General features: G+C 66.9%; 53 protein-coding genes and 1 tRNA gene. 49 read left to right on the top strand and 5 right to left on the bottom strand.

What is annotated here, in order from left to right:
- Positions 1–178 precede the first annotated feature (178 nt).
- From WCE39_RS14265 to WCE39_RS14060, 42 genes are all read left to right on the top strand, one after another.
- Positions 179–254: transfer RNA gene (locus WCE39_RS14265), tRNA-Trp, on the top strand.
- A 24-nt stretch (positions 255–278) separates the two neighbouring features.
- Positions 279–662 (top strand): preprotein translocase subunit SecE, encoded by a 384-nt coding sequence (gene secE, locus WCE39_RS14260; protein ID WP_343277341.1) that lies wholly within the window; start codon positions 279–281, stop codon positions 660–662.
- A 32-nt stretch (positions 663–694) separates the two neighbouring features.
- On the top strand, positions 695–1,252 hold the full coding sequence (nusG, locus tag WCE39_RS14255) for a transcription termination/antitermination protein NusG (protein ID WP_449284029.1): 558 nt from the start codon (positions 695–697) through the stop codon (positions 1,250–1,252).
- 178 nt (positions 1,253–1,430) lie between these two features.
- Positions 1,431–1,859, top strand: a complete 429-nt coding sequence (rplK, locus tag WCE39_RS14250) for a 50S ribosomal protein L11 (RefSeq protein WP_343277339.1) — start codon at positions 1,431–1,433, stop codon at positions 1,857–1,859.
- A gap of 4 nt (positions 1,860–1,863) precedes the next feature.
- Positions 1,864–2,562 (top strand): 50S ribosomal protein L1, encoded by a 699-nt coding sequence (gene rplA / locus WCE39_RS14245; protein ID WP_343277338.1) that lies wholly within the window; start codon positions 1,864–1,866, stop codon positions 2,560–2,562.
- 350 nt (positions 2,563–2,912) lie between these two features.
- Positions 2,913–3,437 carry a 50S ribosomal protein L10 gene (rplJ, locus tag WCE39_RS14240; protein ID WP_343277337.1) on the top strand — a complete coding sequence of 175 codons (525 nt, stop codon included), beginning with the start codon at positions 2,913–2,915 and terminating at the stop codon, positions 3,435–3,437.
- Positions 3,438–3,502: 65 nt separating this feature from the next.
- A complete protein-coding gene (gene rplL, locus WCE39_RS14235; RefSeq protein WP_343277336.1) occupies positions 3,503–3,874 on the top strand; it encodes a 50S ribosomal protein L7/L12 in 372 nt (123 codons plus the stop codon).
- A 228-nt stretch (positions 3,875–4,102) separates the two neighbouring features.
- Positions 4,103–8,260: a DNA-directed RNA polymerase subunit beta gene (gene rpoB, locus WCE39_RS14230; RefSeq protein ID WP_343277335.1), complete on the top strand. Its 4,158-nt coding sequence runs from the start codon at positions 4,103–4,105 to the stop codon at positions 8,258–8,260.
- A gap of 89 nt (positions 8,261–8,349) precedes the next feature.
- A complete protein-coding gene (gene rpoC / locus WCE39_RS14225; protein WP_343277334.1) occupies positions 8,350–12,594 on the top strand; it encodes a DNA-directed RNA polymerase subunit beta' in 4,245 nt (1,414 codons plus the stop codon).
- A gap of 352 nt (positions 12,595–12,946) precedes the next feature.
- Complete coding sequence (gene rpsL / locus WCE39_RS14220) at positions 12,947–13,321, top strand: 30S ribosomal protein S12 (RefSeq protein ID WP_343277333.1); 375 nt, start codon at positions 12,947–12,949, stop codon at positions 13,319–13,321.
- Positions 13,322–13,423: 102 nt separating this feature from the next.
- Positions 13,424–13,891 carry a 30S ribosomal protein S7 gene (rpsG, locus tag WCE39_RS14215; RefSeq protein ID WP_343277332.1) on the top strand — a complete coding sequence of 156 codons (468 nt, stop codon included), beginning with the start codon at positions 13,424–13,426 and terminating at the stop codon, positions 13,889–13,891.
- Positions 13,892–14,025: 134 nt separating this feature from the next.
- The gene (gene fusA, locus WCE39_RS14210) at positions 14,026–16,116 is read left to right on the top strand and encodes an elongation factor G (RefSeq protein ID WP_343277331.1); all 2,091 of its coding nucleotides are present in this window, start codon (positions 14,026–14,028) and stop codon (positions 16,114–16,116) included.
- A gap of 52 nt (positions 16,117–16,168) precedes the next feature.
- The gene (gene tuf / locus WCE39_RS14205) at positions 16,169–17,359 is read left to right on the top strand and encodes an elongation factor Tu (RefSeq protein WP_343277330.1); all 1,191 of its coding nucleotides are present in this window, start codon (positions 16,169–16,171) and stop codon (positions 17,357–17,359) included.
- Between the two features lie 504 nt (positions 17,360–17,863).
- On the top strand, positions 17,864–18,175 hold the full coding sequence (gene rpsJ, locus WCE39_RS14200) for a 30S ribosomal protein S10 (RefSeq protein ID WP_024891232.1): 312 nt from the start codon (positions 17,864–17,866) through the stop codon (positions 18,173–18,175).
- 10 nt (positions 18,176–18,185) lie between these two features.
- Positions 18,186–18,839, top strand: a complete 654-nt coding sequence (gene rplC / locus WCE39_RS14195; RefSeq protein WP_343277329.1) for a 50S ribosomal protein L3 — start codon at positions 18,186–18,188, stop codon at positions 18,837–18,839.
- Positions 18,840–18,851: 12 nt separating this feature from the next.
- Positions 18,852–19,457 (top strand): 50S ribosomal protein L4, encoded by a 606-nt coding sequence (rplD, locus tag WCE39_RS14190; protein ID WP_343277328.1) that lies wholly within the window; start codon positions 18,852–18,854, stop codon positions 19,455–19,457.
- The gene (gene rplW / locus WCE39_RS14185; RefSeq protein WP_343277327.1) at positions 19,454–19,753 is read left to right on the top strand and encodes a 50S ribosomal protein L23; all 300 of its coding nucleotides are present in this window, start codon (positions 19,454–19,456) and stop codon (positions 19,751–19,753) included. The genes rplD and rplW overlap by 4 nt, the downstream gene beginning before the upstream one ends.
- A 10-nt stretch (positions 19,754–19,763) precedes the next feature.
- Complete coding sequence (rplB, locus tag WCE39_RS14180) at positions 19,764–20,591, top strand: 50S ribosomal protein L2 (RefSeq protein ID WP_343277326.1); 828 nt, start codon at positions 19,764–19,766, stop codon at positions 20,589–20,591.
- Positions 20,592–20,597: 6 nt separating this feature from the next.
- Complete coding sequence (gene rpsS / locus WCE39_RS14175; protein ID WP_343255879.1) at positions 20,598–20,864, top strand: 30S ribosomal protein S19; 267 nt, start codon at positions 20,598–20,600, stop codon at positions 20,862–20,864.
- Between the two features lie 10 nt (positions 20,865–20,874).
- Positions 20,875–21,210: a 50S ribosomal protein L22 gene (rplV, locus tag WCE39_RS14170; RefSeq protein WP_343277325.1), complete on the top strand. Its 336-nt coding sequence runs from the start codon at positions 20,875–20,877 to the stop codon at positions 21,208–21,210.
- Between the two features lie 4 nt (positions 21,211–21,214).
- The gene (gene rpsC, locus WCE39_RS14165) at positions 21,215–21,955 is read left to right on the top strand and encodes a 30S ribosomal protein S3 (RefSeq protein ID WP_343277324.1); all 741 of its coding nucleotides are present in this window, start codon (positions 21,215–21,217) and stop codon (positions 21,953–21,955) included.
- A 3-nt stretch (positions 21,956–21,958) separates the two neighbouring features.
- Positions 21,959–22,372, top strand: a complete 414-nt coding sequence (gene rplP, locus WCE39_RS14160; protein ID WP_343277323.1) for a 50S ribosomal protein L16 — start codon at positions 21,959–21,961, stop codon at positions 22,370–22,372.
- On the top strand, positions 22,372–22,557 hold the full coding sequence (rpmC, locus tag WCE39_RS14155; RefSeq protein WP_343277322.1) for a 50S ribosomal protein L29: 186 nt from the start codon (positions 22,372–22,374) through the stop codon (positions 22,555–22,557). Before rplP ends, rpmC begins: the two co-directional genes overlap by 1 nt.
- Positions 22,558–22,570: 13 nt before the next feature.
- Positions 22,571–22,837 (top strand): 30S ribosomal protein S17, encoded by a 267-nt coding sequence (rpsQ, locus tag WCE39_RS14150; protein WP_343255874.1) that lies wholly within the window; start codon positions 22,571–22,573, stop codon positions 22,835–22,837.
- Between the two features lie 12 nt (positions 22,838–22,849).
- Positions 22,850–23,218 (top strand): 50S ribosomal protein L14, encoded by a 369-nt coding sequence (gene rplN, locus WCE39_RS14145; RefSeq protein WP_343255873.1) that lies wholly within the window; start codon positions 22,850–22,852, stop codon positions 23,216–23,218.
- A gap of 22 nt (positions 23,219–23,240) precedes the next feature.
- Complete coding sequence (gene rplX, locus WCE39_RS14140) at positions 23,241–23,555, top strand: 50S ribosomal protein L24 (protein ID WP_343277321.1); 315 nt, start codon at positions 23,241–23,243, stop codon at positions 23,553–23,555.
- Positions 23,556–23,565: 10 nt separating this feature from the next.
- Positions 23,566–24,108, top strand: coding sequence for a 50S ribosomal protein L5 (gene rplE / locus WCE39_RS14135; protein WP_343277320.1), 543 nt, complete (start codon positions 23,566–23,568; stop codon positions 24,106–24,108).
- Between the two features lie 15 nt (positions 24,109–24,123).
- Positions 24,124–24,429 (top strand): 30S ribosomal protein S14, encoded by a 306-nt coding sequence (gene rpsN / locus WCE39_RS14130; protein ID WP_343255870.1) that lies wholly within the window; start codon positions 24,124–24,126, stop codon positions 24,427–24,429.
- Positions 24,430–24,515: 86 nt separating this feature from the next.
- The gene (gene rpsH / locus WCE39_RS14125; RefSeq protein WP_343277319.1) at positions 24,516–24,911 is read left to right on the top strand and encodes a 30S ribosomal protein S8; all 396 of its coding nucleotides are present in this window, start codon (positions 24,516–24,518) and stop codon (positions 24,909–24,911) included.
- Between the two features lie 13 nt (positions 24,912–24,924).
- Positions 24,925–25,452 carry a 50S ribosomal protein L6 gene (rplF, locus tag WCE39_RS14120; protein ID WP_343277318.1) on the top strand — a complete coding sequence of 176 codons (528 nt, stop codon included), beginning with the start codon at positions 24,925–24,927 and terminating at the stop codon, positions 25,450–25,452.
- 30 nt (positions 25,453–25,482) lie between these two features.
- Positions 25,483–25,836, top strand: a complete 354-nt coding sequence (rplR, locus tag WCE39_RS14115; protein ID WP_343277317.1) for a 50S ribosomal protein L18 — start codon at positions 25,483–25,485, stop codon at positions 25,834–25,836.
- Positions 25,837–26,006: 170 nt separating this feature from the next.
- Positions 26,007–26,546 carry a 30S ribosomal protein S5 gene (gene rpsE, locus WCE39_RS14110; RefSeq protein WP_343277316.1) on the top strand — a complete coding sequence of 180 codons (540 nt, stop codon included), beginning with the start codon at positions 26,007–26,009 and terminating at the stop codon, positions 26,544–26,546.
- Complete coding sequence (rpmD, locus tag WCE39_RS14105; RefSeq protein WP_144892887.1) at positions 26,539–26,736, top strand: 50S ribosomal protein L30; 198 nt, start codon at positions 26,539–26,541, stop codon at positions 26,734–26,736. The genes rpsE and rpmD overlap by 8 nt, the downstream gene beginning before the upstream one ends.
- A gap of 4 nt (positions 26,737–26,740) precedes the next feature.
- A complete protein-coding gene (gene rplO, locus WCE39_RS14100; protein WP_343277315.1) occupies positions 26,741–27,175 on the top strand; it encodes a 50S ribosomal protein L15 in 435 nt (144 codons plus the stop codon).
- A 7-nt stretch (positions 27,176–27,182) separates the two neighbouring features.
- The gene (secY, locus tag WCE39_RS14095) at positions 27,183–28,538 is read left to right on the top strand and encodes a preprotein translocase subunit SecY (protein WP_343277314.1); all 1,356 of its coding nucleotides are present in this window, start codon (positions 27,183–27,185) and stop codon (positions 28,536–28,538) included.
- Between the two features lie 346 nt (positions 28,539–28,884).
- Positions 28,885–29,241 carry a 30S ribosomal protein S13 gene (gene rpsM, locus WCE39_RS14090; RefSeq protein ID WP_343277313.1) on the top strand — a complete coding sequence of 119 codons (357 nt, stop codon included), beginning with the start codon at positions 28,885–28,887 and terminating at the stop codon, positions 29,239–29,241.
- 12 nt (positions 29,242–29,253) lie between these two features.
- Entirely contained in the window at positions 29,254–29,643 is a 390-nt protein-coding gene (gene rpsK, locus WCE39_RS14085) for a 30S ribosomal protein S11 (RefSeq protein ID WP_343255862.1), read from the top strand.
- A gap of 14 nt (positions 29,644–29,657) precedes the next feature.
- Positions 29,658–30,293 carry a 30S ribosomal protein S4 gene (gene rpsD, locus WCE39_RS14080; protein WP_343277312.1) on the top strand — a complete coding sequence of 212 codons (636 nt, stop codon included), beginning with the start codon at positions 29,658–29,660 and terminating at the stop codon, positions 30,291–30,293.
- 49 nt (positions 30,294–30,342) lie between these two features.
- Positions 30,343–31,341, top strand: a complete 999-nt coding sequence (locus tag WCE39_RS14075) for a DNA-directed RNA polymerase subunit alpha (protein ID WP_343277311.1) — start codon at positions 30,343–30,345, stop codon at positions 31,339–31,341.
- A 25-nt stretch (positions 31,342–31,366) separates the two neighbouring features.
- The gene (gene rplQ / locus WCE39_RS14070; RefSeq protein WP_343277310.1) at positions 31,367–31,741 is read left to right on the top strand and encodes a 50S ribosomal protein L17; all 375 of its coding nucleotides are present in this window, start codon (positions 31,367–31,369) and stop codon (positions 31,739–31,741) included.
- Between the two features lie 91 nt (positions 31,742–31,832).
- Entirely contained in the window at positions 31,833–32,339 is a 507-nt protein-coding gene (locus tag WCE39_RS14065; RefSeq protein WP_343277342.1) for a disulfide bond formation protein B, read from the top strand.
- A 70-nt stretch (positions 32,340–32,409) separates the two neighbouring features.
- Positions 32,410–33,804 carry a class II 3-deoxy-7-phosphoheptulonate synthase gene (locus WCE39_RS14060; RefSeq protein WP_343277309.1) on the top strand — a complete coding sequence of 465 codons (1,395 nt, stop codon included), beginning with the start codon at positions 32,410–32,412 and terminating at the stop codon, positions 33,802–33,804.
- Positions 33,805–33,858: 54 nt separating this feature from the next.
- Here WCE39_RS14060 and WCE39_RS14055 read toward each other — a convergent pair whose 3' ends face one another.
- Both WCE39_RS14055 and typA read right to left on the bottom strand, forming a co-directional pair.
- Entirely contained in the window at positions 33,859–34,443 is a 585-nt protein-coding gene (locus tag WCE39_RS14055; protein ID WP_343277308.1) for a 2'-5' RNA ligase family protein, read from the bottom strand.
- On the bottom strand, positions 34,440–36,269 hold the full coding sequence (gene typA / locus WCE39_RS14050) for a translational GTPase TypA (RefSeq protein ID WP_343277307.1): 1,830 nt from the start codon (positions 36,267–36,269) through the stop codon (positions 34,440–34,442). The genes WCE39_RS14055 and typA overlap by 4 nt, the downstream gene beginning before the upstream one ends.
- A gap of 190 nt (positions 36,270–36,459) precedes the next feature.
- On the opposite strand from typA, the gene WCE39_RS14045 reads away from it, so the two are divergent.
- From WCE39_RS14045 to prpC, 6 genes are all read left to right on the top strand, one after another.
- Positions 36,460–36,954: a peptidylprolyl isomerase gene (locus tag WCE39_RS14045; protein ID WP_343277306.1), complete on the top strand. Its 495-nt coding sequence runs from the start codon at positions 36,460–36,462 to the stop codon at positions 36,952–36,954.
- A 130-nt stretch (positions 36,955–37,084) separates the two neighbouring features.
- On the top strand, positions 37,085–38,284 hold the full coding sequence (locus tag WCE39_RS14040) for an aminotransferase class I/II-fold pyridoxal phosphate-dependent enzyme (RefSeq protein ID WP_343277305.1): 1,200 nt from the start codon (positions 37,085–37,087) through the stop codon (positions 38,282–38,284).
- A 103-nt stretch (positions 38,285–38,387) separates the two neighbouring features.
- Positions 38,388–39,374 (top strand): malate dehydrogenase, encoded by a 987-nt coding sequence (locus tag WCE39_RS14035; protein WP_343277304.1) that lies wholly within the window; start codon positions 38,388–38,390, stop codon positions 39,372–39,374.
- A 753-nt stretch (positions 39,375–40,127) separates the two neighbouring features.
- The gene (prpE, locus tag WCE39_RS14030; protein WP_343277303.1) at positions 40,128–42,014 is read left to right on the top strand and encodes a propionate--CoA ligase; all 1,887 of its coding nucleotides are present in this window, start codon (positions 40,128–40,130) and stop codon (positions 42,012–42,014) included.
- A 117-nt stretch (positions 42,015–42,131) separates the two neighbouring features.
- A complete protein-coding gene (prpB, locus tag WCE39_RS14025) occupies positions 42,132–43,013 on the top strand; it encodes a methylisocitrate lyase (protein ID WP_343277302.1) in 882 nt (293 codons plus the stop codon).
- Between the two features lie 90 nt (positions 43,014–43,103).
- Positions 43,104–44,258 (top strand): bifunctional 2-methylcitrate synthase/citrate synthase, encoded by a 1,155-nt coding sequence (gene prpC, locus WCE39_RS14020; RefSeq protein ID WP_343277301.1) that lies wholly within the window; start codon positions 43,104–43,106, stop codon positions 44,256–44,258.
- Positions 44,259–44,422: 164 nt separating this feature from the next.
- Here the strand turns inward: prpC and WCE39_RS14015 are convergent, their stop codons facing one another.
- The 3 genes from WCE39_RS14015 to WCE39_RS14005 form a co-directional block, all read right to left on the bottom strand.
- Positions 44,423–45,034: a glutathione S-transferase family protein gene (locus WCE39_RS14015; RefSeq protein WP_343277300.1), complete on the bottom strand. Its 612-nt coding sequence runs from the start codon at positions 45,032–45,034 to the stop codon at positions 44,423–44,425.
- Positions 45,035–45,148: 114 nt separating this feature from the next.
- Positions 45,149–45,604, bottom strand: a complete 456-nt coding sequence (locus WCE39_RS14010) for a cell wall hydrolase (RefSeq protein WP_343277299.1) — start codon at positions 45,602–45,604, stop codon at positions 45,149–45,151.
- 275 nt (positions 45,605–45,879) lie between these two features.
- Positions 45,880–47,904: an NADPH-dependent 2,4-dienoyl-CoA reductase gene (locus WCE39_RS14005; RefSeq protein ID WP_343277298.1), complete on the bottom strand. Its 2,025-nt coding sequence runs from the start codon at positions 47,902–47,904 to the stop codon at positions 45,880–45,882.
- 233 nt (positions 47,905–48,137) lie between these two features.
- Here WCE39_RS14005 and WCE39_RS14000 point away from each other — a divergent pair, with 233 nt between their 5' ends.
- Positions 48,138–49,226, top strand: a complete 1,089-nt coding sequence (locus WCE39_RS14000) for an OmpA family protein (RefSeq protein WP_343277297.1) — start codon at positions 48,138–48,140, stop codon at positions 49,224–49,226.
- Positions 49,227–49,277 lie beyond the last annotated feature (51 nt).

Genomic DNA, 49,277 nt, shown 5'->3' with positions numbered 1-49,277 from the left:
AAGCAAAACCGCGCACCCCGGCGGCCGTTGGCCGCCGTGATACGTGCTGCCGTTGATCCGGACCGGGGGTCCGGATAACGCCAGCGGCCATCGGCGGTACGCCGACGGCCTGCAAGGACGCCGGGGCGAGTCGGGAGCGGCTCGCCGTTGGCGTCTAAGAGGCAAGAAGAATTTACACACGCCAGTAGCTCAATTGGCAGAGCAGCGGTCTCCAAAACCGCAGGTTGGGGGTTCGAGTCCCTCCTGGCGTGCCATGCCACAACGAGGGCGATAGCGACTTGAACAGCAGGGTCCAACACACGCAGAGCCAGGCTTCGGCGGCCGACATTGCCAAGTACGTGGCCGCATCCCTGCTGCTGCTTGGCGGGCTCGTCGCGTTCTACTGGTTCGACGGCCAATGGCCGACGCCGCTGCGCGTGCTGGCCGTTGTTGCTGGCGTTGCCGCCGCGCTGGTGGTCTTCCTGACCAGCGCCAAGGGTCACCAGACCCGCGAATTCCTCTCCGAGGCCCGCTTCGAGCTGCGCAAGGTGGTCTGGCCGACCCGCCAGGAGGCCATGCGCATGAGCTGGGTGGTGATGCTGGTCGTGGTGATCATCAGCCTGCTGCTCGCGGGCTTCGACCTGGTCATCCAGTGGGCCATCCGCCTGCTGCTCGGCAACTGATGGAGATGTCTGAGTCGATGGAAAGCGAGATCATCAAGCGCTGGTACGTGGTACATGCCTATTCCGGCTTCGAGAAGTCGGTGGCGCAGGCGCTGCGTGACCGCATCGCGCGCATGGAGATGGACGAGAAGTTCGGCGACGTGATGGTGCCGACCGAGGAAATCATCGAGATGCGTTCCGGCCAGAAGCGCCGCTCGGAGCGCAAGTTCTTCCCCGGCTACGTGCTGGTCCAGATCGCGACCCATGACGAGGGCGGGATTCCCCGCATCGACAGCGAAAGCTGGCACCTGGTCAAGGAAACCCCCAAGGTCATGGGCTTCATCGGCGGCACGGCCGCCCAGCCGCTGCCGATCCGCGACGAAGAGGCGGACGCCATCCTCGCCCGCGTCCAGGAAGGCGTGGAGAAGCCGCGCCCGAAGGTCCTGTTCGAGGCCGGCCAGATGGTCCGCGTCGTCGACGGCCCCTTCAACGACTTCAACGGCGTGGTGGAAGAGGTCAACTACGAGAAGAGCCGCCTGCGCGTGGCCGTGCTCATCTTCGGCCGCTCGACCCCGGTCGAGCTGGAATTCGGGCAGGTCGAGAAGGCCTGATCCGGCCGCTTGGCCCGAGCCCCTGGAAGCTGCTATAGTAAGTGGCTTCCTGCCCGGAAACCGGGCAAATCGCATTGGCCGCCGCCCTGGCGGCCTTTGCGCGTGACGACGCGATACCGGGACGCGTGATTCCCGGCCCGATGGGGAGCCTGACAGGCGTTCGCACCCGGAGAGGACAATGGCAAAGAAAGTCATCGGTTACATCAAGCTGCAGGTCAAGGCCGGCCAGGCGAATCCGTCGCCGCCGGTGGGTCCTGCCCTCGGCCAGCGCGGCCTGAACATCATGGAGTTCTGCAAGGCGTTCAACGCCGCCACGCAGAAGCTCGAGCCGGGTCTTCCGACCCCGGTCATCATCACCGCGTACTCCGACCGCACCTTCACCTTCATCACCAAGTCGACTCCGGCTGCGGTGCTGCTGAAGAAGCTCGCCGGCGTGCAGAGCGGCTCCAAGCGCCCCAACACCGAGAAGGTGGGCAAGGTCACGCGGGCCCAGCTCGAGGAAATCGCGAAGATGAAGGAGGCCGACCTGACGGCGGCCGATCTTGAAGCAGCAGTTCGCACCATCGAGGGCTCCGCCCGTTCGATGGGCCTGTCGGTGGAGGGCTGAGACCATGGCACAGACCAAGCGACAGAAGAGCATCGTGGCCGCGACCGTTCCCGGCAAGGCCTACGCCATCGACGAGGCGCTGAAGATCGTCCAGGACCACAGCAAGGCGAAGTTCGTCGAAGCCGTGGACGTGGCCGTGCGCCTGGGCGTCGACGCGCGCAAGTCGGACCAGCAGGTTCGCGGTTCGACCGTGCTGCCGCAGGGCACCGGCAAGTCGGTGCGCGTGGCGGTGTTCGCCCCGGCCGGCGCCAAGGCTGAAGAAGCCCTGGCCGCTGGCGCCGACATCGTCGGCATGGACGACCTGGCAGAGAAGATGCAGGGCGGCGACCTCAGCTACGACGTCGTGATCGCCACCCCGGACGCCATGCGCGTGGTCGGCAAGCTCGGCACGCTGCTGGGCCCGCGCGGCCTGATGCCGAACCCGAAGGTCGGCACGGTCTCCCCGAACCCGGGCGAGGCGGTGAAGAACGCCAAGGGCGGCCAGGTCCGCTACCGCACCGACAAGGCCGGCATCATCCACTGCACCATCGGCAAGGCCGATTTCGAGCCGGCCCGCCTGAAGGAAAACCTCGAGGCGCTGCTGGTCGACCTGGTGAAGGCCAAGCCGGCCACCGCCAAGGGCCAGTACCTGCAGAAGATCTCGGTCAGCTCGACCATGGGCCCCGGCGTCGCCGTGGACCAGTCGACCCTGTCCCTGAAGTAATCACAGCAAGTTTTGAGGGCGTCGCCGAAGGCCTTGGGCCGGAGGCGGGGCCGTCAAAGACCGCAGGCGCGGCCTGTGCGGCAGCGACGACGGGCACGGATGCTCGAACTGGCATGGAATCGCCGTCGTTGCCACCGCAGGGCGCTTAATCCTCGAACCGCCAACGCGGGGACGGGCCTGCGCAGATGGTTGCCGACCCTCCCAAAGATCCGGATGCATCGATCCAGAAGGAAAACGGCCACCAACGGGATGCCGCTTGCGGCGTCCCCGGCACCAAGGGACTGGTGCTGACAAAGGACCAGCCGGGCGTGGATACGCCAGGCTGGATTGCGAAGTACGGAGGAAGTGCAATGGCTCTCAATCTGAACCAGAAGAAGGAAGTCGTTGCCGAACTGGCCGAGGTCGCCGCATCGGCGCACTCGCTGGTTGCCGCGGAGTACGTGGGCCTGACCGTCGAGCAGTTGACCAGCATGCGCAAGAAGGCGCGCGCCGAAGGCGTGTACCTGAAAGTCGCGAAGAACACGCTGGTCTCGCGTGCAGTGGAGAACACCGATTACGCCGTCGTCCAGGACGAGCTGACCGGTCCCCTGCTGTACGCCTTCTCGAAGGAAGACCCCGGCGCCGCCGGACGCCTGATCAAGGAGTTCGCCAAGGCGAACGACAAGCTGAAGCCGCGCCTCGTGGCGATCGGTGGGCAGAAGTACCCGGGCACCCATGTGGATGTCCTGGCTTCGCTCCCGACGCGCGACGAAGCGCTGTCGATGCTGCTCAGCGTCATGGTCCAGCCCGCCACCATGCTGGTGCGCGTGCTGGCCGAGCCGGCCTCGCAGGTCGCCCGCGTGACGAACGCGGTCGGCCAGCAGAAGGCGGCTTGAGGCAACAGTTCGGTCGACAACCGACCACAGACGTTTTCCAACATTAGATAACCAGAGGTATCGAGATGTCCCTTTCCAACGAGCAGATCATCGAAGCGATCAGCAGCAAGACCCTCATCGAGGTGATGGAGCTGGTCAAGGCGATGGAAGAAAAGTTCGGCGTGTCCGCCGCCGCCCCGGTCGCCATGGCTGCCGGTCCGGCCGCTGCTGCCGCCCCGGTCGAAGAGCAGACCGAGTTCGACGTGATCCTGAAGTCGCCCGGCGACAAGAAGGTCGAGGTCATCAAGGTGGTCCGCGCGATCACCGGCCTGGGCCTGAAGGAAGCCAAGGACCTGACCGAAGCCGGTGGCACGGTCAAGGAAGGCGCTTCGAAGGAAGAAGCCGAGAAGGTCAAGAAGGACCTGGAAACGGCCGGCGCCACGGTCGAAGTCAAGTAAGCGTTGTCGCGTCGCCAGCGTGATTGGCGACCACCGGGGCTGGGGGCGTAAGCCCCCGGCCTTCGGCCGTTGAAGCGACCGGATAGAACCGACACCGAGTCGGCAGTTGGAAGTGGCGGGAGAAGGCGTGCTGGTGCCGGCAATACCAGCGACTTCCAACTGGCGGTTCATTGTTCCCCCTGGGGCGCGCAGCGCGCGTCCCGCAGATGCCAAAGGCGGTAGCCCACCATGACGACGTCATATTCGTTCACCGAGAAGAAGCGCATCCGCAAGGACTTCGGCAAGCGCCGTTCGATCCTGGAAGTGCCGTTCCTGCTTGCCATCCAGGTCGACTCGTACCGCGAGTTCCTGCAGGCCGACAAGGACCCGGCGCGCCGCGATGACCGCGGCCTGCACGCCGCGCTCAAGTCCGTGTTCCCGATCACCAGCTACAACGGCTATGCAGCGCTGGAGTACGTCGGCTACAAGCTCGGCGACCCGGTGTTCGACGAGCGCGAGTGCCGCAACCGCGGCCTCAGCTACGGCGCCCCGCTGCGCGTGACCGTGCGCCTGGTGATCTACGACCGCGAGTCGTCGTCGAAGACCATCAAGTACGTGAAGGAGCAGGAGGTCTACATGGGCGAGATCCCGCTCATGACCGACAACGGCACCTTCATCGTCAACGGGACAGAACGCGTCATCGTGTCCCAGCTGCACCGTTCCCCGGGCGTGTTCTTCGACCACGACCGCGGCAAGAGCCACAGCTCGGGCAAGCTGCTGTACAGCGCCCGCATCATCCCCTACCGCGGCTCCTGGCTGGACTTCGAGTTCGACCCGAAGGACGCGCTGTTCACCCGCATCGACCGCCGCCGCAAGCTGCCGGTCAGCGTGCTGCTGCGCGCGCTTGGCTACAACAACGAAGAAATGCTCAACGAGTTCTTCGAGGTCAACCACTTCCATATCGATCCCGAGGAAGGCGTACAGCTGGCGCTGGTGCCCGAGCGCCTGCGCGGCGAGACCCTGGACTTCGACCTGGCCGATGGCGACCGCGTGATCGTCGAGGCGGGCAAGCGCGTCACCGCGCGCCACGTCAAGCAGCTGGTCGACTCCGGCATCGAGGCGCTGGCCGTGCCGGACGTGTACCTGGTCGGTCGCATCCTGTCGCACGACGTCATCGACGCCGCCACCGGCGAGCTGGTGGCCTCCGCCAACGACGAGATCACCGAGGAGATGCTGGAGGCGCTGCGCAAGGCGGGCGTCGACCACGTCGGCACGATCTGGGTCAACGACCTCGATCGCGGCCCCTACCTGTCCAACACCCTGCGCATCGATCCGACCAAGACCCAGCTCGAGGCCCTGGTCGAGATCTACCGCATGATGCGTCCCGGCGAGCCGCCGACCAAGGACGCCGCGCAGAACCTGTTCCACAACCTGTTCTTCACCTTCGAGCGCTACGACCTCTCGGCCGTGGGCCGGATGAAGTTCAACCGCCGCATCGGCCGCAAGGAAACCACCGGCGCGCCGGTGCTGTACGACGCGCGCTACTTCGCCGAGCGCAAGGATGACGACTCCGCCCGCCTGCGTGAAGCCAACGGCGACAGCTCCGACATCCTCGACGTGCTGAAAGTGCTCACCGAGATCCGCAACGGCCGCGGCGTGGTCGACGACATCGACCACCTCGGCAACCGCCGCGTCCGGTCGGTCGGCGAGATGGCCGAGAACGTGTTCCGCGTGGGCCTGGTCCGCGTCGAGCGCGCGGTGCGCGAGCGCCTGACCATGGCCGAGACCGATGGCCTGACCCCGCAGGAGCTGATCAACGCCAAGCCGGTCGCGGCGGCGGTGAAGGAGTTCTTCGGGTCCTCGCAGCTGTCGCAGTTCATGGACCAGAACAACCCGCTGTCCGAGGTCACGCACAAGCGCCGCGTGTCGGCCCTTGGCCCGGGCGGCCTGACCCGCGAACGCGCCGGCTTCGAGGTGCGCGACGTGCACCCGACCCATTACGGCCGCGTCTGCACCATCGAGACCCCGGAAGGCCCGAACATCGGCCTGATCAACTCGCTGGCCGTGTTCGCACGCACCAACCACTACGGCTTCCTCGAGACGCCGTACCGCAAGGTCGTGGACGGCAAGGTCACCGACGACGTCGAGTTCCTCTCGGCGATCGAGGAGAACGAGTACGTCATCGCGCAGGTGAACGCGCCGCAGGATGCCAAGGGCCAGCTCGACGCGCCCTTCATCGCCTGCCGCTTCCAGGGCGAGAACCTGCTCAAGCCGCCGAGCGAGATCCACTACATGGACGTTTCGCCGATGCAGACCGTGTCGGTCGCGGCGGCGCTGGTCCCGTTCCTCGAGCATGACGATGCCAACCGCGCGCTCATGGGCGCGAACATGCAGCGCCAGGCCGTGCCGACGCTGAAGAGCGAGAAGCCGCTGGTGGGCACCGGCATCGAGCGCGCCGTGGCGCGCGACTCGGGCGTGACGGTGAACGCGCGTCGTGGCGGCGTGGTCGAGCAGATCGACGCCGGCCGCATCGTGGTCAAGATCAACGAGGACGAGATTTCCGGCGAGACCGATGCCGGCGTCGACATCTACAACCTGATCAAGTACACGCGCTCCAACCAGAACACCTGCATCAACCAGACCCCGCTGGTCAACGTGGGCGACGTGGTCGCGCGCGGCGACGTGCTGGCCGACGGCCCCTCGACCGACATCGGCGAGCTGGCCCTGGGCCAGAACATGCTGGTCGCGTTCATGCCGTGGAACGGCTACAACTTCGAGGACTCGATCCTGCTCTCGGAGCGCGTGGTCCAGGAAGACCGCTACACCACGATCCACATCGAGGAGCTGACCGCGGTCGCCCGCGACACCAAGCTCGGGCCGGAGGAAATCTCCGCCGACATCCCGAACGTGTCCGAGCAGGCGCTGAACCGCCTCGACGAGTCGGGCGTGGTGTACATCGGTGCCGAAGTCCGCGCCGGCGACATCCTGGTGGGCAAGGTCACGCCGAAGGGCGAGAGCCAGCTGACCCCGGAAGAGAAGCTGCTGCGCGCGATCTTCGGCGAGAAGGCGTCGGACGTGAAGGACAGCTCGCTGCGCGTGCCCCCGGGCATGGACGGCACCGTCATCGACGTGCAGGTCTTCACCCGCGACGGCATCGAGAAGGACAAGCGCGCCAAGCAGATCGAAGAGTCCGAGATCAAGCGCGTCAAGAAGGACTTCGACGACCAGTTCCGCATCCTCGAGGGCGCGATCTACGCCCGCCTGCGCGAGCAGCTGCTGGGCAAGGTCGCCAACGGCGGCCCGGGCGTGAAGAAGGGCGACACCGTGTCCTCGCTGGTGCTCGACGGCGTCAAGAAGTCCGACTGGCTGCAGCTGCGCATGAAGGACGACGACGCGGCCGACGCGATCGAACGCGCCTCCAAGCAGCTGCAGGTGCACGAGGAGGAGTTCGAGCGCCGGTTCCAGGACAAGCGCGGCAAGATCACCCAGGGCGACGACCTCGCGCCGGGCGTGCTGAAGATGGTCAAGGTGTACCTGGCGGTCAAGCGCCGCATCCAGCCGGGCGACAAGATGGCCGGCCGCCACGGCAACAAGGGCGTGGTCTCGACCATCGTTCCCGTGCAGGACATGCCGCACATGGCCAACGGCGAGACCGTCGACATCGTGCTCAACCCGCTGGGCGTGCCGAGCCGCATGAACATCGGCCAGATCCTCGAGGTGCACCTTGGCTGGGCGGCGAAGGGCCTGGGCCAGAAGATCGACCGCATGCTGCAGGCCCAGGCCAAGATCGCCGACCTGCGCAAGTTCCTCGACCAGATCTACAACCACGACGACAAGCTGCACGGGCAGCGCGTCGACCTGAAGCAGTTCTCCGACAAGGAGCTGCTGGTACTGGCGCAGAACCTGACCGGCGGCGTGCCGATGGCGACCCCGGTGTTCGACGGCGCGGCGGAGGCCGAGATCAAGCACATGCTCGAACTCGCCGACCTGCCGATCAGCGGCCAGGCCCAGCTGTACGACGGCCGCACCGGTGATGCCTTCGAGCGCAAGGTGACCGTGGGCTACATGCACATGCTGAAGCTCAACCACCTGGTCGACGACAAGATGCACGCGCGTTCGACCGGCCCGTACTCGCTCGTCACCCAGCAGCCGCTGGGCGGCAAGGCGCAGTTCGGCGGCCAGCGCTTCGGCGAGATGGAAGTCTGGGCGCTGGAAGCCTACGGCGCGGCCTACACCCTGCAGGAAATGCTGACGGTGAAGTCCGACGACGTGCAGGGCCGCAACCAGATGTACAAGAACATCGTCGACGGCGAACACGAGATGGTCGCGGGCATGCCCGAGTCCTTCAACGTGCTGGTCAAGGAAATCCGTTCGCTCGCGATCAACATGGAGCTGGAAGAGAACTGAGGACGCAGCCCGGGGCAGGGCGCGCACGACGCGCCCGCCTCCGGTAAGCACCGCAGCCACGTCCTCGATTCCCGTTCCCGGAGAAACTCATGAAAGACCTTCTGAACCTGTTCAACCAGCAGCGCCCGGCGCTGGACTTCGACGCGATCAAGATCGCGCTCGCTTCCCCGGACCTGATCCGCTCGTGGTCCTTCGGCGAAGTGAAGAAGCCGGAGACCATCAACTACCGCACCTTCAAGCCCGAGCGCGACGGCCTGTTCTGCGCCGCCATCTTCGGCCCGGTCAAGGACTACGAGTGCCTGTGCGGCAAGTACAAGCGCATGAAGCACCGCGGCGTGGTCTGCGAGAAGTGCGGCACCGAGGTGACGCTGGCCAAGGTGCGCCGCGAGCGCATGGGCCACATCGACCTCGCAAGCCCGACCGCTCACATCTGGTTCCTCAAGTCGCTGCCCTCGCGCATCGGCCTGATGCTGGACATGACGCTGCGTGACATCGAACGCATCCTGTACTTCGAGGCCTTCGTGGTCACCGAGCCGGGCCTGACGCCGATGGAGCGTGGCCAGCTGCTCAACGAAGAGCAGTACATGCAGATGCGCCAGGAGCACCAGGACGACTTCGACGCCGCCATGGGCGCCGAGGCCGTGTTCGACCTGCTGCGCACGATCGACCTGCAGGCGGAGATGGTCCGCCTGAAGGAAGACATCGCCGCCACCGGTTCCGAGACCAAGCTCAAGCGCCTCACCAAGCGCATCAAGCTGGTCGAGGCCTTCCTCGAGTCGGGCAACCGCCCCGAGTGGATGGTAATGACCGTGCTGCCGGTGCTGCCGCCCGACCTGCGTCCGCTGGTTCCCCTGGACGGCGGCCGCTTCGCGACCTCCGACCTGAACGACCTGTACCGCCGCGTCATCAACCGCAACAACCGCCTGCGCCGCCTGCTGGAACTCAACGCGCCCGACATCATCGTGCGCAACGAGAAGCGCATGCTGCAGGAGTCGGTGGACGCGCTGATGGACAACGGCCGCCGCGGCCGTGCCATCACCGGCACCAACAAGCGCCCGCTGAAGTCGCTCGCCGACATGATCAAGGGCAAGCAGGGCCGCTTCCGCCAGAACCTGCTCGGCAAGCGCGTCGACTACTCGGGCCGTTCGGTCATCGTGGTCGGCCCGACCCTGCGCCTGCACGAGTGCGGCCTGCCGAAGAAGATGGCGCTGGAGCTGTTCAAGCCCTTCATCTTCGCCAAGCTGCAGCGCCGTGGCCTGGCCACGACCATCAAGGCTGCCAAGAAGCTGGTCGAGCGCGAAGAGGCCGAGGTGTGGGACATCCTCGAAGAGGTGATCCGCGAGCACCCGGTGCTGCTCAACCGCGCGCCGACCCTGCATCGCCTGGGCATCCAGGCGTTCGAGCCGGTGCTGATCGAGGGCAAGGCCATCCAGCTGCACCCGCTGGTCTGCACCGCGTTCAACGCCGACTTCGACGGTGACCAGATGGCCGTGCACGTCCCGCTGAGCCTCGAAGCCCAGCTGGAAGCGCGCGCGCTGATGATGTCGTCGAACAACATCCTGTCGCCGGCCAACGGCGAGCCGATCATCGTGCCGTCGCAGGACGTCGTGCTGGGCTTGTACTACATGAGCCGCGCGCTCGAGAACACCCCGGGCGAGGGCATGGCGTTCGCCAACGTCTCCGAGGTGAAGCGCGCCTATGACAACAAGGCCGCCGGCCTGCACGCCAAGGTCAAGGTGCGCATCACCGAGACCGTGGTCGACGAGGAAGGCAACCGCGAGAAGAAGACCTCGATCGTGGACACCACGGTCGGGCGCGCGCTGCTGGCCGAGATCCTGCCCGACGGCCTGCCATTCGCGCTGGCCAACACCGAGCTGACCAAGAAGAACATCAGCCGCCTGATCAACAGCTGCTACCGCATGCTGGGCCTGAAGGACACGGTCGTGTTCGCCGACAAGCTGATGTACACCGGCTTCGCCTACGCCACGCGCGCCGGCGTGTCGATCGGCATCGACGACATGATCATCCCGGACGAGAAGAAGGGCATCCTGGCCGAGGCCGAGACCGAGGTGCTGGAGATCCAGCAGCAGTACCAGTCGGGCCTGGTCACGGCCGGCGAGCGCTACAACAAGGTGGTCGACATCTGGTCGCGCACCAACGAGCGCGTCGCCCAGGCGATGATGAAGACCATCGGCACCGAGATCGTCACCAACGCCAAGGGCGAGAAGGTCGAGCAGAAGTCGATGAACTCGGTCTACATCATGGCCGACTCCGGCGCGCGTGGTTCGCAGGCGCAGATCCGCCAGCTGGCCGGCATGCGCGGCCTGATGGCCAAGCCCGACGGCTCGATCATCGAGACCCCGATCACCTCGAACTTCCGCGAGGGCCTGAACGTCCAGCAGTACTTCATCTCGACCCACGGTGCCCGCAAGGGCCTCGCGGATACCGCGCTGAAGACCGCGAACTCCGGCTACCTGACCCGTCGCCTGGTCGACGTGGCGCAGGACGTGGTGATCACCGAGACCGACTGCGGCACCCGCGACGGCCTGACCATGACTCCGATCGTGGAAGGCGGCGACGTGGTCGAGCCGCTGAAGGACCGCGTGCTGGGCCGCATCGTGGCCGAGGACGTGTTCCTGCCCGGCGACGACGAGGATCCGATCGTCACCCGCAACACCCTGCTCGACGAAGCCTGGGTGCAGAAGCTCGAGGACGCGGGCGTGCAGACCATCCAGGTCCGCTCGACCATCACCTGCGAATCGTCCTTCGGCGTCTGCGCGCACTGCTACGGCCGCGACCTCGGCCGTGGCCACCTTGTGAACCTCGGCGAAGCCGTGGGCGTGGTGGCCGCGCAGTCGATCGGCGAGCCCGGCACCCAGCTGACGATGCGTACGTTCCACATCGGTGGCGCGGCGTCGCGTGCGGCGGCGATCGACAACGTGACCGTCAAGACCACCGGTTCGGTGAAGTTCAACAACGTCAAGTCGGTGTCGCATTCCGCCGGGCACCTGGTGGGCGTGTCGCGCTCTGGCGAGATCTCCGTGCTCGACCAGCATGGCCGCGAGCGCGAGCGCTACAAGCTCCCGTACGGCGCGACCATCAACGCGAAGGACGGCATGGCGGTGAAGACCGGCCAGACCATCGCGACCTGGGACCCGCATAACCACCCGATCGTGTCGGAAGTGAAGGGCGTGATGCGCTTCGTGGACTTCATCGACGGCGTGACCGTCATCGAGAAGACCGACGACCTGACCGGCCTGGCCTCGCGCGAGATCACCGATCCCAAGCGTCGCGGCTCGCAGGGCAAGGACCTCCGCCCGACCATCCGCATCGTCGACGCGAAGACCGGCGAAGGCCTGAACATCCCGGGCACCGACCTGCCGGCGCAGTACCTGCTGCCGCCGCGTTCGATCGTCAACATGCAGGACGGCGCCGAGGTTGGCGTGGGCGACGTGGTCGCCAAGATCCCGCAGGAAGCCTCCAAGACCCGCGACATCACGGGCGGCCTGCCGCGCGTGGCCGACCTGTTCGAGGCGCGCAAGCCCAAGGACCCGGCGATCCTCGCCGAGAAGTCGGGCGTGGTCAGCTTCGGCAAGGACACCAAGGGCAAGCAGCGCCTGATCATCAAGGCCGTGGACGGCGACGATCACGAGGAGCTGATCCCGAAGTACCGCCAGATCATCGTGTTCGAAGGCGAGCACGTGGAGAAGGGCGAGACCGTGGTGGACGGCGAGCCGAGCCCGCAGGACATCCTGCGCCTGAAAGGCGTCGAGGAACTTGCGTCGTACCTGACCAAGGAAATCCAGGACGTCTATCGCCTGCAGGGCGTGAAGATCAACGACAAGCACATCGAGGTGATCGTCCGCCAGATGCTGCGCAAGGTCGAGATCACCGACGCCGGCGACAGCACGCGCTTCCTCAACGGCGAGCAGGCCGAGCGCCAGCGCGTCATCGAGGCCAACGAGAAGCTCAACGCCAAGGGCGAGCTGCCGGTTCACTACGATCCGGTGCTGCTCGGCATCACGAAGGCGTCGCTGGCCACCGAGTCGTTCATCTCGGCGGCGTCGTTCCAGGAGACCACCCGCGTGCTGACCGAGGCCGCCGTCCGCGGTACCCGGGACAGCCTGCGTGGCCTGAAGGAGAACGTCATCGTTGGCCGGCTGATTCCCGCGGGCACCGGCATGGCGTACCATGCGCAGCGTCGGAAGAACGCCTCCGGGCTGACCGATTCCGAGATGGAAGCCCTGTCGGCGGTCACCGTTGCCGACGAGCCCGCGCCCGCGCAGGCGCCCGTCGAGGGTGCCGACGCCGCTGGCGAAGGCGCGCAGGACTGATACACCGTTAGTGACGGCCCCTCCGGGGGCCGTCCCAGATCCCGAAATGAGGTGCCATGGAGGCGCTTCGTGTTCGGCCCAGGACGGGCGGGAAAGAAGACTGCGGCCCTGGCCGCGCCCCGGTTGACGGGGCGCCGCCTGCCGCGTCATTGCATGCGTTGACGCTGGTCGTCGGCGCACGCTATACTTTTCCGTCTCGGCAGGCCGGGTTGACTCCGCCTGCCTTCGTTTTTGCGTACGGAACCTGGACCGTGCGGCCGGCGAATCCCTTCGGGGGGCGCTACCAGAGCCGGGCCCAGGCCCGCCACACACCACCGCGGGCCGCGTGCCCGGAGCAGAAGACCCGACACTGATGGCAACGATCAACCAGCTTGTGCGCAAGCCGCGCAGCCCGGAAACCTACCAGAGCAACTCGCCCGCGCTGCAGAACTGCCCGCAGCGCCGTGGCGTGTGCACCCGCGTGTACACCACCACCCCGAAGAAGCCGAACTCCGCGCTTCGCAAGGTGGCCAAGGTGCGCCTGACCAACGGCTACGAGGTCATCTCCTACATCGGTGGCGAAGGCCACAACCTGCAGGAGCACTCGGTCGTTCTGATCCGCGGCGGCCGCGTCAAGGACCTCCCCGGCGTGCGCTACCACACCGTCCGCGGCTCGCTCGATGCCGCCGGCGTCGCCAAGCGCAAGCAGGCCCGCTCCAAGTACGGCGCCAAGCGCCCGAAGGGCTGAGTTTCCCGGGCGTCCTGCCCGGGAGGGTTTTCGCGGGGCGGGTGATGTCCCGCCATCCGGAACAAACGGCGGGCCGTGGCCTGCCCTACTGAGAATCGAACAATGTCGCGTAAAGGAAATACCCCGCAGCGCTCGGTGCTGCCCGACCCGAAGCACGGCAGCGAGACCATCGCGCGCTTCATCAACATGGTGATGTACAGCGGCAAGAAGTCGGTCGCCGAGAAGATCGTGTACGGCGCCATGGACGTGATCGGCGAGAAGAACCCCAGCCCGCTGGAGGTCGTCGAGAAGGCGCTTGGCAACATCTCGCCGACGGTCGAGGTCAAGTCGCGCCGCGTCGGTGGTGCCACCTACCAGGTGCCGGTCGAGGTTCGTGCCTCGCGCCGCATGGCGCTGGCGATGCGCTGGCTGATCGACTCCGCCCGCAAGCGCGGCGAGAACAGCATGCCGCGCAAGCTCGCGGCCGAGCTGATCGACGCTTCGGAGAACCGCGGCGGCGCGGTCAAGAAGCGCGAGGAAACCCACCGCATGGCCGAGGCCAACAAGGCCTTCGCGCACTACCGCTGGTAATGGCGCCCGGCCGGCGCGCCGCATGCGCGCAGGCCAAGTGATCGCGTAGCCGGGTGCCGCCACATGGCGGCATTCGGCGATGCAGACCCAATTCGCACGTCCGCACGATGCGGACCAAATACAGAGAGATCGCCGTGGCCCGCACCACTCCCATCGACCGCTACCGCAACTTCGGCATCATGGCCCACATCGATGCCGGCAAGACCACCACGTCCGAGCGCATCCTGTTCTACACCGGTGTCAGCCACAAGCTGGGTGAAGTGCACGACGGTGCCGCCACCATGGACTGGATGGAGCAGGAGCAGGAGCGCGGCATCACGATCCAGTCGGCGGCCACCACCGCGTTCTGGTCGGGCATGGACAAGTCCCTGCCGCAGCACCGCTTCAACATCATCGACACCCCCGGGCACGTCGACTTCACGATCGAGGTCGAGCGCAGCCTGCGCGTGCTCGACGGCGCCGTGTTCGTGCTCTGCGCGGTCGGCGGCGTGCAGCCGCAGTCCGAGACCGTGTGGCGCCAGGCGAACAAGTACCAGGTGCCGCGGATGGCGTTCGTCAACAAGATGGACCGCACCGGCGCCAACTTCGACAAGGTCGTCAGCCAGCTGAAGTCGCGCCTGGGCGCGTACCCGGTGCCGATGCAGGTGCCGGTCGGCGCCGAGGACGGCTTCGAGGGCGTCATCGACCTGCTGAAGATGAAGGCGATCCACTGGGACACCGCTTCGCAGGGCATGGTGTTCGAGTACCGCGACATCCCCGCCGAGCTGGCCGACAAGGCCGCCGAGGCGCGCGCGTTCATGGTCGAGGCCGCGGCCGAAGCCAACGAGGCGCTGATGGACAAGTACCTCGAGGGTGGCGAGCTGTCCATCGAGGAAATCGTGGCCGGCCTGCGCGAGCGCGTGATCAAGGTCGAGATCGTGCCGGTGTTCTGCGGCACGGCGTTCAAGAACAAGGGCGTCCAGGCGATGCTCGACGGCGTGGTCCAGCTGCTGCCGTCGCCGCTTGACCGCCCGGCGGTGCAGGGCGTCAACGAGAGCGAAGAGGTCGAGACCCGTGCGGCGGACGACAAGGCGCCGTTCTCGGCGCTGGCGTTCAAGATCATCACCGACCCGTTCGTGGGCTCGCTGACCTTCTTCCGCGTGTACTCGGGCGTGCTCAACGCCGGCGACCAGGTCTACAACCCGATCAAGTCGCGCAAGGAGCGCATCGGCCGCCTGCTGCAGATGCATTCCAACGACCGCGCCGAGATCAAGGAAGTCCGCGCCGGCGACATCGCCGCGGCGGTCGGCCTGAAGGACGTCGCGACCGGGGACACCCTGTGCGCGCAGGACGCGATCATCACGCTCGAGCGCATGGTGTTCCCGGAGCCCGTGATCTCGATGGCGGTCGAGCCCAAGACCAAGTCCGACCAGGAGAAGATGGGCATCGCGCTCGGTCGCCTGGCGCAGGAGGATCCGTCCTTCCGCGTGCGTACGGACGAGGAATCCGGCCAGACCATCATCGCCGGCATGGGCGAGCTGCACCTGGACATCCTGGTCGATCGCATGAAGCGCGAGTTCAATGTCGAGGCCAACGTCGGCAAGCCGCAGGTCGCCTACCGCGAAACGATCCGCAAGACGGTGAAGTCGGAAGGCAAGTTCGTTCGCCAGTCCGGCGGCAAGGGCCAGTTCGGCCACGTGTGGCTCGAGATCTCGCCGCAGGAGCCGGGCGCCGGCTACGAGTTCGACAACTCGATCGTCGGCGGCGTCGTGCCGAAGGAGTACATCCCCGCGGTCGACAAGGGCATCCAGGAGGCGATGGCCAACGGCATCCTCGCCGGCTATCCGATCGTGGACATCAAGGTGAAGCTGTACGACGGCTCCTACCATGAAGTCGACTCCTCGGAAATGGCATTCAAGATCGCCGGCTCCATGGGCTTCAAGGAAGGCTTCAATCGCGCGTCGCCGGTGCTGCTCGAGCCGATCATGAAGGTCGAGATCGTCAGCCCCGAGGACTACCTGGGCGACGTGATGGGCGACGTCAGCCGTCGTCGCGGCATCCTCCAGGGCCAGGACGACAGCCCGTCGGGCAAGATCATCAACGCGATGATCCCGCTGGGCGAGATGTTCGGCTACGCCACCACCCTGCGCTCGATGTCGCAGGGCCGCGCGACCTTCACCATGGAGTTCGACCACTACGCGGACGCGCCGGCGAACATCGCTGACGAAGTGGTGAAGAAGAAGTAAGCGGCGCCGGCAACGGCAACCAGATCATCCAACTTTCGAAGAGATTGCAATCATGGCCAAGGGTAAGTTCGAGCGCACCAAGCCCCACGTGAACGTGGGCACGATCGGTCACGTGGACCACGGCAAGACGACGCTGACGGCGGCGCTGACGAAGATCGGCGCGGAACGTTTCGGCGGCGAGTTCCATGCCTATGACGCGATCGACAAGGCGCCGGAAGAGAAGGCTCGCGGCATCACGATCTCGACTTCGCACGTCGAGTATGAATCGCCGACGCGCCACTACGCGCACGTCGACTGCCCGGGTCACGCGGACTACGTGAAGAACATGATCACCGGTGCGGCGCAGATGGACGGCGCGATCCTGGTGTGCTCGGCCGCGGACGGCCCGATGCCGCAGACGCGCGAGCACATCCTGCTGGCGCGCCAGGTCGGCGTGCCGTACATCGTGGTGTTCCTGAACAAGGCCGACATGGTCGACGACGCCGAGCTGCTCGAGCTGGTCGAGATGGAAGTGCGCGAGCTGCTGTCGAAGTACGACTTCCCCGGCGACGACACCCCGATCATCCACGGTTCGGCGCTGAAGGCGCTGGAAGGCGACCAGTCGGACATCGGCGTGCCGGCGATCATCAAGCTGGTCGAGGCGCTGGACACCTGGATTCCGGAGCCCGAGCGCGACATCGACAAGACCTTCCTGATGCCGGTCGAGGACGTGTTCTCGATCTCGGGCCGCGGCACGGTGGTGACCGGTCGCATCGAGCGCGGCATCGTGAAGGTGGGCGAGGAAATCGAGATCGTCGGCATCCGTCCGACCGTCAAGACGACCGTCACCGGCGTCGAGATGTTCCGCAAGCTGCTGGACCAGGGCCAGGCGGGCGACAACGCGGGCCTGCTGCTGCGCGGCACGAAGCGTGACGACGTCGAGCGCGGCCAGGTGCTGTGCAAGCCGGGTTCGATCAAGCCGCACACGGAGTTCGAGGCCGAGGTGTACGTGCTGTCGAAGGACGAGGGCGGCCGCCACACGCCGTTCTTCAAGGGCTACCGTCCGCAGTTCTACTTCCGCACCACCGACATCACCGGCGCCTGCGAGCTGCCGGAAGGCGTCGAGATGGTGATGCCGGGCGACAACGTGAAGATGGTGGTGACGCTGATCAACCCGATCGCGATGGACGAGGGCCTGCGCTTCGCGATCCGCGAAGGTGGCCGTACGGTCGGCGCGGGCGTGGTTGCCAAGATCATCAAGTAAAACCGCGTATCCCGGCGGCCGTTGGCCGCCGGGATACGTGCTGCCGTTGATCCGGACCGGGGGTCCGGATAACGCCAGCGGCCATCGGCGGTACGCCGACGGCCTGGCGACACCGGCGGGGCGTGGGTTTCCCGCAATTAGTTGGCCGAGGGTGTTGCGCGGCTGGCGGCTAGGTGTCTATAATGTTCGACTACTTCGGCACGACCCTTCGGGGGCTTGCCGGAACCGCGAAATGAGGAGCAGGACGCACCTCGTTTTCGCCAGACAGGGAACACGTCGCGCGGCAGTACCCCGGTCCCTCCCGAAGATCTTCGGGATCCAGCGGACCAGGGGAATTGTCACGTTCGCTTCTCCGTCTGGGCGGGCCGGGTCACCGGCCTGCCTAGTTTTTTGCAGGGAAGGTCGCCAGGGCGCGGGTCGTCAGCCCTGGTTACCGATGAATCCATTTGGGGTTCCGCGCACCCAGCCGCGGGCCTGTCGCTCTTTTAACGAAGGAATTCCGTCATGGCGGACCAAAAGATCCGGATCCGGCTGAAGGCGTTCGATCATCGACTGATCGACCGTTCGGCCAGCGAGATCGTCGAAACGGCCAAGCGGACGGGCGCCCAGGTGCGCGGCCCGATCCCCCTGCCGACCAAGATCGAGCGCTACACCATCCTGACGTCGCCGCACGTCGACAAGGATGCGCGTGACCAGTACGAAACCCGCACGCACAAGCGCGTGCTCGACATCGTCGACCCCAACGACAAGACCGTGGACGCGCTGATGAAGCTCGAGCTCGCGGCTGGCGTCGACGTCCAGATCAAGCTGACCTGAGGCCACTGACATGACTGCGAAGAAGTATTCGCTGGGTATCGTCGGTCGCAAGGCCGGCATGAGCCGGGTGTTCACCGAAGGCGGCCAGTCCGTGCCGGTGACCCTGATCGAAGCCACCCCCAACCGCATCACCCAGGTGAAGACCAGCGAGACCGACGGCTACAGCGCCGTGCAGGTCGCCGTCGGCAGCAAGCGCGCCGTGCTGGTGAACAAGCCCGAGGCCGGTCACCTGGCCAAGGCCAAGGTGGAAGCGGGTCGTGGCCTCTGGGAATTCCGCGTTGCCGACGACCAGGTCGGTGGCTTCGAGGTTGGCGGCGAAGTGAAGGCCGACATCTTCGAGGTCGGCCAGATGGTCGACGTCCAGGGCGTGACCAAGGGCAAGGGTTTCCAGGGCACGATCAAGCGCTGGAACTTCGCCATGGGCGACGCGACGCACGGCAACTCGCTGTCGCACCGCTCGCCGGGCTCGATCGGCCAGCGCCAGACGCCGGGCCGCGTGTTCCCGGGTAAGAAGATGTCCGGCCACATGGGCGCGGTGCAGCAGAGCACGCAGAACCTCGAAGTGGTCCGGGTCGACGCCGAGCGCGGCCTGATCGCCGTGAAGGGTGCGGTTCCCGGCGCGCCGGGCGGTGACGTGATCGTACGTCCCGCGAGCAAGGGTTAAGGAGAGATGACGATGGAACTCTCTATCAGGGATAGCAGTAACACGGTGTCGGTCTCCGAGGTTGTGTTCGGCCGCGAGTTCAACCGTGACCTGGTCCACCAGGTCGTGGTCGCGTACCGCAACGCCGGCCGTGCCGGCACCAAGGCGCAGAAGACGCGCTCGGAAGTCAGCGGCACCACCAAGAAGTCGAAGAAGCAGAAGGGCGGCGGCGCGCGTCATGGCGCACTGACGGCCCCGATCTTCGTCGGCGGCGGCGTGACCTTCGCGGCCAAGCCGCGCAGCTTCGAACAGAAGGTCAACCGCAAGATGTACCGCGCGGCGATGTCGGCGATCCTGTCCGAACTCAACCGCCAGGGCCGCCTGCAGGTCGTCGAGTCCTTCGACGTGACCGAGACGAAGACCAGCGCGTTCGCCGAGAAGCTGAAGGGCTTCGACCTCGGCAAGCGTCCGCTGATCGTCACCGAGGAGGCCTCGGACAGCCTGTACCTGTCGGCGCGCAACCTGCCGTACGTGCAGATCCGCGACGTCCAGGGCCTGGATCCGGTTTCGCTGGTCGGTGCCGACAGCGTGCTGGTCACCGCCGACGCCATCAAGAAGATCGAGGAGTGGCTGGCATGAACGACGCCAAGCTCTATGCGTTGATCCGCGCGCCGCGCGTGTCCGAGAAGACCGCGCGCCTGCAGGAAGTCTCCAACCAGTACGCGTTCGAAGTCGCCACCGATGCCACCAAGGCCGACATCAAGACCGCGGTCGAGAAGCTGTTCGACGTCAAGGTCGAGTCGGTGAACGTGCTGAACGTGAAGGGCAAGCAGAAGGCCTTCCGCAATCGCAACGGCCGTCGCGGCGACTGGCGCAAGGCTTACGTGAAGCTCGCCGACGGTCAGTCGATCGACGTCATGAACGCCAAGGCCTGAGGAAGCCCCCATGCCATTGATGAAATTCAAGCCAACCTCCGCCGGCCGCCGCTCGGCAGTCCGCGTGGTCGCCCCCGAACTGCACAAGGGCGAGCCCTATGCGCCGCTGCTCGAGAAGCAGAGCCGCACCGGTGGCCGCAACCACCACGGGCGCATCACCACGCGCCACATCGGCGGTGGCCACAAGCAGCACTACCGCATCATCGATTTCAAGCGCGACAAGGAAGGCATTCCGGCGCGCGTGGAGCGGATCGAGTACGACCCGAACCGCACCGCGCACATCGCGCTGCTGTGCTACGTCGACGGTGAGCGCCGCTACATCATCGCGCCCAAGGGCCTGAAGGCCGGCGACCAGGTGATCGCGGGCAACGACGCCCCGATCCGCGCCGGCAACACCCTGCCGCTGCGCAACATTCCGGTCGGCTCCACGGTGCATTGCATCGAGATGAAGCCGGGCAAGGGCGCGCAGATCGCGCGTGCGGCCGGCGCCGGCGTTCAGCTGGTGGCGCGTGAAGGCGTGTACGCCACGCTCCGCCTGCGTTCGGGCGAAATGCGCCGCGTGCCTTCCGAGTGCCGCGCCACCATCGGTGAAGTCGGCAACGTCGAGCACAACCTGCAGAAGCTGGGCAAGGCCGGCGCGAAGCGCTGGCTCGGCATCAAGCCGACCGTCCGCGGCGCGGCCATGAACCCGGTCGACCATCCGCACGGCGGTGGCGAGGCGAAGGCCGGCCAGGGCAACCCGCATCCGGTCACCCCGTGGGGCGTGCCGACGAAGGGCTACAAGACCCGCCATAACAAGCGGACGCAGCAGTTCATCGTGCGCGACCGCAGGAGCTGATAGACCATGGCACGTTCACTCAAGAAGGGCCCGTTCGTCGACCACCACCTCGTCAAGAAGGTGGAAGCCGCGGGTAACACCAAGCGTCCGATCAAGACCTGGTCGCGCCGTTCGATGGTGCTGCCGGAGATGGTTGGCTACACCATCGCCGTGCACAACGGCCGCAACCACGTTCCGGTGCTCGTCAACGAGAACATGGTCGGCCACAAGCTTGGCGAGTTCGCACTGACCAGGACCTTCAAGGGTCATGGCGGCGACAAGAAGTCGCGTTAAGGAGATGACGATGGAAGCGAAGGCAATCCTGCGCACCGTGCGCATCTCCCCGCAGAAGGCGCGCCTGGTCGCCGACCAGGTCCGCGGCCTCTCGGCCTCGCGTGCCCTTGACCTGCTGAAGTTCAGCGACAAGAAGGCGGCGCACCTGATCTACAAGGTCGTGTACTCGGCCACGTCGAACGCCGAGAACAACCTCGGTGCCGACGTCGACCAGCTCAAGGTCAAGACGATCATGGTCGACGAAGGTCCGACGCTGAAGCGCTTCATGGCGCGCGCGAAGGGTCGCGGCACGCGCATCCTCAAGCGCACCAGCCACATCACCGTCGTTGTCGGCGAGGGGAAGTAAGCATATGGGCCACAAAGTTCACCCGACCGGCTTCCGCCTTGGCATCGCCAAGGACTGGAACTCCAAGTGGTATGCCGGCAAGAAGGAATACGCCGAGTACCTGATCTCGGACCTCAAGGTCCGCGACATGCTTCGCAAGAAGCTGGCGGCCGCCGGTATCAGCCGCATCATGATCGAGCGTCCCTCGAAGTCCGCACGCGTCACGATCCACACCGCCCGCCCGGGCGTGGTGATCGGCAAGCGCGGCGAGGACATCGAGAAGCTGCGCAAGGAAGTGAGCCAGATGATGGGCGTCCCGGCGCACATCAACGTCACCGAGGTCCGCAAGCCGGAACTCGACGCGCAGCTGGTCGCCGAGTCGATCGCGCAGCAGCTCGAGCGCCGCATCATGTTTCGCCGCGCGATGAAGCGCGCCGTCGGCAACGCGATGCGCCTGGGCGCGCTGGGCATCAAGGTCAACGTCGGTGGCCGCCTGAACGGCGCCGAGATCGCGCGTTCGGAGTGGTACCGCGAAGGCCGCGTGCCGCTGCACACGCTGCGCGCCGACGTCGACTACGGCTTTGCCGAGGCGAAGACCACCTACGGCATCATTGGAATCAAGACCTGGATCTACAAGGGCGAGATCTTCGACTTCGCCCAGGTCGGCCAGGAAAAGCAGGACGATTCGCCGCGTGGCGAGCGTGGCGACCGCGGTGACCGCGACCGTCCGCGTGGCCCGCGCCGTGATCGCGAGGCGAGGGACTAAGTCATGCTGCAACCCAAGCGAACCAAATACCGCAAGATGCACAAGGGCCGCAACGACGGCCTGGCCTGGAGCGGCAACGCCGTCAGCTTCGGCGAGTTCGGCCTCAAGGCCACTCAGACCGGCCAGCTGACCGCGCGCCAGATCGAGTCGGCGCGCCGCGCCATCAGCCGCCACGTGAAGCGCGGCGGCAAGATGTGGATCCGCGTGTTCCCCGACAAGCCGGTGTCCAAGAAGCCGATCGAGGTCCGCATGGGCTCGGGCAAGGGCAACGTGGAGTTCTGGGTGGCCCAGATCCAGCCCGGCCGCATGATCTACGAGATCGAGGGCGTTGACGAGGCGACCGCACGCGAGGCATTCCGCCTGGCGGCCGCCAAGCTCTCGGTCACCACCACTTTCGTGACCCGGACGGTGCGCTGATGGACATCAAGGAACTCCGCCAGAAGTCGACGGACGAGTTGAAGGCCCACCTGCTCGAGCTGCAGAAGGAGTCGTTCTCCCTCCGCATGCAGAAGGCGACCGGCCAGCTCTCCAAGACCCACGACGCCCGCCGGGTTCGCCGCGAGATCGCTCGCGTCAACACCCTCCTTGGCGCCAAGCAGTAAGGACCGGGCAGACATGACCGAAAATACCGAAAAGAAGCTGCGCACGGTCGAAGGCCGCGTCGTCAGCAACAAGATGGACAAGACCGTGACGGTGCTCATCGAGCGCCAGGTCAAGCACGCGCTGTACGGCAAGTACATCCGCCGCTCGACCAAGCTTCACGCCCATGACGCGGAAAACTCCTGCAACGAGGGCGATACCGTCCGCGTGGTGGAGATCGCGCCGATGTCCAAGACCAAGAACTGGCGCGTCGTCGAGATCGTCGCGCGCTCGGCTGAATAAGGAGGCTCCGAAATGATCCAGATGCAGAGCCACCTGGCCGTGGCCGACAACTCCGGCGCCAAGGAAGTGATGTGCATCAAGGTGCTGGGCGGCTCGAAGCGCCGTTACGCCGGCATCGGCGACATCATCAAGGTGTCGGTGAAGACCGCCATCCCCCGCGGCAAGGTGAAGAAGGGCGAGGTTTACGACGCGGTCGTGGTGCGCACCCGCAAGGGCGTCCGCCGCCCCGACGGTTCGCTGATCCGCTTCGACGGCAACGCCGCCGTGCTGCTCAACAACAAGCAGGAGCCGATCGGCACCCGCATCTTCGGGCCCGTGACCCGCGAGCTGCGCTCCGAGAAGTTCATGAAGATCGTCTCGCTCGCACCCGAAGTGCTTTGAGCCGGACGAAGAGGAAACCGACATGAACCGCATCAAGAAGGGTGACCGCGTCGTCGTCACCGCCGGCAAGGACAAGGGCAAGCAGGGCGAAGTCGTCCGCGTGCTCGGCGAGAAGGTTGTCGTCTCCAACGTCAACATGATCAAGCGCCACACCAAGCCGAACCCCCAGGCCAACCAGCCGGGCGGCGTGATCGAGCGCGAAGCTCCGATCGACGCTTCGAACGTGATGCACTTCAACCCTGCCTCCGGCAAGGGCGAGCGCATTGGTACCAAAATCCTCGAGGATGGACGCCGCGTCCGCGTGTTCCGCTCGAGTGGCGAGGCGATTGACGCCTGAGGAATGTGAAATGACCACCCGTCTGCAAAAGTTCTACACGGAAGAAGTGGTGCCGAAGCTCACCGAGCAGTTCGGCTACACGAATCCGATGCAGGTCCCGCGCCTGTCAAAGATCACGCTGAACATGGGCGTGGGCGAGGCCGCGGCCAACAAGAAGGTGCTCGAGCACGCCACCGCAGACATGGCCAAGATCTCCGGCCAGAAGGCGCTGGTGACCAAGTCGCGCGTTTCGGTGGCATCGTTCAAGATCCGCGACGGCTGGCCGATCGGCTGCAAGGTCACGCTCCGCCGCGCGAGGATGTACGAGTTCTTCGATCGCCTGGTCAACGTCGCGCTGCCGCGCGTGCGTGACTTCCGTGGCGTGTCCGGCCGGTCGTTCGACGGTCGCGGCAACTACAACATGGGCGTGAAAGAGCAGATCATCTTCCCCGAGGTCGATTTCGACCAGGTCGACGCGCTGCGTGGCATGGACATCGCCATCACCACGACCGCCAAGACCAACGAGGAAGCCCGCGCCCTGCTTGAAGCGTTCCGCTTCCCGTTCCGCAACTGACCGGACAGAGAGACAATGGCCAAGACCTCAATGATCAACCGCGAAGTGAAGCGCGCGAAGCTGGCGAAGAAGTTCGCCGCCAAGCGCGACGAGCTGAAGAAAATCGTCAGCAGCGAATCGGCGAGCTACGAGGAGAGGATGGATGCCGCGGTCAAGCTGCAGAAGCTTCCGCGCGACTCCTCGCCTTCGCGCCAGACCACGCGCTGCGCCCTGACCGGCCGCCCGCGCGCCGTGTACAAGAAGTTCGGCCTGGGCCGCAACATGCTGCGCAAGGCGACGATGAACGGCGACGTGCCCGGCCTGCGCAAGGCCAGCTGGTAAAAGGTTCCACGCCGGCCCCCACCCGGGCCGGTGACAACGATTTCGCAATCCTGCGGATATCGGTGCACTCATAAGGTGACTTTTCAATGAGCATGACTGATCCCATCGCCGATATGCTGACCCGCATGCGCAATGCGGCGGCTGTCGGCAAGCCGACGGTGAAGATGCCGTCCTCCAGGACCAAGGTGGCCATCGCCAAGGTGCTGCAGGACGAGGGCTACATCGCCGCCGCGCGCGTGACCGAGAACGGTGCCAAGGCCGAGCTCGAGATCGAGCTGAAGTATTACGAGGGCCGTCCGGTCATCGAGCGCATGCAGCGCTTTTCCCGCTCCGGCCTGCGCCAGTATCGTGGCAAGGCCGACCTGCCGAAGGTCCTCAATGGCCTCGGCATCGCCATCATCTCCACCTCGAAGGGCATCATGACCGATGCGCAGGCGCGCCAACAGGGCGTCGGCGGCGAGGTCCTGTGCTTCGTGGCCTAAGGGAGTAACCGCAATGTCCCGAATTGCCAAGAAGCCGATTGCCCTTCCGAAGGGCGTCGAGCTGAAGATCCAGGACGGCACCGTCGCCGCGAAGGGCCCGAAGGGCGCCCTGTCGATGGCGATGCCGGCCGGCGTCGAACTCAACATGGAAGACGGCCAGGCCGTGCTGTCTCCGGTGACCCCGGACCAGATGGCCATCACCGGCACCATGCGTTCGGTCATCGCCAACATGGTGCAGGGCGTTTCCGAGGGTTTCGAGCGCAAGCTCGAGCTCGTGGGCGTCGGCTACCGTGCCGCGATGCAGGGCCAGGACCTGAACCTGTCCCTCGGCTTCTCCCACCCGGTGCTGTTCAAGCCGCCGGCGGGGATCACCATCAGCACCCCGACGCAGACCGAGATCGTGGTCAACGGCGCCGACAAGCAGCAGGTCGGCGAGGTCGCTGCGAAGATCCGCGGCTACCGTCCGCCGGAGCCGTACAAGGGCAAGGGCGTCAAGTACGCCGGCGAGAACATCATCCGCAAGGAAGCCAAGAAGGCCTAAGCCGGCCTTCAGCTTTCGGAGAACGAGACCATGCAGAAGAAAATTGCCCGCCTGCGCCGCGCCAAGTCGACGCGCGCACACATCCGCGAACTGGGCGTCCCGCGCCTGTCGGTGCTGCGCACCGGCCAGCACCTGTACGCCCAGCTGTTCACCGCCGACGGTTCGAAGGTCCTGGCCGCGGCCAGCACCACCCAGGCCGACGTCCGCGACGGCCTGAAGAATGGCCGCAACACCGAGGCCGCCGCCAAGGTCGGCCGCGTGATCGCCGAGAAGGCCAAGGCCGCCGGGATCGATTCGGTTGCCTTCGATCGCTCCGGTTACAGGTATCATGGCCGGATCAAGGCCCTGGCCGACGCCGCGCGCGAAGGCGGCCTGCAGTTCTAAGCGTCAAGACGTTGAAAGGGTGGGGCACCGTCCCCACCCGGGCCTACCTGTCGATGCGGGCTGCATCGGACGCCTCCCGGCTTCTGCCCGGGAACGCGGACCACCGAACCACACCACAACCATAAGCGGCTGAAAGCCGTACATCCCTCAACAACACAGGCAACATCGAAATGGCAGAAGAACGCGCCCCGCGCGGTCGTGACCGCGACCGCAACCGCGAAGAAATCGACGACGGCATGATCGAGAAGCTGATCACGGTCAACCGTGTCAGCAAGACCGTCAAGGGTGGTCGCCAGTTCACCTTCACCGCGCTGACCGTCGTCGGCGACGGCGCCGGCAAGGTCGGCTTCGGCTATGGCAAGGCCCGCGAGGTCCCCATGGCCATCCAGAAGTCGATGGAGCAGGCGCGCCGCAACATGGCGACCGTCGAGCTCAACGGCGGCACGCTGTACCACACCGTGAAGGCCGGCCACGGCGCCGCCCGCGTGTTCATGATGCCCGCGTCCGAGGGTACCGGCGTGATCGCCGGTGGCGCCATGCGCGCCGTGCTCGAGGCGGTGGGCGTGAAGGACGTGCTGGCCAAGGCCGTCGGCTCGCGCAACCCGATCAACCTGGTCCGCGCCACCGTCAAGGGCCTGGCCGGCATGCACTCGCCTGGCGCCATCGCGGCCAAGCGCGGCAAGAAGGTGGAGGACATCCTCAATGGCTAAGAACGAAGCCGGCACCGGCACCGTCAAGGTGCGCCTGGTGAAGGGTCTGCGCGGCTCGCAGGCCAAGCATCGCCTGTCCGTCAAGGCCCTGGGCCTGGGCAAGCTCAACTCCGTCCGCGAACTGAAGGACAGCCCCCAGGTCCGTGGCCTGATCAACAAGGTCCACTACCTGGTCCGGGTCGAGGAATAAGCACATGAAGCTCAACACCATGCAGCCCGCAGAGGGCGCCCGCACCGAACGCAAGCGCGTCGGCCGCGGCATCGGTTCCGGCCTCGGCAAGACCGCCGGCCGTGGCCACAAGGGTTCTTTCGCCCGTTCGGGCAAGGGCAAGATCAAGGCCGGCTTCGAAGGCGGCCAGATGCCGCTGCGCAAGCGCCTGCCGAAGGTCGGCTTCCGTTCGCGCATTGCCGGCGACACCGCCGAAGTGATGCTCTACCAGCTCGAGCGCCTCGAGGGCGACATCGACTTCAAGGCGCTGCGCGCCGCGAAGCTGGTGCCGGCCACGGCCAAGCGCGCCAAGATCGTCCTCAAGGGTGACGTGACCAGGGCGCTGGTGCTGAAGGGCGTGCTGGCCACGGCCGGCGCGCGCGCGGCCATCGAGGCCGCCGGCGGCAAGGTCGAGGAGTAAGCGACGCATGGCACGCAGCGGCAGCGCAATGGGTGGCATGGGCGGGCTCGGAAAGTTCACCGAGCTGCGCCAGCGCCTGCTGTTCGTCGTCGGGGCGCTGATCGTCTACCGCATCGGCTGCTACATCCCGGTGCCGGGCGTGAACCCCGATGCCATGCTGCGCCTGATGGAGCAGCAGGAAGGCACCATCGTGGACATGTTCAACATGTTCTCCGGTGGTGCGCTTTCGCGTTTCAGCCTGTTCGCGCTCAACGTGATCCCCTACATCTCGGCATCGATCATCATCCAGATGCTGGTGCAGATCGTGCCGAGCCTGAAGGCGATCCAGAAGGAAGGCGAGTCGGGCCGGCGCCGCATCACCCAGTGGTCACGCATCGGCTCGATCCCGCTGGCCGTGTTCCAGTCGGCGGGCATCGCCGTCGCGCTGCAGGGCTCGGGCGCCAGCAACGGCATCCCGGTGGTCTACGCCCCGGGCATGGGCTTTGTGCTGACCGCCATCATCGCGCTCACCGCGGGCACCATGTTCCTGGTGTGGCTGGGTGAGCAGGTGACCGAGCGGGGCATCGGCAACGGCGTTTCGCTGATCATCTTCGCCGGCATCGTGGCCGGGCTGCCGAGTGCGGTCATCACCACCTTCGAGGCCGCCCGCAACGGCGACATGAGCCCGATCGCGGTGATCATGATCGCGTTGATCGTGGTCGCATTCACCTACTTCGTGGTGTTCGTCGAGCGCGGCCAGCGCCGGATCACGGTCAATTACGCGCGCCGCCAGGGTGGCCGCAACGCGTACATGAACCAGAGCTCGTTCCTGCCGCTCAAGCTCAACATGGCGGGCGTGATCCCGGCGATCTTCGCGTCGTCGATCATCATGTTCCCGGCCACGGCCTCGACCTGGTTCAGCCAGGCCGGTTCGGCCACCTGGCTGCAGCGGGTGAGCCAGGCGCTGTCGCCGGGCGAGCCGCTGTACATCCTGCTCTACGCGGGCCTGATCGCCGGCTTCACCTTCTTCTATACCGCCCTGGTCTTCAACTCCCAGGAAACCGCGGACAACCTGAAGAAGTCGGGCGCGCTGATCCCCGGCATCCGCCCGGGCAAGGCCACGGCCGACTACATCGACGGCGTGTTGACCCGCTTGACGGCTGCCGGCGCCACCTATCTGGTGCTGGTCTGCTTGTTGCCCGAGTTCATGCGCACCGAGCTCAACGCATCGTTCTATTTCGGCGGCACGTCGCTGCTGATCGTGGTGGTGGTGGTGATGGATTTCATCTCGCAGATCCAGGCGCACCTGATGTCGCACCAGTACGAGAGCCTGCTGAAGAAGTCCAACCTCAAGGGTGGCGCGCGCGGCTTGCCGCGCGGCTGAAGATTCGAACGGATCCCGGGGCAGCCGCAACTCGCGGCCTCGCCTGGGGATCCCGGTCCGGCCGTTGCACGGCCGGGCCTTGATGGGCGACCTGCGTGGCGATCCCGCGTGCAGGTGGTTCCCAGGCCAGTCCCGGCGCCAGAGTAGCGCCGGGCGGGCAGGCCCCCCAAGGGTCCGTCCAGCCAGGGAACCGTCGCCGGAGCATGGGCACACTCCCCATGCCGGGCCGGTCGGACGCTTTTTTGGCGGCCGCGGGCTTTATTGACTTCCGGGATTCTGATACAATTTCTTGTTCACTGCGCCGAATGACCCCGTTCGGCCGCCCCAAACAGTTGGAGATCCGCGCATGGCGCGTATTGCAGGTGTCAACCTGCCTGCCCAGAAGCACGTCTGGGTTGGGCTGCAAAGCATCTACGGCATTGGCCGTACCCGTTCGAAGCAGGTCTGCGAAGCCGCAGGCGTGGATTCGTCCACCAAGATCCGCGACCTCTCCGAGCCGGACGTCGAGCGCCTGCGCGCCGAAGTCGGCAAGTTCGCGGTCGAGGGCGACCTCCGCCGCGAAATCGGCATGGCCATCAAGCGTCTGATGGACCTGGCCTGCTACCGCGGCCTTCGCCACCGTCGCGGCCTGCCGCTTCGTGGCCAGCGCACCCGGACCAATGCACGCACCCGCAAGGGTCCGCGCAGGGCCATCAGGAAATAAGGAACCACGACCATGGCCAAGCCGGCAGCCAAACCGAAGAAGAAGATCAAGCGCGTCGTCACCGACGGCATCGCCCACGTCCACGCTTCGTTCAACAACACCATCATCACGATCACCGACCGCCAGGGCAACGCCCTGTCGTGGGCGACTTCGGGTGGCGCGGGTTTCCGCGGCTCGCGCAAGTCCACCCCGTTCGCAGCCCAGGTCGCCGCCGAAAAGGCAGGCAAGGTTGCGCTCGACTACGGCGTGAAGTCTCTTGAAGTCCGCATCAAGGGCCCGGGCCCGGGCCGTGAGTCCGCCGTCCGCTCGCTCAACAACGTGGGCTACAAGATCACCAACATCATCGACGTGACGCCAATCCCGCACAACGGGTGCCGTCCGCCGAAGAAGCGTCGCGTCTAAGGGGGCGATAAGAAATGGCTCGTTATATCGGACCCACCTGTAAGCTCGCCCGTCGCGAAGGCGCCGACCTCTCGCTGAAGTCGCCCGCCCGCGCGCTCGATTCCAAGTGCAAGCTCGAGCAGAAGCCCGGCCAGCACGGCGCTGGCACCGGCGCACGCCGCAGCAAGCTCTCCGACTACGCCCTGCAGCTTCGCGAGAAGCAGAAGGTCAAGCGCATCTACGGCCTGCTGGAGCGCCAGTTCCGCAACTACTACAAGAAGGCCTCGACCACGAAGGGCAACACCGGCGAGAACCTCCTGCAGCTGCTGGAAACCCGCCTGGACAACGTTGTCTACCGCATGGGCTTCGCGATCACCCGCCCGGCCGCGCGCCAACTGGTGTCGCACCGCGGCGTCACGGTGAACGGCAAGTCCGTGAACCTGCCGTCCTACCAGGTCAAGGCAGGCGACGCGATCGCGCTGTCCGAGAAGGCACAGAAGCAGATGCGCGTCCAGGAGGCACTGACGGTGTCTGCGACGATGGACCTGTCGCCGTCCTGGGTCGAGGTCGACTCGAAGAAGTTCAGCGGCGTGTTCAAGGCGGTCCCGGACCGCGGCGACCTGCCCGCGGACATCAACGAAGCGCTGATCGTCGAGCTGTACTCGAAGTAATTCACCCGGCCCGCCGGTCCACCCCGGCAGGCCACAGGAGACACCAAACATGACGGTTACCGCCAACCAGGTCCTGCGCCCGCGTGGCCCCCAGATCGAACGACTCGCCGGCAATCGCGCCAAGGTCGTGATCGAGCCGCTCGAGCGCGGCTATGGCCACACGCTCGGCAACGCCCTGCGCCGCGTGCTGCTGTCGTCGATCCCCGGCTTCGCCATCACCGAGGTCGAGATCGACGGCGTGCTGCACGAATACAGCACCATCGAAGGCCTGCAGGAGGACGTGCTCGAGGTCCTGCTGAACCTCAAGGACGTCGCCATCCGCATGGGCACCGGCGACAGCTCCACGCTGACCCTGGCCAAGTCCGGCCCGGGCGTCGTGACCGCTGCCGACATCAAGACCGACCATAACGTCGAGGTGCTCAACGGCGAGCACGTGATCTGCCATCTGACCAAGGATGCGTCGATCAACATGCGCCTGAAGATCGAGCGCGGCTTCGGCTACCAGCCGGCCGCCGCCCGTCGCCGCCCGGACGAGGAGACCCGTTCGATCGGTCGCCTGATGCTGGACGCGTCGTTCTCGCCCGTCCGCCGCGTGGCGTACGAAGTCGAAGCGGCCCGCGTCGAACAGCGCACCGACCTCGACAAGCTGGTGCTCGACATCGAGACCAATGGCACGATCGACGCCGAGGAAGCCGTGCGGACCGCCGCCGACATCCTCACCGACCAGCTCAGCGTCTTCGGCGATTTCACCCGCCGCGAGGGCAACGACCAGAAGGCCCAGACCCCGGGCGTGGATCCGGTGCTTCTGCGCCCGATCGACGACCTGGAGCTGACGGTGCGTTCGGCCAACTGCCTCAAGGCCGAGAGCATCTACTACATCGGCGACCTGATCCAGAAGACGGAAGTCGAGCTGCTCAAGACCCCGAACCTCGGCAAGAAGTCGCTCACCGAGATCAAGGAAGTGCTGGCCCAGCGTGGCCTCTCGCTCGGCATGAAGCTCGAGAACTGGCCGCCGGCCGGCGTCTCGGCGCACGGCATGCTCGGCTAAGACCAGACAGACAGGAACCAAGACCATGCGCCACCAGAAATCCGGCCGCAAGTTCAGCCGCACCAGCGCACACCGCGATGCCATGTTCACCAACATGGCGGCGTCGCTGCTCAAGCACGAGCTGATCAAGACCACGCTCCCGAAGGCCAAGGAGCTCCGCCGCGTCGCCGAGCCGCTGATCACCATGGGCAAGACCGACGGCGTCGCAAACCGCCGCCTGGCCTTCTCGCGCCTGCGCGACAAGGAAGCCGTGGGCAAGTTGTTCGTCGACCTGGGCCCGCGCTACCGCGAGCGTCCGGGCGGCTACCTGCGCATCATCAAGTGCGGGTTCCGCGACGGCGACAACGCGCCGATGGCCTACGTCGAGCTCGTCGACCGGCCGGAGGCCGCGGCGGAGTAATCACCGCCGTCGTCCGCCATTGCAAAACCCCGGCCCTGCGCCGGGGTTTTTGCTATCTTGGCGTCCGTTTTACGCGAGCCCATCGATGAACCTGAATCCGTTCCGCTGGTCGTTCCGCCAGCAGTGCTTGTCCGGCTTCGCGATCTGCGCGGCGCTGATCGGCTTTGCGATCTACTCCCAGTTCGCATGGGGGCTGGATCCGTGCCCGCTGTGCATCTTCCAGCGTATCGCCTTCGCCGCGCTGGGCGTGGTGTTCCTGCTCGCCGGCCTGCACGCGCCGCGCGCCGCCGCGGGCAGGGCGTTCTATGGCGTTCTCGGCTTCCTGGCCGCCGCGGTCGGGATGGCGATCGCCGGGCGCCATGTCTGGATCCAGTACAACCCCCCGGAGCTGCCCGCCTGCGGCCCGCCGCTGTCCTTCCTTCGCGAAACCATGTCGGCGGCCAACGTGATCCGCAAGGTGCTGACCGGAACCGGCGACTGCGGCACCGTCGACTGGACGTTCCTCGGCCTCTCGATGCCCGCCTGGAGCCTGGTCTGGTTCGTGCTGCTGGCGGCATTCTTCGTGTTCGCGGCATTCCGCTGGCGCGGCCGCCGCTGACGACCATTGCGATCCGGGGCGCGGCGGCGGATGATGGCCGTCGCTGCAGTGCAACAAGAACGTACCCCCGATGCCCGCAAACGAACGAAACCTCCACGCCGTGAACCTCCCGGATGCCTGGAATCCCGGAAGCTGGCGCGGACGAACCGCCCTGCAGATGCCCACGTACCCCGACGCCGCCGAACTCGCGCGCGTGCAGGACGAGGTGCGCGCGCTCCCGCCCCTGGTGACGTCCTGGGAGATCATGGCGCTCAGGCAGCAGCTGGCGGAGGCCCAGGAGGGCCGGCGTTTCCTGCTGCAGGGCGGTGACTGCGCCGAGAACTTCAGCGACTGCAGCTCGGCAGTGATCTCCAACCGCCTCAAGGTGCTGCTGCAGATGAGCCTGGTGCTCGTGCATGGCATGCGTTTGCCGGTGGTGAGGGTCGGGCGCTTTGCCGGCCAGTACGCCAAGCCGCGCTCCGCCGATACCGAAACGCGTGGCGATGTCACGCTGCCGAGCTATCGCGGCGACATGGTCAACGGGCCCGAGTTCACCCCGACCGCCCGCATCCCCGATCCGCGGCGCATGGTCAAGGCGCATGCGCGCTCCGCGATGACCATGAACTTCGTGCGCTCGCTGATCGATGGCGGCTTTGCCGACCTGCACCACCCCGAGTACTGGGACCTGGGCTGGGTGACGCATTCGCCGCTGGCCGAGGACTACCAGCGCATGGTCGGGAACATCGGCGAGGCCGTGCGCTTCATGGAGACCCTGTCCGGTACCGAGGTGCACAACCTCAACCGCGTGGATTTCTTCACCTCGCACGAAGCCCTGCTGTTGCCCTACGAGGAGGCGCTGACGCGCGAGGTGCCGAGGCAGTGGGGCTGGTTCAACCTCAGCACCCATTTCCCCTGGATCGGCATGCGCACGGCCGCCGCCGGCGGTGCCCACGCCGAGTACTTCCGCGGCATCCGCAACCCCGTGGCGGTGAAGATCGGCCCGTCGACCTCGCCGGACGAACTGCTTCGCCTGGTCGACCTGCTCAATCCGGCGGACGAGCCGGGGCGGCTTGGCCTGATCTGCCGCATGGGCGCGGGCAAGGTCGCGGAGCGGCTTCCGCCGCTGCTGGAGGCGCTCAAGCGGGAAGGGCGCCGCGTGCTGTGGATCTGCGACCCGATGCACGGCAACACCGAGTCGACCAGCAACGGCTACAAGACGCGTCGCTTCGACAACATCCGCAGCGAGATCGAGCAGAGCTTCGACCTCCACGCGGCCGCGGGGACCAGGCTGGGTGGCGTGCACCTGGAGCTCACCGGGGAGGACGTCACCGAATGCACCGGCGGCGCGCGCGACCTTGCCGAGTGCGACCTCGAGCGTGCGTACCGGACGATGGTGGATCCGCGCCTGAACTACGAGCAGTCGCTCGAGATCGCGATGCTGATCGTGCGCAAGCACGAGCAGCTGAAGGTGCCAGCCAGGGCCTGAGGGCCGGAGCGTGGCGTCGGGTCGACGGCGCAACAGCAGGTGGCCGTGCCTGCGCTAGAAAAGGCCGGCCTGTCGTGGCGCCTGCGGGAGCGGGGCGCCGGTCAGCGGCCAGTCTCCCAAAACCTCGTACCGCCCGCCACGATTTGACAGCAGTTCGAAGCCGTCGACGTGCAACGTCTCGCCAGGGCAACGAACGCCGTCCAGCCACGGCTGCGCGGGCAGCTGGCGCTCGAGGTAGGCCAGGGTCACATGCGGCTGCGTGGTTGCCTGCAGTGGCGTGATGCCGCAGCGGCCCATTGCGTCGCGCGTGGCGTCGCACAGCGCCTGGAGCTCGGGGCAATCACGGGGAAGGGCCACCACCGCGCCGGCGCCCGCCCAGTACGCGACGCGTGCGACCTGGAACACGTGCGCGGGAATGCGCCGCGCAGCGTCGGCCAGGCCCTCGCAGAGCGCTGGCGTGACCATGTCCATCGCGTCTTGGCCGATGAAGCACAGGGTCGCGTGCCACTGGTCGGGGCGGCGGAGCCGCAGGCGCGGTCCGTCCACGGGCCGCGCTGCCCCGATCCCGGCCACGAGCGTGGCGAGCTGCCCACGGGCGTCGGCGCCAGGCCTCCATGCCGTGAACAGCGTCCCGCTCACGCCGAGCGGCTGGCCCGCTTGCGGTCGGTTTCGCTGAGGTGCTTCTTGCGAAGGCGGATTTCCTTCGGGGTGACCTCGACCAGCTCGTCGTCCTCGATGAAGTCCAGGGCCTGCTCCAGCGTGTACTTGATCGCCGGCGTCAGCTTGATGGCGTCGTCCTTGCCGGAGGCGCGCATGTTGGTCAGCGGCTTGGTCTTGATGGCATTGACGGTGAGGTCGTTGTCCTTCGAGTGGATGCCGATCAGCTGGCCTTCGTAGACGTTGTCGCCCTCTGCCGCGAACAGCTTGCCGCGCTCTTCGAGCGGCCCAAGCGAGTACGCCGGAGTCGCGCCCGCCGCGTTGGCGATCATCACGCCGTTGCTGCGCTTGGCGATTGCGCCCTGTTCCTTCGGGCCGTAATGGTCGAACACGTGGAACAGCAGGCCGGTGCCCTGGGTCAGGGTCTTGAACTCGTTCTGGAAGCCGATCAGGCCGCGCGCCGGGATCATGTAGTCGAGCCGCACGCGCCCCTTGCCATCGGACTCCATGTTCTTCAGCTGGCCCTTGCGGATGCCAAGCTTCTCCATCACGCCGCCCTGGTGGATTTCCTCGATGTCGATCACCAGCTGCTCGACGGGTTCCATCTGCTGGCCGTCGATCTCCTTGATGATGACTTCCGGGCGCGACACGGCGAGCTCGAAGCCCTCGCGGCGCATGGTCTCGATCAGCACCGACAGGTGCAGCTCGCCGCGGCCGGAGACCAGGAACTTGTCCGGGTCCGAACCTTCCTCGACCTTCAGCGCGACGTTGTGAAGGGTCTCGCGCTCAAGGCGCTCGCGGATCTGGCGGCTGGTGATGAACTTGCCGCCGCTGCGGTCCTTGTTGCCGGCGAACGGCGAGTTGTTGACCTGGAAGGTCATGCTGATGGTCGGCTCGTCGACGGTCAGCGCAGGCAGCGCCTCGGGCGTATCGAGCGCGCAGATGGTGTCGGAGATCGACAGGTCCGCGATGCCGGAGAGCGCGAGGATGTCGCCGGCCTTGCCGTTCTCGACCTCGACGCGCTCCAGGCCCAGGAAGCCCAGCACCTGCAGCACCTTGGCCTGGCGCTTCTTCCCGTGGCGGTCGACCACGCTCACCGGCATGTTGGTCCGCACCGTGCCGCGCTGGATGCGGCCGATGCCGATCAGGCCGACGAAGTTGTTGTAGTCCAGCTGGCTGATGCGCATCTGGAACGGGCCGTCCGGATCCACCGACGGCGGCGGCACGTGCTTCATGATCGCTTCGTACAGCGGGGTCATGTCGCCGGCGCGCGCGCTGTCGTCCAGGCTGGCGTAGCCATGCAGGGCCGAGGCGTAGACGATCGGGAAGTCGAGCTGCTCGTTGGTGGCGCCGAGCTTGTCGAACAGGTCGAACACCTGGTCGATCACCCAGTCCGGACGCGCGCCGGGGCGGTCGATCTTGTTGACCACCACGATCGGGTTGAAGCCCATCGCGAACGCCTTCTGGGTCACGAAGCGCGTCTGCGGCATCGGCCCGTCCATGGCGTCGACCAGGATCAGGACCGAATCGACCATCGACAGGACGCGCTCGACCTCGCCGCCGAAGTCGGCGTGCCCGGGGGTGTCGACGATGTTGATCCGGTTGCCATTCCAGTTGATGGCGGTGTTCTTGGAGAGGATCGTGATGCCACGTTCCTTTTCCTGGTCGTTGCTGTCCATCACCCGCTCGGCCATGACCGTGCGTTCGTTGAACGTGCCCGACTGCTTGAGGAGGCAATCGACGAGGGTGGTCTTGCCGTGGTCGACGTGGGCGACGATGGCGATGTTGCGGAGGCGTTCGATGGACATCGGGAAAACCGCACCTCATGCCTTCTTGGGGCAGGGCGCGCTGGGCCTGGTTCGGGTGAGCCGATCATTATACTGCGTCAAGGCCCGTGGCAGAAGTATTGCAAACCGCCCCGGCGGCTCCATTTCGGGTCCGAGGCCGTCGGGATGCTCCCGCGGCCACCCACCCCGACCCCACCCCAGGAATCCAGACATGTCCCTGAACGCCGTTTTCGACACCGACCGTGGCCAGATCAAGGTAGAGCTCTACCCCGAGAAGGCCCCGCTGACCGTGGCCAGCTTCGTCAACCTCGCCAAGCGGGGCTTCTACGACGGCCTGGGTTTCCACCGCGTGATCCCGGACTTCATGATCCAGGGCGGCTGCCCCAAGGGCACCGGCACCGGCGGCCCCGGCTACAAGTTCGAGGACGAGACCGACAATGGCGTGAAGCATGACCGCGGCGTGCTCTCGATGGCCAATGCCGGCCCGGGTACCAACGGCAGCCAGTTCTTCATCACCCATATCAAGACCGACTGGCTGGACGGCAAGCACACCGTGTTCGGCAAGGTCACCGAGGGCCTGGACGTGGTCGATGCCGTCAAGCAGGGCGATGCCATCAAGTCGGTGAAGATCGAGGGCGACGCCGACGCGGTCCTGGCTGCGAAGGCCGACCGCGTGGCCGAGTGGAACAAGGTGATGTCGGCCTGAGCGATGCCGGCCCAAGCCGGGCCGGGCGGGGCGCGATGCTAGAATTGGCGGCTGCCGCGCGTGCAGCGGACAGCCGCGCATCGCGTCCCGGACTCCCCAGAATCCCTCCCAGAATCCCGAGGTTCCCGCAATGCCCAAGCTTGCAAAGCGCATGGGTCGCGCCAAGCCCAGCGCGATCATGGTCGTGGCCGAGACGGCCCAGCGCCTGAAGGCCGAAGGCCGCGACATCATCAGCTTTTCGATCGGCGTCCCCAACTTCCTGCCCGGCGACCATGTCTATGCCGCCGCGCGCAAGGCGCTGGACGCCGATTCCGGCCAGTACGGCAACAACCGCGGCGCCAACGCCCTGCTTGACGCGTTCATCGCGCACATGGATGGCCTTGGACTCACGGGTTACACGCGCGCCAACTGCGCGACCGGCGTCGGCGCCAAGCACATCCTGTACAACCTGGCCGAAGCGCTGCTGGACGAGGGCGACGGCTTCGCCTTCGCCACGCCGTACTGGACCAGCTACATGGACATCGCCGAGATCGTCGGCGCCGACATCCAGCTGCTGCCGTGCCCGCCCGAGCAGGACTACAAGCTCAGCCCGGCCCAGCTCGACGCCGCGCTGGCGAAGAAGCCCCGGGTGTTCCTGTTCAACAACCCGTCCAACCCGACGGGCATGGTCTACACGAAGGACGAGATCGCCGCGCTGGCGGACGTCATCGTGCGCCATCCCGACACCTGGATCATCACCGACGACATCTATAACAAGATGGTGTTCGACGATCTCGGCTACCACAACTTCGTGCAGGCGCGCCCCGAGCTGCGCGACCGCGTGATCTTCGTCGACTCGCTGTCCAAGACCTATGGCATGCCGGGCTGGCGCGTCGGCCTGATGGCCGGCCCCGAGGTCGTGGCGCAGGCGGTGACGGTGATGAACTCGAACCACATCACCAGCCTGCCGGAAGTCGTAGCCGCCGCCGCCACGGCTGCGCTGTCCGGCCCGCAGGACGTGCCGGCCGAGCGTTGCGCCGAGTTCCAGGCCAAGCGCGACCAGGTCGTGGCCGCGCTCAACGCCATCCCCGGAGTAGTCTGCCCGGTGCCGCAGGGCGCGTTCTACGCCTTCCCGGACATCAGCTGCGCGTACGGCAAATCGCACGGCGGCAAGGTCATCGCCAACGACGTGGATCTCTGCAACGCGCTGCTCGAAGCCAAGGGCGTGGCCTGCGTGCCGGGCTCGGCCTTCGGCGAGCCGCGCGGCCTGCGCATCAGCTACACCTGCCCGACGCCGCAGCTGGCGCCCGGCCTCTCGCGCATCCAGGAATTCTTCGCCGAACTGTCCTGAGCCAGCCGACGGTGGCCGGTCCCGATGAGGGGCCCGGCCACCAGTCGACAGCGCCCTCGCGCCTCCCGTTTTCCTCCAGTCCCACGTATCCGGAGCCACCCACATGAAGACCCCCGTCCGAGTTGCCGTCACCGGCGCCGCCGGCCAGATCGGTTATGCCCTCCTCTTCCGCATCGCCTCCGGTGAAATGCTGGGCCGTGACCAGCCCGTCATCCTGCAGATGCTCGAACTCCCCATGGAGAAGGCCCAGGCCGCGCTCAAGGGCGTGATGATGGAGCTCGAGGACTGCGCCTTCCCGCTGCTGGCCGGCATGGTCGGCACGGACGACCCGGAAGTCGCGTTCAAGGACGCCGACATCGCCATGCTGGTCGGTGCCCGCCCGCGTGGTCCCGGCATGGAGCGCAAGGACTTGCTGCTGGAGAACGCCAAGATCTTCACCGCCCAGGGCGCGGCGCTGAACAAGGTCGCGAGCCGCGACGTCAAGGTCCTGGTGGTCGGCAACCCCGCCAACACCAATGCCTACATCGCGATGAAGTCGGCGCCGGACCTGAAGGCCGCCAACTTCACCGCCATGCTGCGCCTGGACCACAACCGCGCGCTGAGCCAGCTTGCCAACAAGGCCGGCGTGGCCGTGGGCGACATCGAGAACCTGGTGGTCTGGGGCAACCACAGCCCGACCATGTATCCCGACTACCGCTTCGCCACGGTCAAGGGCGAGTCGCTGAAGGACCGCATCAACGATGCCGACTGGAACGCGAACGCGTTCATCCCGCAGGTCGGCAAGCGCGGCGCGGCGATCATCGAGGCCCGTGGCCTGTCATCGGCCGCTTCGGCCGCCAACGCCGCTATCGACCACATCCGCGACTGGGTGCTGGGTTCGAACGGCAAGTGGGTGACCATGGGCGTGCCGTCCGACGGCAGCTACGGCATTCCCGAGGGGGTGATCTACGGCGTCCCGGTGACCACCGAAAACGGCGAGTACACCCGCGTCGAGGGCCTGGAAGTCGATGACTTCAGCCGTGCCGCCATGGACAAGACCCTGGCCGAGCTCGAGGAAGAGCGCGCTGGCGTCGCCCACCTCCTGGGCTGACATCGCCGCGGGATCCGTCCCGCATGCCGCATCGAAACGACCGGGCCTGGCCCGGTCGTTTTCGTTTGGCTTTACTCCCGGTCGAGGGGCTTGTGGGCGATGGCTTCGTGGGCGGCCTCTTGCCCGCCGTGGGGTGTGCGTGGGGGGGCGCAGCTCTCCGGGCGGGCTCGCGCTGCCCGCCGCGGACGCAGGGGGGATGCCCAGCCGGATGTCTCCGCGTCCTGCTCCCATCATCCGGCCGCCGGCCATCCATGGCCGGCTCTGGACATCCCCCCTGCATCCACGGCGGGCCCGGACCTTCGGGGCGGTCTGGTGGAGCAAGCGTGCGCTACGTCTGGACCGGTCGAAGTCTCGCCGGATCAGGTGACCACGGCTCGGTCGCGCACGCGCTTTTGATCTTCCTTCCGACGCCGAAGAACGCCACGGCCCGTCCCGTGCCCAGGGGGTGTGCGCACAGCCGGCCATGGATGGCCGGCGGCCGGCAGTGGGAGCAAGAGGCGGAGACTGCCGGGGGAGCACACCCCCTGGGCACGGGACGGGCAGCCCGAACCATCACGGAGTGCGACCCATCGACCCCTCTGAGGCGCTCCAGCGCTCCAAGCGCTCCACCGCTCCCGCACGCGCGTCGGCGCCCCGGACTCCGGAGAAGATCTCCCGCGTCCCGCCCGGACATCGCGGCAAGGCATTCGACCAACGTCGTAGCGCGCGGGGGCTCTTGGCGGACTAGCCTCGATCGGAGCATTGGAGACCGTCATGCGCTACGAAGACATGTACCGGCGTTCGGTCGAGGAGCCGGAGGCCTTCTGGGCCGAGCAGGCCGAAGCCATTTACTGGCACAAGACGCCGGAGAAGATCCTCGACTACTCCAACCCGCCGTTCCGCAGCTGGTTCGTCGGCGGTGAGACCAACCTCTGCCACAACGCGGTCGACCGGCACCTGGAGGATCGCGGCGACCAGCTCGCCCTGGTGGGCTACTCCACCGAGACCGGCAGCGTTCGCGAGCTGAGCTACCGCGAGCTGCATCGCGAAGTGAACGTATTCGCCGCCGTGCTCGGCGCACTGGGCGTGGGCAAGGGCGACCGGGTGGTGGTCTACATGCCGCACACCGTTGACGCGGTCGTGGCGATGCTGGCCTGCGCGCGCATCGGCGCGATCCACTCGGTGGTATTCGGCGGCTTCGCCGCCAAGAACCTGGCGCTGCGGATCGATGATGCCGAGCCGAAGGTGCTGGTCTGCGCCGACGCCGGCAGCCGCGGTGGCAAAGTCATCCCCTTCAAGCCGCTGGTGGACGACGCGCTGGCCCGGGCAGCGCATCCGCCGGCCCACGTGCTTGTGGTCAGCCGTGGGCTGGCCGAGGTGCCGATGCAGGAGGGTCGTGACTTCGACTACGCGACGCTGCGGCGTGACCATGAAGACGTGCAGGTGCCCGTGCAGTGGCTCGAGTCCAACGAACCCAGCTACATCCTCTACACCTCCGGAACCACGGGCACGCCCAAGGGCGTGCAGCGGGACGTCGGCGGCTATGCGGTGGCGCTGGCGCTGTCGATGTGGGCGGTCTACGACATCCGACCCGGCCAGGTGATGTTCTCCACCTCCGACATCGGCTGGGTGGTGGGGCATTCCTACAACGTCTACGGGCCGCTGATCGCGGGCGCGACCTCGATCATCTACGAGGGCATGCCGACCCGGCCGGATCCGGGCATCTGGTGGGAGCTGTGCGAACGCTACGGCGTGCGCACGCTGTTCTCCGCGCCCACCGCGCTTCGGGTGCTGAAGAAGTTCGACACCACGTACATCACCGACCGCGACCTGTCGAAGCTGGAGTACCTGTTCCTGGCCGGCGAGCCGCTGGACGAGCCAACCGCGCGCTGGATCTCCGGCGTGCTCGGCAAGCCGGTGATCGACAACTACTGGCAGACCGAGACCGGCTGGCCGGTGCTGACCATGATGCCGGGGCTGGACATGAAGCCCGTCAAGCTGGGCTCGCCCGGCCTGCCGAACCTGGGCTACCGGCTGCGGGTGATCGACGAGGTCACCGGCGAGGACGCGGCGGCCGGCGAAAAGGGCGTGCTGGTGATCCAGCCGCCGCTGCCGCCGGGATGCCTGAGCACGGTCTGGCGCAATGACGAGCGCTTCATCGCCAGTTACTTCAGCCACTTCCGGGAACCGCTCTACAGCTCGCTGGACTGGGCGATCCGCGACGAGGATGGCTACGCCTTCATCCTTGGCCGCACCGACGACGTCATCAACGTCGCCGGGCATCGCCTGGGCACGCGCGAGATCGAAGAGTCGGTGTCGGGCCATCCGGGCGTGGCCGAGGTCGCGGTGATCGGCGTGCACGACGAGATCAAGGGCCAGGTGCCGGTGGTGTTCGCAACGCTGAAGCAGGCCGCAGACGCGTCGCTGGCCGCGCACGAGATGCAGGGCAGGGTGGTGGAGCAGCTGGGCGCGATCGCGCGCCCGGCGCGGATCTACGTGGTGGCGTCACTCCCCAAGACGCGCTCGGGCAAGCTGCTGCGGCGCTCGATCCAGGCGCTTGCCGAGGATCGTGATCCGGGCGATCTGTCGACCCTCGACGATCCGGCGGCGCTGGGCGAGATCGTCGATGCGATCAAGCGCGGGGCCGACGCCGGCAGCTGAGGTGCCGCAGGGCTGCGCGGCGGCGCGCCCCGCGCGTCCGGGCTTCACCTCCGGGCAGCGGGCTTGGCACCTGCCGGCTCCGTTAGAATGGTGTCGATCCCCTACGCAGAATTTCCCATGTCCGAGCATGTTTCCGCAGGCGCGCGCTTCCGCGCCGCCGTCGCCGACGAATCCCCCCTGCAGGTGATGGGCGCCATCACCGCCTATGCCGGCCTGATGGCCAAGCACACCGGCTACAAGGCGCTGTACCTGTCCGGCGGCGGCGTCGCCGCGAACTCGCTGGGCATGCCGGACCTCGGCATCTCCACGATGGAAGACGTGCTGATCGATGCCCGTCGCATCGTCGAGGCCACCGGGCTGCCGCTGCTGGTGGACATCGACACCGGCTGGGGCGGTGCCTTCAACATCTCGCGCACCATCCGCAGCTTCGAGCGCGCCGGCGTCGCCGCCGTGCACATGGAGGACCAGGTCGGGCAGAAGCGCTGCGGCCACCGTCCCAACAAGGAAGTGGTGCCAAAGGGCGAAATGGTCGACCGCGTCAAGGCCGCCGTCGACGGCCGCATGGGCGATGGTTTCGTGATCATGGCACGCACCGACGCCGCCGCCGTCGAGGGCATCGATGCAGCGATCGAGCGCGCCGTGGCCTACGTCGAAGCCGGCGCCGACATGATTTTCCCCGAGGCGATGAAGTCGCTCGAGGACTACCGCAAATTCAAGGACGCGGTGAAGGTGCCGATCCTGGCCAACCTCACCGAGTTCGGCTCCACGCCCTTCTTCACCACCGACGAGCTGCGCTCGGCCGGCGTCGACATCGCGCTGTACTGCTGCGGCGCCTATCGCGCGATGAACAAGGCGGCGCTGAACTTCTACGAGACCGTGCGCCGCGAAGGCACGCAGAAGAACATCATCGACACCCTGCAGACGCGCGCCGAGCTGTACGACTTCCTCGGCTACCACGCCTACGAGGACAAGCTCGACACGCTGTTCTCCAAGGACTGACGGCAGCGTGCGACGCGCTGCCAGCCTCGCACGCTCTGCCACACCGCCGCGCGCTGCGCGCCACCACACCATGCGTCAACGGAGCACCAGATGAGCGAGACCCCCAGCACCCTGCCCAAGCCGAAGAAGTCGGTGGCCCTGTCCGGCACCGCCGCCGGCAACACCGCGCTGTGCAGCGTCGGCCGCAGCGGCAACGACCTGCACTACCGCGGCTATGACATCACCGGGTTCGCCACGACCGCCGAGTTCGAGGAAGTCGCCTACCTCCTGGTGCACGGCAAGCTGCCGTCCAAGCCTGAGCTCGCGCGCTACAAGGCCAAGCTGAAGTCGCTGCGCGGCATCCCGGCCGCGGTCAAGGCCGCGCTGGAAGAGCTGCCGCCGTCGGCGCACCCCATGGACGTGATGCGCACCGGCGTTTCGGTCATGGGCTGCCTGGCACCGGAAAAGGACGACCACAACCACCCGGGTGCACGCGACATCGCCGACAAGCTGATGGCTTCGCTGGGTTCGATGCTGCTGTACTGGTACCACTACAGCCACAACGGCCGGGTCATCGACGTCGAGACCGACGACGATTCGATCGGCGGCCACTTCCTGCATCTGCTGCACGGCGAGCCGCCGCCGGAAAGCTGGGTGCGCGCGATGCACACCTCGCTGAACCTGTACGCCGAGCACGAGTTCAACGCCTCCACCTTCACCGCGCGCGTCATCGCCGGCACCGGCAGCGACATGCATTCCTGCATTACCGGCGCGATCGGTGCGCTGCGCGGTCCGAAGCACGGCGGCGCCAACGAGGTCGCGTTCGAGGTGCAGAAGCGCTACGACACGCCGGACGAGGCCGAGGCCGACATCCGCGAGCGCGTCGGCCGCAAGGAAGTGGTGATCGGCTTCGGCCATCCGGTCTACACCGTCGGCGATCCACGCAACGGCATCATCAAGGACGTCGCGAAGGAGCTTTCGGAAGAGCAGGGCGACACCCGCATGTATTCGATCGCCGAGCGCCTGGAGTCGGTGATGTGGGACATCAAGAAGATGTTCCCCAACCTGGACTGGTTCAGCGCGGTGAGCTATCACATGATGGGCGTGCCGACGGCGATGTTCACCCCGCTGTTCGTGATCGCGCGCACCAGCGGCTGGAGCGCGCACGTGATCGAGCAGCGCATCGACGGCAAGATCATCCGTCCGAGCGCGAACTACACCGGTCCGGAGAACCGGGACTGGGTGCCGATGGCCGATCGCGGCTGAGGCGAGGCCAGGCTGCGAACGAAGACGGCGCCCGATGGGCGCCGTTCCTGTTGCTGCCCAGTGGGAGCAGCCACGGCGGCGCTTCGCTTCCGGGGCCGGTCTGCGGGGGCGATGGCCGCTCCCACAGGAGGCGCGGTGGTGACTTGCAGCCCCGCTGCGGGGCCTTACTCCAGACCTTCGGCCTTCAGCGCGGCGCGCACGCCCGAGTCGGCTTCCATCCGCGCCTTGAAGGCCGCGATGTTGTCCAGCCCGGAGATGTCCACGCCGGTGCCGTGCGCCCAGCGCACCGTCATATAGAAGTAGGGATCGGCGAAGCTGCGGAAGCCGGCCAGCCAGTCGTTGTCCGACAGACGCTTGTCGGCGGTTTCCATGAGCTCGCGCACCATCGACCTGGCGGCTGCCTTGATCGCATCGTGCTGCGCTTCGTCGCCGATGTAGCGCGCCGGGCCGAAGATCGGCTTGAACGCCGGATGCACATCGGAATTGACAAAGGCCAGCCAGCGTGCCGCTTCCGCGCGCTGGCGCGGCGAACCGTCACCCGCCAGGGCGGCCTGAGGCCAGGTATCGGCGATGTAGCCCATGATCGCGGCGTTCTGGGTAAGCACGAAGTCGCCGTCGACCAGTGCGGGCACCGCGCCGGCGGGATTGATGGCGAGGAAGGACGGTGCCTTCATCGCGTCGCCATCGAGGATTTCGACTTCGTAGGGAGCGCCGGTCCACTCCAGCGCCATGTGGACTGCGGTCGAGCAGGCGCCCGGCTTCGAATACAGCTTCATCTACGGCTCCGCGGTGGGTAGGCCGTCATCATCCGCGCAGCGGGCGGCCCGCTCAAGGCTGGCAGTGGGTGCAGTGGTGCGTGCGATCCGCCCCGGCCTGCGATGAAACCCGCGTCACGACTTCGGTTTCAGGCTCTGCACGCGCAGGAAGGTGTGGTCGCCGATGGTCGCGACCTGGTACGCGTTGCGCCAGCTCGGGCTGGCGATCGCATGGGCCAGGAAGTGGCTCGCGCCGGGCACGACCTCCTTGCGCTCGCCAGCCGGCAGGGCCCAGTTGCTCTGCGATTCAAGCGCGATGGTGACCGCCTGCGACCAGGCTTCGGTGTTGCTCAGGCGCGTATTGGGCGAGACGATGGTCGGCGCGAACTGCTTGCGCGCGGTGACCACGTCGCAGACCGAATCACCCCACAGGCCGCTGTCGGCGCGGCGCAGGGCGACTTCGGCCACTGCATGCTGGCCAAGGACGGACTGGTCGCGGGCCTCGAGGTACAGCGTCGTGCTGAGGCAGAGGGAATCTGCGGCCGGTGGCGGCATGATCGATGCCAACCACAGGATCCAGGCGAGTTTCATGGCGGCTCCTTGCTCCGTTGCGCCGTCCACACGACCGTGGCGCCGGATCCCTGTGAGGGTCCGGGCACCGCGGTGCGGATCGGCCTGGCGTGTTGGGGAGGGCGGCGGCACTCTGTGGCGCTTTGCTGCCCGGGCGCGAAACCCGCGGGAGTGCGGGTCGTGCCGGTTCCGCCGAAGTCGCGACGGAGAAAGTGCGCGCAAGGTACTGCCGGTTTTCCCAATCCCAGCTGAACAGGGGGTCGAGCAGCCGCGAGGTCGACCCCGCGGCCGGCATGTCAGAGCGCAGCCGCCAGCCGGCTTCCCTGGTCGATCGCACGCTTGGCGTCCAGCTCCGCGGCCATGTCCGCGCCGCCAATCACGTGCAGTTCGTGGCCGCGGCCCTCGAGCGCATCGAGCAGGGCGCGTTGCGGCTCCTGCCCGGCGCAGACCACCACGTGGTCCACCCCGATCACCTGCTCCACGCCGTCGATTGCGACGTGCAGCCCGGCGTCGTCGACGCGGCGGTACTCGACCCCGCCCAGCATTCGGACGCCCTTGGACTTCAGCGTGGCCCGGTGGATCCAGCCGGTGGTCTTGCCCAGCCGCGCACCGGGCCGCCCGGCGGTTCGCTGCAGCAGCCAGACTTCGCGCGCCGGCGGTTCCGGGCGCGGCGGCTGCAGCCCACCCGGCGAGCCGGATGCGGGATCGACGCCCCATTCCTCCATCCAGCGTGCCGGATCCAGGCTGGGCGAGGGCCCCTCCTGGACCAGGAACTCGGCAACGTCGAAGCCGATGCCACCTGCGCCGATAATCGCCACTTTTCCTCCGGGCACGACCCGACCCAGCAGCACGTCCGCGTAGCCCACGACTCGGGGATGCCCATGGCCTTCGAACCGCGGCATGCGCGGGACCACGCCCGTGGCCAGGACCACGGCGTCGAAGCCGGCCATGAGCTCCGGCGTCGCGCGCGTACGCAGCCGCAGTTCGACCCCGGCCTCGCGCAACTGGAGCCCGTAGTAGCGCAGGGTTTCCGCGAACTCCTCCTTGCCGGGAATCCGCCGCGCCAGATTGAACTGGCCGCCGATGGCATCGCCGGCCTCGAACAGCGTCACGGCGTGGCCCCGAGCCGCGGCCACCGTGGCGCATGCGAGCCCGGCAGGCCCCGCGCCCACCACGGCGATCCGCCTCGGCGCCCGGGTCGGTGCATAGACCAGCTCGGTTTCATGGCAGGCGCGCGGGTTCACCAGGCAGCTCGCGCGGCGGTTCTGGAATACGTGGTCCAGGCAGGCCTGGTTGCACGCGATGCAGGTGTTGATCGCGTCCGCGCGGCCGGAAGCGGCCTTGGCCAGCCAATCGGGGTCGGCCAGGAGCGGACGTGCCATCGACACCATGTCCGCCTGGCCGGCGGCCAGGATCGACTCGGCCACCGCGGGCATGTTGATCCGGTTGGTGGCGACCAGGGGCACGGAGACCTCCGGCATGAGCCGGGCGGTCACGCCGGCGAAGGCGCCCCGCGGCACCGAGGTGGCGATGGTGGGCACCCGCGCCTCGTGCCAGCCGATGCCTGTGTTGATGATGGTCGCGCCGGCGGCCTCGACCGCGTGCGCCTGGGCCACGATCGCCGGCCAGTCGTTGCCGTCCGCCACCAGGTCGAGCATCGACAGCCTGTAGATGATGATGAAGTCCGGTCCGCAGGCCTCGCGCACGCGGCGCACGATCTCCACCGCGAAGCGCATGCGGTTCGCGACGCTGCCGCCCCAGCGGTCGTCGCGCCGGTTGGTGCGCGCGACCGTGAACTGGTTGAGCAGGTAACCCTCCGATCCCATGACCTCCACGCCGTCGTAGCCCGCGTCGCGTGCCAGCCGGGCGGCGCGGGCGAAGGCATCGATCTGGCGCTCGACGCCGCGCGCCGACAGCGCCCTCGGCCGGAATGGATTGATGGGAGCCTTGACCGCCGATGCGGACACCGACAGCGGGTGGAATGCGTAGCGCCCCGCATGCAGCAGCTGCAGGCAGATGCGGGACCCGTGGCCGTGGACGGCGTTGGTGACCTGCCGGTGGCGTGCCACTTCCGCGTGCCGCGTGAGCTTGCCCGCGAAGGGTTTCAGCCAGCCCGAGAGGCTCGGGGCGAAGCCGCCGGTGACCATCAGCGCCACGCCGCCGGCGGCACGCTCGGAGAAGTAGGCCGCGAGCTTCGGGAAGTCGCGCCGGCGGTCCTCGAGCCCGGTGTGCATCGATCCCATCAGTACCCGGTTGCGCAGGGTCGTGAATCCAAGGTCGAGCGGCGAGAACAGGTGCGGGTAGGGGGACGAGGCTGTCATCACATGCGCCGGCGTACGGGAACGCCACGATGCGGGCATCCGGCATGGGCGGGCAAGGGGTGCGTGGAGGGGCGGCCAGCGTATTTGTTAGACCAGCGTTAACGCCGTCTTCACATCTTCAAACCTACTCTGCACCCCGATGGCGGCCCGGGAGGCGGCCGTCGTACCCCACAATTAGTGATGCGGTTCCGGCGTGGCTGGATTCGTGCACCTTTCCAAGGAGCGACACCATGATGAACAAGAAGTTGCTGTGCGCAGCCCTGCTGGCTGGCCTGGGCGTCGTCCCCGCCGCCTTCGCCCAGGAATTCGACGATCGCTGGTATCTGACCGGTGGTGCCGGCTTCAACCTGCAGGACAACGATCGCGGTACGCGCGACGCGCCGTTCGCGACGCTTGGCGTGGGCAAGTTCATCGCCCCGGAGTGGTCACTGGACGCGGAGCTGAACTACCAGAACCCGAACAATGACGCGAACCAGGACCTGAACTGGAGCCAGTACGGCATCTCGCTCGACCTGCGCCGCCACTTCATGGCCGAGGGTCGCAACTGGGCCCCGTACGTGCTGATGGGCGTGGGCTACCAGCGTTCGGAAGAAGAGTACGACGCGTTCCCGAGCACGATGTCGCCGGGCCAGCGCGAGGACGGCAACTTCGCCGCCAAGGTCGGCGTGGGTGCGCAGGGCGGCGTGGGCCGCGTGAAGATCCGCACCGAGCTGGCCTACCGTGCCGACTTCGACGACACCAGCGTCAGCGCCCCGAGCGAAGACTGGTTCGGCGACGTGCTGGCTTCGGTTGGCGTGGTGATCCCGCTGGGTCCGGAGCCGACCGCCCCGGTGGCCCCGGCGCCGGTGGCCCCGAGCTGCGCGGACATGGACAGCGACGGTGACGGCGTGAACGACTGCGACGACCGCTGCCCGGATTCGCAGCCCGGCCAGACGATCGGTCCGGACGGCTGCCCGGTGCCGGTGTCGATCGACCTGAAGGGCGTGAACTTCGACTTCGACAAGTCGACCCTGCGTCCCGACGCGGTGTCGATCCTCAACGAGGCGATCGAGATCCTGAAGCGCTACCCGGAGCTGAAGGTCGAAGTAGCAGGCCACACCGACTCGAAGGGCACCGACGCGTACAACCAGTCGCTGTCGGAGCGCCGCGCGACCGCGGTGTACGACTACCTGGCCTCGAACGGCATCGACTCGTCGCGGATGGTGGGTCCGACCGGTTACGGCGAGAGCCGCCCGATCGCGCCGAACACCAATGACGACGGTTCGGACAACCCGGACGGCCGCGCGCGCAACCGCCGCACGGAGCTGAACGTCCAGAACTGAGGACGTCGCTACAGGTGACACCACGAAGCCCGGCCCAGTGCCGGGCTTCGT

The organism is Luteimonas yanweni (assembly GCF_039548475.1).
Lineage (GTDB): Bacteria > Pseudomonadota > Gammaproteobacteria > Xanthomonadales > Xanthomonadaceae > Luteimonas.
The sequence above is the reverse complement of the archived record's forward strand: the minus strand, read 5'-3'. Positions and strand labels throughout refer to the sequence as shown.

What these genes read in the sequence shown, in the direction of transcription:
- rplK (WP_343277339.1), top strand. Translation starts at nt 1,431, where the DNA reads ATGGCAAAGAAAGTCATCGGTTACATCAAGCTGCAGGTCAAGGCCGGC.
- rplA (WP_343277338.1), top strand. Translation starts at nt 1,864, where the DNA reads ATGGCACAGACCAAGCGACAGAAGAGCATCGTGGCCGCGACCGTTCCC.
- rplJ (WP_343277337.1), top strand. Translation starts at nt 2,913, where the DNA reads ATGGCTCTCAATCTGAACCAGAAGAAGGAAGTCGTTGCCGAACTGGCC.
- rplL (WP_343277336.1), top strand. Translation starts at nt 3,503, where the DNA reads ATGTCCCTTTCCAACGAGCAGATCATCGAAGCGATCAGCAGCAAGACC.
- rpoB (WP_343277335.1), top strand. Translation starts at nt 4,103, where the DNA reads ATGACGACGTCATATTCGTTCACCGAGAAGAAGCGCATCCGCAAGGAC.
- rpoC (WP_343277334.1), top strand. Translation starts at nt 8,350, where the DNA reads ATGAAAGACCTTCTGAACCTGTTCAACCAGCAGCGCCCGGCGCTGGAC.
- rpsL (WP_343277333.1), top strand. Translation starts at nt 12,947, where the DNA reads ATGGCAACGATCAACCAGCTTGTGCGCAAGCCGCGCAGCCCGGAAACC.
- rpsG (WP_343277332.1), top strand. Translation starts at nt 13,424, where the DNA reads ATGTCGCGTAAAGGAAATACCCCGCAGCGCTCGGTGCTGCCCGACCCG.
- tuf (WP_343277330.1), top strand. Translation starts at nt 16,169, where the DNA reads ATGGCCAAGGGTAAGTTCGAGCGCACCAAGCCCCACGTGAACGTGGGC.
- rpsJ (WP_024891232.1), top strand. Translation starts at nt 17,864, where the DNA reads ATGGCGGACCAAAAGATCCGGATCCGGCTGAAGGCGTTCGATCATCGA.
- rplC (WP_343277329.1), top strand. Translation starts at nt 18,186, where the DNA reads ATGACTGCGAAGAAGTATTCGCTGGGTATCGTCGGTCGCAAGGCCGGC.
- rplD (WP_343277328.1), top strand. Translation starts at nt 18,852, where the DNA reads ATGGAACTCTCTATCAGGGATAGCAGTAACACGGTGTCGGTCTCCGAG.
- rplW (WP_343277327.1), top strand. Translation starts at nt 19,454, where the DNA reads ATGAACGACGCCAAGCTCTATGCGTTGATCCGCGCGCCGCGCGTGTCC.
- rplB (WP_343277326.1), top strand. Translation starts at nt 19,764, where the DNA reads ATGCCATTGATGAAATTCAAGCCAACCTCCGCCGGCCGCCGCTCGGCA.
- rpsS (WP_343255879.1), top strand. Translation starts at nt 20,598, where the DNA reads ATGGCACGTTCACTCAAGAAGGGCCCGTTCGTCGACCACCACCTCGTC.
- rplV (WP_343277325.1), top strand. Translation starts at nt 20,875, where the DNA reads ATGGAAGCGAAGGCAATCCTGCGCACCGTGCGCATCTCCCCGCAGAAG.
- rpsC (WP_343277324.1), top strand. Translation starts at nt 21,215, where the DNA reads ATGGGCCACAAAGTTCACCCGACCGGCTTCCGCCTTGGCATCGCCAAG.
- rplP (WP_343277323.1), top strand. Translation starts at nt 21,959, where the DNA reads ATGCTGCAACCCAAGCGAACCAAATACCGCAAGATGCACAAGGGCCGC.
- rpmC (WP_343277322.1), top strand. Translation starts at nt 22,372, where the DNA reads ATGGACATCAAGGAACTCCGCCAGAAGTCGACGGACGAGTTGAAGGCC.
- rpsQ (WP_343255874.1), top strand. Translation starts at nt 22,571, where the DNA reads ATGACCGAAAATACCGAAAAGAAGCTGCGCACGGTCGAAGGCCGCGTC.
- rplN (WP_343255873.1), top strand. Translation starts at nt 22,850, where the DNA reads ATGATCCAGATGCAGAGCCACCTGGCCGTGGCCGACAACTCCGGCGCC.
- rplX (WP_343277321.1), top strand. Translation starts at nt 23,241, where the DNA reads ATGAACCGCATCAAGAAGGGTGACCGCGTCGTCGTCACCGCCGGCAAG.
- rplE (WP_343277320.1), top strand. Translation starts at nt 23,566, where the DNA reads ATGACCACCCGTCTGCAAAAGTTCTACACGGAAGAAGTGGTGCCGAAG.
- rpsN (WP_343255870.1), top strand. Translation starts at nt 24,124, where the DNA reads ATGGCCAAGACCTCAATGATCAACCGCGAAGTGAAGCGCGCGAAGCTG.
- rpsH (WP_343277319.1), top strand. Translation starts at nt 24,516, where the DNA reads ATGAGCATGACTGATCCCATCGCCGATATGCTGACCCGCATGCGCAAT.
- rplF (WP_343277318.1), top strand. Translation starts at nt 24,925, where the DNA reads ATGTCCCGAATTGCCAAGAAGCCGATTGCCCTTCCGAAGGGCGTCGAG.
- rplR (WP_343277317.1), top strand. Translation starts at nt 25,483, where the DNA reads ATGCAGAAGAAAATTGCCCGCCTGCGCCGCGCCAAGTCGACGCGCGCA.
- rpsE (WP_343277316.1), top strand. Translation starts at nt 26,007, where the DNA reads ATGGCAGAAGAACGCGCCCCGCGCGGTCGTGACCGCGACCGCAACCGC.
- rpmD (WP_144892887.1), top strand. Translation starts at nt 26,539, where the DNA reads ATGGCTAAGAACGAAGCCGGCACCGGCACCGTCAAGGTGCGCCTGGTG.
- rplO (WP_343277315.1), top strand. Translation starts at nt 26,741, where the DNA reads ATGAAGCTCAACACCATGCAGCCCGCAGAGGGCGCCCGCACCGAACGC.
- secY (WP_343277314.1), top strand. Translation starts at nt 27,183, where the DNA reads ATGGCACGCAGCGGCAGCGCAATGGGTGGCATGGGCGGGCTCGGAAAG.
- rpsM (WP_343277313.1), top strand. Translation starts at nt 28,885, where the DNA reads ATGGCGCGTATTGCAGGTGTCAACCTGCCTGCCCAGAAGCACGTCTGG.
- rpsK (WP_343255862.1), top strand. Translation starts at nt 29,254, where the DNA reads ATGGCCAAGCCGGCAGCCAAACCGAAGAAGAAGATCAAGCGCGTCGTC.
- rpsD (WP_343277312.1), top strand. Translation starts at nt 29,658, where the DNA reads ATGGCTCGTTATATCGGACCCACCTGTAAGCTCGCCCGTCGCGAAGGC.
- WCE39_RS14075 (WP_343277311.1), top strand. Translation starts at nt 30,343, where the DNA reads ATGACGGTTACCGCCAACCAGGTCCTGCGCCCGCGTGGCCCCCAGATC.
- rplQ (WP_343277310.1), top strand. Translation starts at nt 31,367, where the DNA reads ATGCGCCACCAGAAATCCGGCCGCAAGTTCAGCCGCACCAGCGCACAC.
- WCE39_RS14060 (WP_343277309.1), top strand. Translation starts at nt 32,410, where the DNA reads ATGCCCGCAAACGAACGAAACCTCCACGCCGTGAACCTCCCGGATGCC.
- typA (WP_343277307.1), bottom strand. Translation starts at nt 36,269, where the DNA reads ATGTCCATCGAACGCCTCCGCAACATCGCCATCGTCGCCCACGTCGAC.
- WCE39_RS14045 (WP_343277306.1), top strand. Translation starts at nt 36,460, where the DNA reads ATGTCCCTGAACGCCGTTTTCGACACCGACCGTGGCCAGATCAAGGTA.
- WCE39_RS14040 (WP_343277305.1), top strand. Translation starts at nt 37,085, where the DNA reads ATGCCCAAGCTTGCAAAGCGCATGGGTCGCGCCAAGCCCAGCGCGATC.
- WCE39_RS14035 (WP_343277304.1), top strand. Translation starts at nt 38,388, where the DNA reads ATGAAGACCCCCGTCCGAGTTGCCGTCACCGGCGCCGCCGGCCAGATC.
- prpE (WP_343277303.1), top strand. Translation starts at nt 40,128, where the DNA reads ATGCGCTACGAAGACATGTACCGGCGTTCGGTCGAGGAGCCGGAGGCC.
- prpB (WP_343277302.1), top strand. Translation starts at nt 42,132, where the DNA reads ATGTCCGAGCATGTTTCCGCAGGCGCGCGCTTCCGCGCCGCCGTCGCC.
- prpC (WP_343277301.1), top strand. Translation starts at nt 43,104, where the DNA reads ATGAGCGAGACCCCCAGCACCCTGCCCAAGCCGAAGAAGTCGGTGGCC.
- WCE39_RS14015 (WP_343277300.1), bottom strand. Translation starts at nt 45,034, where the DNA reads ATGAAGCTGTATTCGAAGCCGGGCGCCTGCTCGACCGCAGTCCACATG.
- WCE39_RS14010 (WP_343277299.1), bottom strand. Translation starts at nt 45,604, where the DNA reads ATGAAACTCGCCTGGATCCTGTGGTTGGCATCGATCATGCCGCCACCG.
- WCE39_RS14005 (WP_343277298.1), bottom strand. Translation starts at nt 47,904, where the DNA reads ATGACAGCCTCGTCCCCCTACCCGCACCTGTTCTCGCCGCTCGACCTT.
- WCE39_RS14000 (WP_343277297.1), top strand. Translation starts at nt 48,138, where the DNA reads ATGAACAAGAAGTTGCTGTGCGCAGCCCTGCTGGCTGGCCTGGGCGTC.